The 57,671-nt window shown below is 34.8% G+C and carries 44 protein-coding genes and 9 pseudogenes (2 of these 53 cut by a window edge); 23 read left to right on the top strand and 30 right to left on the bottom strand.

What is annotated here, in order from left to right; genetic code table 11:
* Positions 1–648, top strand: partial view of a M48 family metalloprotease gene (locus ACQH2O_RS05850; RefSeq protein ID WP_425385140.1) — the 3' portion only. 633 nt of this gene lie to the left of the window's left edge; only the last 648 of its 1,281 coding nucleotides appear in the window; its start codon lies beyond the left edge, outside the window; its stop codon occupies positions 646–648.
* A 20-nt stretch (positions 649–668) separates the two neighbouring features.
* Here ACQH2O_RS05850 and ACQH2O_RS05845 read toward each other — a convergent pair whose 3' ends face one another.
* The gene (locus tag ACQH2O_RS05845; RefSeq protein ID WP_070356877.1) at positions 669–1,004 is read right to left on the bottom strand and encodes a TrbC/VirB2 family protein; all 336 of its coding nucleotides are present in this window, start codon (positions 1,002–1,004) and stop codon (positions 669–671) included.
* 95 nt (positions 1,005–1,099) lie between these two features.
* A complete protein-coding gene (gene fabG / locus ACQH2O_RS05840; RefSeq protein WP_010962736.1) occupies positions 1,100–1,834 on the bottom strand; it encodes a 3-oxoacyl-[acyl-carrier-protein] reductase in 735 nt (244 codons plus the stop codon).
* 265 nt (positions 1,835–2,099) lie between these two features.
* On the opposite strand from fabG, the gene ACQH2O_RS05835 reads away from it, so the two are divergent.
* Together ACQH2O_RS05835 and ACQH2O_RS05830 are read left to right on the top strand one after the other, a co-directional pair.
* Entirely contained in the window at positions 2,100–3,620 is a 1,521-nt protein-coding gene (locus tag ACQH2O_RS05835; RefSeq protein ID WP_010962735.1) for an HlyD family type I secretion periplasmic adaptor subunit, read from the top strand.
* A 142-nt stretch (positions 3,621–3,762) separates the two neighbouring features.
* Positions 3,763–4,813: pseudogene (locus tag ACQH2O_RS05830) on the top strand (IS3 family transposase).
* Positions 4,814–4,836: 23 nt separating this feature from the next.
* On the opposite strand, the pseudogene ACQH2O_RS05825 reads toward ACQH2O_RS05830, so the two are convergent.
* A pseudogene (locus ACQH2O_RS05825) lies at positions 4,837–5,669 on the bottom strand (IS5 family transposase).
* A 20-nt stretch (positions 5,670–5,689) separates the two neighbouring features.
* The gene (locus tag ACQH2O_RS05820) at positions 5,690–6,553 is read right to left on the bottom strand and encodes a lipase family protein (RefSeq protein WP_138317963.1); all 864 of its coding nucleotides are present in this window, start codon (positions 6,551–6,553) and stop codon (positions 5,690–5,692) included.
* 742 nt (positions 6,554–7,295) lie between these two features.
* Here ACQH2O_RS05820 and ACQH2O_RS05815 point away from each other — a divergent pair.
* From ACQH2O_RS05815 to ACQH2O_RS05790, 6 genes and pseudogenes are all read left to right on the top strand, one after another.
* Positions 7,296–8,543, top strand: coding sequence for a hypothetical protein (locus tag ACQH2O_RS05815; RefSeq protein ID WP_265023235.1), 1,248 nt, complete (start codon positions 7,296–7,298; stop codon positions 8,541–8,543).
* A gap of 190 nt (positions 8,544–8,733) precedes the next feature.
* Entirely contained in the window at positions 8,734–17,295 is an 8,562-nt protein-coding gene (locus ACQH2O_RS05810; RefSeq protein WP_425385139.1) for an ankyrin repeat domain-containing protein, read from the top strand.
* A gap of 28 nt (positions 17,296–17,323) precedes the next feature.
* Entirely contained in the window at positions 17,324–17,467 is a 144-nt protein-coding gene (locus ACQH2O_RS05805; RefSeq protein WP_019236588.1) for a hypothetical protein, read from the top strand.
* A 387-nt stretch (positions 17,468–17,854) separates the two neighbouring features.
* Positions 17,855–19,200, top strand: a pseudogene (locus tag ACQH2O_RS05800) (IS110 family transposase).
* A 119-nt stretch (positions 19,201–19,319) separates the two neighbouring features.
* Entirely contained in the window at positions 19,320–19,712 is a 393-nt protein-coding gene (locus ACQH2O_RS05795) for a hypothetical protein (RefSeq protein ID WP_425385138.1), read from the top strand.
* Positions 19,713–19,770: 58 nt separating this feature from the next.
* Positions 19,771–20,438: pseudogene (locus ACQH2O_RS05790) on the top strand (IS630 family transposase); the annotation flags it as partial.
* 10 nt (positions 20,439–20,448) lie between these two features.
* Here the strand turns inward: ACQH2O_RS05790 and ACQH2O_RS05785 are convergent.
* Positions 20,449–21,727: pseudogene (locus ACQH2O_RS05785) on the bottom strand (IS4 family transposase).
* 90 nt (positions 21,728–21,817) lie between these two features.
* On the opposite strand from ACQH2O_RS05785, the pseudogene ACQH2O_RS05780 reads away from it, so the two are divergent.
* Positions 21,818–22,024 (top strand): annotated as a pseudogene (locus tag ACQH2O_RS05780) (transposase); the annotation flags it as partial.
* Between the two features lie 128 nt (positions 22,025–22,152).
* On the opposite strand, the gene ACQH2O_RS05775 reads toward ACQH2O_RS05780, so the two are convergent.
* On the bottom strand, positions 22,153–22,698 hold the full coding sequence (locus ACQH2O_RS05775; protein WP_019236576.1) for a pyrimidine dimer DNA glycosylase/endonuclease V: 546 nt from the start codon (positions 22,696–22,698) through the stop codon (positions 22,153–22,155).
* 20 nt (positions 22,699–22,718) lie between these two features.
* Positions 22,719–23,663 (bottom strand): Rpn family recombination-promoting nuclease/putative transposase, encoded by a 945-nt coding sequence (locus ACQH2O_RS05770; RefSeq protein WP_425385137.1) that lies wholly within the window; start codon positions 23,661–23,663, stop codon positions 22,719–22,721.
* 281 nt (positions 23,664–23,944) lie between these two features.
* On the opposite strand from ACQH2O_RS05770, the gene ACQH2O_RS05765 reads away from it, so the two are divergent.
* The 4 genes from ACQH2O_RS05765 to wmk (ACQH2O_RS05750) all read left to right on the top strand — a co-directional run bounded on the left by ACQH2O_RS05765 (position 23,945) and on the right by wmk (ACQH2O_RS05750) (position 27,981).
* Positions 23,945–24,610, top strand: coding sequence for a JAB domain-containing protein (locus ACQH2O_RS05765; RefSeq protein ID WP_141456736.1), 666 nt, complete (start codon positions 23,945–23,947; stop codon positions 24,608–24,610).
* 194 nt (positions 24,611–24,804) lie between these two features.
* A complete protein-coding gene (locus tag ACQH2O_RS05760; protein ID WP_338482763.1) occupies positions 24,805–25,950 on the top strand; it encodes a hypothetical protein in 1,146 nt (381 codons plus the stop codon).
* Between the two features lie 128 nt (positions 25,951–26,078).
* A complete protein-coding gene (gene wmk / locus ACQH2O_RS05755; RefSeq protein ID WP_141456737.1) occupies positions 26,079–26,987 on the top strand; it encodes a WO male-killing family protein Wmk in 909 nt (302 codons plus the stop codon).
* A 52-nt stretch (positions 26,988–27,039) separates the two neighbouring features.
* Positions 27,040–27,981, top strand: a complete 942-nt coding sequence (gene wmk, locus ACQH2O_RS05750) for a WO male-killing family protein Wmk (protein WP_141456738.1) — start codon at positions 27,040–27,042, stop codon at positions 27,979–27,981.
* A gap of 148 nt (positions 27,982–28,129) precedes the next feature.
* Here wmk (ACQH2O_RS05750) and ACQH2O_RS05745 read toward each other — a convergent pair whose 3' ends face one another.
* The 23 genes and pseudogenes from ACQH2O_RS05745 to ACQH2O_RS05635 form a co-directional block, all read right to left on the bottom strand.
* Positions 28,130–28,519 carry a hypothetical protein gene (locus ACQH2O_RS05745; protein WP_338482765.1) on the bottom strand — a complete coding sequence of 130 codons (390 nt, stop codon included), beginning with the start codon at positions 28,517–28,519 and terminating at the stop codon, positions 28,130–28,132.
* A gap of 113 nt (positions 28,520–28,632) precedes the next feature.
* Positions 28,633–29,549 (bottom strand): annotated as a pseudogene (locus tag ACQH2O_RS05740) (patatin-like phospholipase family protein).
* Positions 29,550–29,557: 8 nt separating this feature from the next.
* Positions 29,558–29,779, bottom strand: coding sequence for a hypothetical protein (locus tag ACQH2O_RS05735; protein WP_019236453.1), 222 nt, complete (start codon positions 29,777–29,779; stop codon positions 29,558–29,560).
* A 67-nt stretch (positions 29,780–29,846) separates the two neighbouring features.
* The gene (locus ACQH2O_RS05730) at positions 29,847–30,386 is read right to left on the bottom strand and encodes an ankyrin repeat domain-containing protein (RefSeq protein WP_141456741.1); all 540 of its coding nucleotides are present in this window, start codon (positions 30,384–30,386) and stop codon (positions 29,847–29,849) included.
* Between the two features lie 58 nt (positions 30,387–30,444).
* Positions 30,445–31,380: a phage late control D family protein gene (locus tag ACQH2O_RS05725; protein WP_141456742.1), complete on the bottom strand. Its 936-nt coding sequence runs from the start codon at positions 31,378–31,380 to the stop codon at positions 30,445–30,447.
* Complete coding sequence (locus ACQH2O_RS05720; protein ID WP_141456743.1) at positions 31,381–31,590, bottom strand: tail protein X; 210 nt, start codon at positions 31,588–31,590, stop codon at positions 31,381–31,383.
* A 2-nt stretch (positions 31,591–31,592) separates the two neighbouring features.
* The gene (locus tag ACQH2O_RS05715) at positions 31,593–31,940 is read right to left on the bottom strand and encodes a phage tail protein (protein ID WP_425385136.1); all 348 of its coding nucleotides are present in this window, start codon (positions 31,938–31,940) and stop codon (positions 31,593–31,595) included.
* Positions 31,940–34,213, bottom strand: coding sequence for a phage tail tape measure protein (locus tag ACQH2O_RS05710; RefSeq protein WP_425385390.1), 2,274 nt, complete (start codon positions 34,211–34,213; stop codon positions 31,940–31,942). The genes ACQH2O_RS05715 and ACQH2O_RS05710 overlap by 1 nt, the downstream gene beginning before the upstream one ends.
* A 115-nt stretch (positions 34,214–34,328) precedes the next feature.
* Positions 34,329–34,583 carry a phage tail assembly protein gene (locus ACQH2O_RS05705; RefSeq protein ID WP_264705694.1) on the bottom strand — a complete coding sequence of 85 codons (255 nt, stop codon included), beginning with the start codon at positions 34,581–34,583 and terminating at the stop codon, positions 34,329–34,331.
* A gap of 34 nt (positions 34,584–34,617) precedes the next feature.
* Entirely contained in the window at positions 34,618–35,115 is a 498-nt protein-coding gene (locus ACQH2O_RS05700; RefSeq protein ID WP_425385135.1) for a phage major tail tube protein, read from the bottom strand.
* An 11-nt stretch (positions 35,116–35,126) separates the two neighbouring features.
* A complete protein-coding gene (locus ACQH2O_RS05695; RefSeq protein WP_425385057.1) occupies positions 35,127–36,314 on the bottom strand; it encodes a phage tail sheath subtilisin-like domain-containing protein in 1,188 nt (395 codons plus the stop codon).
* Positions 36,307–36,867, bottom strand: a complete 561-nt coding sequence (locus tag ACQH2O_RS05690; RefSeq protein WP_425385058.1) for a hypothetical protein — start codon at positions 36,865–36,867, stop codon at positions 36,307–36,309. Before ACQH2O_RS05690 ends, ACQH2O_RS05695 begins: the two co-directional genes overlap by 8 nt.
* A gap of 6 nt (positions 36,868–36,873) precedes the next feature.
* The gene (locus tag ACQH2O_RS05685; RefSeq protein ID WP_425385059.1) at positions 36,874–38,295 is read right to left on the bottom strand and encodes a hypothetical protein; all 1,422 of its coding nucleotides are present in this window, start codon (positions 38,293–38,295) and stop codon (positions 36,874–36,876) included.
* Positions 38,292–38,486, bottom strand: coding sequence for a hypothetical protein (locus tag ACQH2O_RS05680; protein ID WP_425385060.1), 195 nt, complete (start codon positions 38,484–38,486; stop codon positions 38,292–38,294). Before ACQH2O_RS05680 ends, ACQH2O_RS05685 begins: the two co-directional genes overlap by 4 nt.
* Before the next feature lie 4 nt (positions 38,487–38,490).
* Positions 38,491–39,675, bottom strand: coding sequence for a hypothetical protein (locus tag ACQH2O_RS05675; protein ID WP_264953770.1), 1,185 nt, complete (start codon positions 39,673–39,675; stop codon positions 38,491–38,493).
* 4 nt (positions 39,676–39,679) lie between these two features.
* Entirely contained in the window at positions 39,680–41,608 is a 1,929-nt protein-coding gene (locus ACQH2O_RS05670) for a DUF4815 domain-containing protein (protein ID WP_425385061.1), read from the bottom strand.
* Between the two features lie 2 nt (positions 41,609–41,610).
* A complete protein-coding gene (locus ACQH2O_RS05665) occupies positions 41,611–42,312 on the bottom strand; it encodes a hypothetical protein (protein ID WP_425385062.1) in 702 nt (233 codons plus the stop codon).
* Between the two features lie 82 nt (positions 42,313–42,394).
* Positions 42,395–44,443: an AAA family ATPase gene (locus ACQH2O_RS05660; protein ID WP_425385063.1), complete on the bottom strand. Its 2,049-nt coding sequence runs from the start codon at positions 44,441–44,443 to the stop codon at positions 42,395–42,397.
* A gap of 17 nt (positions 44,444–44,460) precedes the next feature.
* Complete coding sequence (locus ACQH2O_RS05655; protein WP_264376934.1) at positions 44,461–45,699, bottom strand: AAA family ATPase; 1,239 nt, start codon at positions 45,697–45,699, stop codon at positions 44,461–44,463.
* Complete coding sequence (locus ACQH2O_RS05650) at positions 45,696–46,196, bottom strand: hypothetical protein (RefSeq protein WP_182364992.1); 501 nt, start codon at positions 46,194–46,196, stop codon at positions 45,696–45,698. The genes ACQH2O_RS05655 and ACQH2O_RS05650 overlap by 4 nt, the downstream gene beginning before the upstream one ends.
* Positions 46,197–46,233: 37 nt before the next feature.
* Positions 46,234–47,022, bottom strand: a complete 789-nt coding sequence (locus ACQH2O_RS05645) for an AAA family ATPase (RefSeq protein WP_208571551.1) — start codon at positions 47,020–47,022, stop codon at positions 46,234–46,236.
* An 11-nt stretch (positions 47,023–47,033) separates the two neighbouring features.
* Positions 47,034–47,855, bottom strand: coding sequence for an ATP-binding protein (locus ACQH2O_RS05640; protein WP_425385064.1), 822 nt, complete (start codon positions 47,853–47,855; stop codon positions 47,034–47,036).
* A gap of 95 nt (positions 47,856–47,950) precedes the next feature.
* On the bottom strand, positions 47,951–48,445 hold the full coding sequence (locus ACQH2O_RS05635) for a sigma-70 family RNA polymerase sigma factor (RefSeq protein ID WP_190321275.1): 495 nt from the start codon (positions 48,443–48,445) through the stop codon (positions 47,951–47,953).
* Between the two features lie 582 nt (positions 48,446–49,027).
* On the opposite strand from ACQH2O_RS05635, the gene ACQH2O_RS05630 reads away from it, so the two are divergent.
* The 9 genes and pseudogenes from ACQH2O_RS05630 to ACQH2O_RS05590 all read left to right on the top strand — a co-directional run.
* A complete protein-coding gene (locus ACQH2O_RS05630) occupies positions 49,028–49,477 on the top strand; it encodes a crossover junction endodeoxyribonuclease RuvC (protein ID WP_038228276.1) in 450 nt (149 codons plus the stop codon).
* A gap of 103 nt (positions 49,478–49,580) precedes the next feature.
* Positions 49,581–49,799 (top strand): annotated as a pseudogene (locus ACQH2O_RS05625) (ParB N-terminal domain-containing protein); the annotation flags it as partial.
* Positions 49,800–49,859: 60 nt separating this feature from the next.
* A protein-coding gene (locus tag ACQH2O_RS05620) for an IS5-like element ISWpi1 family transposase (RefSeq protein WP_264374449.1) occupies positions 49,860–50,692 on the top strand; the annotation gives its coding sequence in 2 pieces (ribosomal slippage) (positions 49,860–50,229 and positions 50,229–50,692; 834 coding nt in all).
* 23 nt (positions 50,693–50,715) lie between these two features.
* Positions 50,716–51,714, top strand: a pseudogene (locus ACQH2O_RS05615) (DNA-methyltransferase); the annotation flags it as partial.
* A gap of 133 nt (positions 51,715–51,847) precedes the next feature.
* Positions 51,848–52,255: a hypothetical protein gene (locus tag ACQH2O_RS05610; protein WP_425385134.1), complete on the top strand. Its 408-nt coding sequence runs from the start codon at positions 51,848–51,850 to the stop codon at positions 52,253–52,255.
* 14 nt (positions 52,256–52,269) lie between these two features.
* On the top strand, positions 52,270–53,733 hold the full coding sequence (locus tag ACQH2O_RS05605) for a hypothetical protein (protein ID WP_425385133.1): 1,464 nt from the start codon (positions 52,270–52,272) through the stop codon (positions 53,731–53,733).
* A gap of 177 nt (positions 53,734–53,910) precedes the next feature.
* Positions 53,911–54,381: a hypothetical protein gene (locus tag ACQH2O_RS05600; protein ID WP_425385132.1), complete on the top strand. Its 471-nt coding sequence runs from the start codon at positions 53,911–53,913 to the stop codon at positions 54,379–54,381.
* Between the two features lie 3 nt (positions 54,382–54,384).
* On the top strand, positions 54,385–55,869 hold the full coding sequence (locus tag ACQH2O_RS05595) for an ankyrin repeat domain-containing protein (protein ID WP_425385131.1): 1,485 nt from the start codon (positions 54,385–54,387) through the stop codon (positions 55,867–55,869).
* A protein-coding gene (locus tag ACQH2O_RS05590) for a phage terminase large subunit family protein (protein ID WP_425385130.1) crosses the window boundary here: on the top strand, positions 55,866–57,671 show its 5' portion. It continues 18 nt past the right edge of the window; only the first 1,806 of its 1,824 coding nucleotides appear in the window; its start codon is at positions 55,866–55,868; its stop codon lies off the right edge, out of view. Before ACQH2O_RS05595 ends, ACQH2O_RS05590 begins: the two co-directional genes overlap by 4 nt.

Below are 57,671 nucleotides of genomic sequence, written 5' to 3'. Positions count from 1 at the left end.
TTTGCTGTACAGAATTATAAGGTCAAAAACAACGTAAAACCAATTTTTGCGGATAAGTTACTAAAGTTTGAGCGTGTGGTTGCAAAGCTAGACTCTTTCTTTGCTCCTATTCATGTGTTATCTAATAAATATGAAGATAATTCTGAGTATGTAAATGCTATAGTTTGCTATAGGCAAGGAAAGATAGAGGAGGCTATTGCTAAAGTTAATTCATTGATTCAAGAGTCACGCAATGACCCATACCTATATGAATTAAAAGCAGAAATGCTATACAAGGCTGGAAATTTAAGTGAAGCAATAAAAATGTATGAGGAATCGCTTAGGTATTTATCTGAGAAAAACAGTTATTTAGTGAAACTTGCATTATCTCATACTTTATTATTACACGGTGATGCAAAAAAGGCAATGTTTTACCTGGAGCAGATTTTGAATGTAGAACCAAATAACGCTTTTGTCTGGAAATATTTAAGCGTTGCATATAAATGTGACGCTGATACGGCAATGCATTATTTTGCTTTGACAAAAAAGGCTTGTATTGAAGGTGATTTAAAGCAATTTACAAAATATGCTGAGCTAGCTGTTAAAACTTTACCAAAAGATAGCCCTTATTTGTTGCAAGTTGAAGATATGAAGCGATTTAATGGATAACAAAAAAGCATTCTGTACTTTTATGGGTTTCTCTTTCCACAATTTTCCAACATAGCTTTTGCTTCATCGCTTACATTGGGCATAATTTTCGTTATGATAGTTTTAGCGCCAAAAAATACACCACAGAACATGCCAAGAGCAAAGAGGGCTGGCCACGGCATCCTGCCAAATATTGCAAGCAAAGCTGCACCAATTATTACTACCGTCATAAGTGGACCGCCTATCCCCCAAACATAACCAATAATATTGCATATTACTTTAGTTGTGTCATCCATATCAGGGTCAGCTGCATAACCTGAGAAAGAGAAAAGCAATACTACGCAAAAAACACTAAAAAATTCCATTATAGAGCTCATTTTTTTGCCTCTAAATAATAAATTAACGTAAACCTACACCTACACATATTTTTATTTTAAAGTAAAAATTATAATTTGTCCATACATAAGTGTTGCTACATAAATAACCCACCATTAATGTTAAGCACATGCCCTGTTATATATTTTGCTTCATCACTTGCTAAAAATAAGACCCCTGCTGCTATTTCTTCCCCTGTTCCCATTCTTTTCATTGGAATATTATCTAATATTTTTCCCTTTTGCACTTCATTTAAAACTTCAGTCATTTTAGTATCTATAAACCCAGGAGCAATACAATTTACTGTTATATTACGACTTGCAACTTCTTTTGCTATAGATTTGCTCATAGCTATTATTCCAGCTTTAGACGCTGCATAATTTGCTTGCCCGGCGTTTCCTGTCAGCCCTATTATTGAGGAAATATTTATAATTCTTCCCCAATTATTCTTAATTAGTTTCCTGCATGCTTCTCTACTCAGCTTAAATGTAGAACTCAAGTTAATATCAATTACTTTTTGCCATGTTTCATCTGTCATTCTCAATAATAAACTGTCTTGCGTAATGCCCGCGTTGCATACAAGCCCGTCAAAGCCTTCCATCAACTCACTTGCTCTGTTTACTAGTTGATTTACTTCCTCAGCATTTGATAAATCACAAGGGAGTACGTGCATATTTTTTTCATATTGTTTAGCAACTTCTTCGAGCACTTCTTTTTTTGTGCCAGAAACACATAAAGTTGCTCCGGCTTTGTGCATAATTTTTACAATTGCTTGCCCTATTCCGCCTGATGCACCAGTAATCAGGAACTTTCTGCTTTCCAATCCAAACATAATAACTTTATATTATCTTAATTCCTAACAGAATATTGACTAGTTGGCAATAGATTTCTTACATAATATAAGTAACTCAGATATTCACAAAATAAAGGAAAAGTTATAATAAAGTTAAACGTCAAAAAATTTTAAAAACATAGTTATGCAGGAATTGTTACTAAATAGTTTATTCTGGTGCTCTACAGTCTAAATGGAATGCTTAAATTATAGATTCTTTGTTTTTGTGTGTTATCTTGAGTTAACACAAATTCACAGTAGTATTATGATCAGTAAGTTAAAAAAGCTTAGCACTGGATTTTCTTTGACAGGCTTGATTGGCCATAGTGATAATATAAATATGCAAGGAGCAAAAAATAAAAAGAAGAAGTACCCAAAATTTTTGGATAAGACGTTCGCATTGATTGATGCGATGATAAATTTTATTTTAAAACGTGAAAGTAATAACGTAAATGAAGTTCTGAGAGTAACATGGGGACCACTATTTTTTGGTCTGGTAGTAATACTTATCTTTTTTGGGATAGGTGGTATTTGGTCGGCTATAGCTCCAATTGACGGTGCGGTGCATGCAAGTGGAGAAGTTATTGTATCTTCAAATAGGAAAATAGTTCAACACTTGGGTGGAGGAATAATAAGCAAAATTTTAGTCAAAGAGAGCCAAGCAGTTAAAAAAGATGAGCCTCTAGTTTTGTTGAGTGATGTTAACGAGAAGGCGAATTTAAGTATTATCAAAGAGAAGCTCTTATCATTTTTAGCAACAGAAGCAAGGCTTCTTGCAATCAGAGTAGATTTGGACACGCTCGAGTTTCCTGATGAGGTTAAAAAATTATCTCACGATGAACTTGTAAATAAAGCGATAAAGAATCAAGTAAAGTTGTTCAACTCTCAGAGAAAGAGCATATTGGGAAAAACAGACATACTGCAACAACGTATAAAGCAGTTAAATGATGAATTAGCGGGGCTAAACTTTCAACTAAATGCAGCTCATAAGCAATATGACTTGATAACTGAGGAGTTGGAAACAAAAAGACAATTACTTGATAGTGGCCATATAAGCAAACCACACATTTTAGCTTTAGAAAAGCAGTTTGCTGAAATTGAAGGCAGAGTTGGACATTACCGTTCTGCAATATCTCAAGTGCAGCAAAAAATTGGAGAGAACGAATTAGAAATTATAAACGTGAGAAACGATTCTCAAGAAAGAGCAAACGCTGAACTTAAGGAAGTTAGTACGTCTATTGCAGACTTGAAAGAGAGGCTGATGGTTGCTGAAGATTCATTAGCACGTACAATAATTAAATCGCCTCAAGATGGGATAGTCACAGATATAAGATACCATACTGAAGGTGGTGTTATACAATCTGGAGTTCCGATCATGAGCGTAGTGCCATCGGATGATGACCTAATAATAGATGCTAAAATTCAGACCAGAAACATAGAAGAGGTACTGTCGGCACAAAAGAAAGATAGCAACATAGTCTCTATTGATGGGCTAGAAGGGCTAAAGGTTAAAGTCCGGTTAAGTGCTTACAGTGCACGTCGTTTAAGTTTAATTAGTGGTATAGTAAGCCATATTTCTCCTGACGCTCTTGATGATCCAAGACTAGGGCGTTATTATTCAGTACGTGTAGTGATACCAAAACCAGAGCTTGCTCAGTTTAAAAACGTATACCTATACCCTGGTATGCCAGCAGAAGTGTACATAGTTACTCAATCTCGTACTCTTTTATCATTCTTGTTTACGCCTATAATTGCAACAGTCGATAGGTCTTTTATAGAAAGGTAGCTCACTCGTTAAAGTAGTAGTGAAAGTGCCGTAATAAAATTTAGGTACATAATTAGACAATAGGCTTCTTGACCTTACCCAGAAAAAGTGGAGAGAAAGAAAGGAGTTTTTTCGGGTAAAATAAAATTTTGGAGGATTAGAAATGGCAAGAGAATATACGGCAGAATTCAAATTGGAAGCTGTTAAGCTGGCAAATGAACAAAGAAAGGTAGGTCAACCAGTTGCAAAAGTAGCAAGAGATCTAGGAATAAGGGATAGTGTATTAGGAAAATGGATGAAGAAATATAACGAAAAAAAGTCAGCGGCAAATGCATTTCCAGATGTAGCACCTTATGACAAAGAGAGATTTGATTTACAGAAAGAGTTAGCAAAAGTAACAAGAGAAAGAGACATTTTAAAAAAAGCCCTGGCCAGTCAAAAAGAGTAAAATATTTTTTCATAAAAGAGCATAGTAAACACTATAAAGTGCAGGAATTATGTAGGGTTTTCTGCTAGTGGCTACTATAAGTGGACTACAAGGAAAATAAGCAGTAGAGAATCAGCAAATAAAGAGTTATTAGCAGATATTCAAAAAATATATCAAGCTTCTAAATGTAGATATGGAGCTCCTAAAATTCATGCTGAATTGAAGGCTTTGGGTAAAAGTTGCAACTTAAAAACAGTGCAAAGTATTATGCAGAAAAATGGTATTCAGGCTATATTGAGAAGAAAATTTAAAATTAAGAAACAACAAACGGACAGTAGCTCCCAATATATTAGACCAAAACTTTATTGTCGATCAACCAAATAAAGTATGGGATTACTTATATAAAAACCAAAGAAGGATGGCTATATTTGGCAACAATAATCGATCTATATTCACGCATGGTAGTTAATGAGCAGTTCAATAAATAAACAATTGGTTATGGACTCTTTATTAATGGACGTTAACAAGCGTAAACCTGCCAAAAATCTACTATTACATAGTGATCAAGGTTCACAATATACTTCGCAAGGTTATCAATATCTCTTATCCATAAAAAACATAGATGAGTTATAAAGGTTGTTGTTACGACAATTCTGTTGTGGAAAGCTTCTTCAGTTCTCTAAAAAGGGAGTTACCAATAGACACCTCTCGGCACTCTAAACAGCATATCAAAACTGCTATATTTGAATATATAGAAATTTTTTATAACAAACAACGTCACTATTAGAGGTTGTCCGGAAACTAGTAAATTCAAGCATATTCCCTCTTTAACATAACCCTACTCATAGCTAGGTATATGAAATTCTCAGTGGATGTTGTGAGTAAATCATACTCCTTCGATAGCCTTCTATTCCTATTAACCCAAGCAAAAGTCCTTTCTACAACCCATCTTCTTGGCTGTACTTTAAACCCTTGTTCTCTTGTTGGTAGTAGCTCAGGTGGCGTATCTTTGTGCACCCAAAATCTACATGGAGGCCTTTTAACAATTTCAATATCTATGTCATATTCTTCCTTTATGTGATTCTTTAAATTTCTTCCTTGGTATCCCATGTCAGCCCACATTTTTTTAACTTTAGTATATTTTGTTCTCATATTGTTTAATGCTATTTTAATACCATCTCTATCATTTTCGTTAGCAGCGCCTACGTAACAACCTAGTATAAAACCCTGAGTGTCTGTAATTATATGCCTTTTTCTACCCTTTACTTTTTTACTTCCATCATAGCCTTTGATCCCCCCTTTTCTGTAGTCTTTACAGATTGACTATCTACTATACAGGCACTCGGCTGCTCATTCCTTCCTATTTTTCTTCTACTATATTTTGTAATTTCATAATTCATTTTCTCAAAAATTCCCTGCTTCTTCCATTGCCTGAACTGCTCATACACAGTCTTCCATAGCGGAAAATCATTTGGTAAATACCGCCATTGACACCCTGTACGCAATACATAGAAAATTGCTTCTAATATTTCTCTTTTGCTATACTTTGGCGGCCTTCCTCCTTTCTTGTATGATACTCTGAAGTGTTTTTCTATTCTTGCCCATTCCCTTTCGCTTAGATCTGTTGGATACTTTTTTCTCATCTTTACCCCGTACTAAAATTTCAGATATTATAGCCTTTTACTTGTTTCCGGACAACCTCTTTGGCTTCTTCTGTTTTATCAAGACATAAAGCAGCTATAGTAGCAAGAGCACCTCCCATGCTATGACCTGTAACATTAATTTTTAAACTTTTGATTCCTTCTAATCCTTTATCATTAGCATGCCCTTGTAATATCTTGTGTACGCTGGGCCAAGAGCGTTTGAATAAAGAGTAGAAACCAGAGTGGATATAATTATCTCCAGATAAAAATGATAACTTAGTCAAAGATGCACGAAGATCTTCCTTCAAATCATTCAAATCGCGAGTACCATGATAAGCTATAGTTACTTCCTTGTCTTTAATAAAAACATAACCAACATCTCGATTGTATGAATTGCTACCCGTCAAAGCATAGCCGACATTGTGTTGTTCTAATTTATAATCACTATCTGAGCAATATTTATCTTGAATGAGTTCATTGTCATAAAATTTTATTATTTGATAACCTGCTTCTTCAAACTGCCTTTTAGTTTCATATTCATCTTTCTTTAATTTCCTGTCCCCATCACCATAGGCAATTTTACTGAGAGTACACATTTCTAGTAATTTTTCTTTATCAAATTCTGCAATTTGTCCTGTTATCAGATCGGCAAGGTCAGAAGCATCATTTAACTCACTATTCTCAGAACGCTCTATATTCTTCCATATTTTAATTAAACTAGAAATGTCTTGATTCAAAAGCGCGTCGAGATCATGTTCATCTCGAGCTTCTAATTCACTCTTAATTGGTCCGAGCTTTTCAATTAAGACCTCTTTTATTAAAGTATTGCTAATATTTACAAAATCATCGCTAATAGAATTTTGATTATCAATAACACCTGGCATATTTCTTACTTACTACAAGCTTAATTAACTTAGTATACCACTATGCAATTATTTAGTCAAATAAGTTATCAATTTAATAAGATTAACCATAAATCTTTTCGTCTTCAACGGTACAAGCAATATTTGTTCAGGAGCGTTTCTGGGAGGAATATTACAGTAACTAGCGTTAACAGCAATTCAATTATTTACTTTCTTCACAAAACACAAAAAAAGTACGTATATTTGTGAGAGTTTTTTACGTAAAAGGGGTGTTTCAAAAACAAAAACGTAAAATTATTACAACAAAGCTAAGCGAATTAGTTCGTATATAAATGTGGCAAAATAGGCTAAAATAGCTAGTTTTAGGGTATAGTAAAATCATTATAAGTAAAAGTTCGCACAGAACAAGCGGTAGACCATCCCATCCCAAAACAAAAAGCTCTCACCGCCCTTGGTTTTGAGTGGTAGAAATGGTTATATTATTTAATTCATTAGCAATATATAATATTAAATTAATAGTAATTCATTTGACAATAAGTATTAAGATAAACTTATAAAAAACAGAATTTAAAATAAACAAAACGTCATGTATCTCTCATATTAAGAGGCTTTTGTTGAGAGTTATTCAAGTCTAAAAAAAATTTTCAAATTGAGGATTGACAAAACCTAAAAACGTGATATCTTGCTTGAAATGGCATCAAGTTACTATAGTGTATGTTAGACGTAACAGTTTCCATTTTTTTCCATTCATAAAGAGGTGATCATGCTACGTTCAGATATTCCAAAAGTTTTATTTTCGTCTATTAAAGAGGATGATCCTTATAGAGCATCTAAGCTTTTTCAAATTGAACGCTGGTGCTATGCAAATTGGCATCTGCACCAAAAAAGTGGCAAAAAAGGACGTAATTTTCTTGCACAGGTATTGTCTAGTGAGGATTGTTGGAAAAAAGTAGACAATTTACATGGAGTTAAGCTTGATAGGCAAGTCGTAGGCAAAAAGTTAATTGCGCCAGATTCAGGTAATCTCTTTGATAAGTATGCCATTGCCTGTCGTTGCTGTCTAGAAGAAGATATTATTGCTTTGTTTGAGGAAAGAAAAGAGGAATTATCAGCTCAAGGTAAGAGTAGTCTATTGGAGTATGAGCACTTAGTTAGGTGTTGCGGATCTGGTCTTTTAGCGCAGTTTTGGTCACATTTTGTTAGTGGTTACATCTCTAAACTAAATTTAGATGGCTGTCATCCATATGAGTACGGGCTTAAATGTGCTGTGAGTCTTAAGCAAGAGCAGGCAGTGGAATTCTTCTGGAATAAAATAAAATCATTACCTGAAAGTGAGATGAGCGAACAGAAAAAGGATGAAATCTTGATGAAGACAGCAGTATATGTAGCAGGGAACCGTTGTAATAGTTATCCTGAAATATTCGAGTTTTGTTTTAGTCAAATAAGTCCTGATAAATATCCAGAACTTCTAAAAAGAGACTTAGCTGAAAATGGTTATTATGGTAGTCTAAACACGCTACAGGGTGCACTTCGCTTTGATCAATTTCAAGCATTGTTTGACTATTTGAAACCAAGTAATGTTTCAGAAGATAAATATCTTGTCTGGCTACACTATATAAAAACAGAAAACAGCTCATATTATGCTGGTGAAGGTGCAAAGCTTTTTATGCATATGTGGAGAAAGGAGGGATTTGATAGCCATCGTACTTATGTGCTGAAGGAAGAAGTTTGTAATAGATCTTGCTTTCTTGTTACAAGTTTATTAGTACCTTGGGTAAATCAAAATTACATGGAACCGGTATGGGCAATATTAGATAAGGCTAATTCTGATCAAATTAAAGAATTTATGGATTCTAGGCAAGCGGAGTATATACGATCTGTGTTAGAGCAAAGAGATATTGATTCATTAAATAAATTTTTATCATACGGTAAGTCTACAGCTGAAGGGTTTACTAGCTTAACTGAGGTTAAATTAAGCAAAGCATGTGAGCAATTAGGGTTGGGCAATTAAGGTATTACAAGGCAATTCTATAAAATAGGTGATGGTTTCTCTTGTTACTACTTTAGCTTCTGTCAAAAAGGCGTTGCATTATAATACAAATGTTATATATCCAAGTTAGTATGCGGGTAAAAATAGCTTGTATTGTTGATATCTCTGATAATAAATAGTGGGTTTGGTATAATGTAATGAAGGGGGCTTTATGTTTAAGACACAATATCTAACAGATCACCTAAAAAAAGAAGGCGTTAATTCAAAGATTACCGAATTATCGGATCAAATACAATATATAGAGCAAGCTAAAGAATTTTATCAACTTAAGCGTTATCGTAGATCTGATGTTGATTCCGAAAGTGGAAGTCAGGTTAAGAGAATCGATGTTCCAGGAGACGGTAGTTGCTTATTTTGGTCTGTTACTATGGCTTACTTAATACCCGTCAGAAACGACGATGCTTTATTTCGACAAAGGTATGAAGTACTATTTGGAAATGATGGAACTGTAACCCAAAATTTAGATCATATTAGAGGTTTGGTTCGGAATTTAGGTGCTGCGAATTATGATGATACATTTGCAAATTTAGTAAGAAACGTATTTCGTAATCGAGTAGTTGATCACATAAGTTCTTATAGAAATGAGTTCAGAGATTTTGTTGAAGGTGATTTTGAGCGTTACTTGGAAAACATGAGGAACCCTGATACTTGGGGAGGTGAACCTGAAATAAGAGCAATGAGTGGAATGCTTAGCGCAACGATTAGTGTTTCTGGTGAGGTTGAAACTCAATATGGTAATGGAAATACTCAAATACAGTTATTTCATGTTGGTGCACCAGGTAAACGAAACCATTATAATTTTGGTCTTGAAAGGAATATTATTGATAATGATAAAGAGCTTGCAAAAGGCTTAAAAAGAGTCATGGGTAAAGTAAGACCACAAGACTTTGAGTTAATACAGTTATTGATAGAGGAAGCAAGTAAAGAAGTTGGTATAAGCCGGCAAGATGAGGATTTTAAATCTTTTGAACCGAGATTTCAGTCATTTGTGGATCAGATTCCATCTTATTTACACTCTGTAGAAAAAGCAGGATTTTTTACACACTTCTTCCTAGGGAGCTTTTCTACTTTGCTAGATACAAAAATTGCAGAAAAGTTAAATATTAAAAAGATTTATTTTAGTTTTGATACTTCAAAAACTTTAAAAGTAGCTATTGTTAAAAATGGTCAAATTGGAAATGCTGAAGATGCTATTAATAATATAGATTTATTTTCCATTTCAGAAGGTAAGCGTGGCCATCAGTTTACCGTTAATGAGTTGGAGAACATATTAAGAAAGAATATAGATAGGAGTAAGATTAGAGATCGGGATGTTGAGAATGAGATCCTAAATATTAAGAATGAAATTCAAGATAGAATAAAATCTAGATTAGTACAGATCTATAAAGGAAAGGGTGATATTTTTGTTAATATGGAAGCTAAAGAGATACTTGATTCTGCTACTAGCAAGGAATTTCATGAAATAGAAAAAGGAATATGGAATAATCCGGAAGGTGATATAGCGAAGCTATCTGATTCTGATGCGCAAACAGTTAGCAGGTCTTTAAAAAAAGTTCTTGAAAAAATTAATAACGTTCATTCTGAGTATGTAGGATCAGTAGTCTATGATAATAGTGCCCGTGAAGCATCACATCATGGATTTATGGTAGGCGTTTTCATGAATTTCCACTATAGGTATAATCTTAGAGTTTACCCAGAGCAATTTGCAGGAAGGGGTTATGCAGATATTATCTTGCTGGCTCGTGGTCCTGATCGTGCATTAAATTCTATTCCCATTATTATTGAGTTAAAAGCAGGGGCAGGTCCTAACGCTACTCCAGATAAGGCTTTGCAACAAACAGAAAAGTATGCACAAGGCTTCCAACCAAATGTTCAGCGAGTTCTAACCACTGCAGATAACATTTTATGTGTTGGTGTCAATCTTGATAATCCATCTCCTATCTCTGATATTAAAGTATCAAATCGTGGGGAAGAAATAATTCCTCTTTTTCAAGATATGCTAAAATCTGCTGATGAATGGGATACGCAAAGGATTGGAACAATAGAATTAAAGGGACAGGTGAAAGATAATCTAGAACGTATTTATCATACGTTTCCTGGTACACCTGAGAAGGGAGATAAACATTATTTTAGTAGATTTTTACTAGGGCAATCACTATTGCTAAATAGAGTTGAAGATTTAAAAACTGGTTTTAAAAAATACATTTTTATCTATGGAGACAATATACCTACCGAGGTACGTCCTAATCTTCGTAGGCTTAGACGTCCAGCAGCTGAAAGAGCCAGGGAGAGATTGTCAGCTAATCTTGATGCGAGTCATGCAGTTGTGACAATGGTGCTCATTCCAGAAAATACAGAGAAGTTGGTTTATGTAATAAATATTGTTGAAGCTAACAGAAAGGATGTTCTGAACGGGCTGGATGAAGTGCTCCCTCTTGAGAGGTTAAACAGAGAAATAGGGAATAGGGAAATAGTTGAATTAAGTCTTAATTTTGATACTAGATACAAGTCAGATTTTCAAAGATATCTTACTGTTTGGACTGAAAAATACGATTCTTTACGAGAGTACAACAACGGAGCTGAGAGATTTCAAGGTACTTTCAAAGAAGTTCCTTACCCTAATGAGTTAAAAGAAACATTCGATAAAGCACTAGATATCCAATCTTTATCAGTAGGAGGATATAGTAGATTATTAGAAAAAATTGGAGAAGGAATATTCCCTTTTAAGAGTCTCGTTAATAAAGAAGCTCATTTCCAGGGAATATTGAATGGAGTATTTAGTTATTATAGCGACCTAAAGTTACAAGAATCTCCAGAAACCAGAGCATTAGTTTTAACTGAGTTTCAAACTGGTAGAGGGGAACGTATTGACATGCTAGTTCATGGTATTAAGTTTGTGGCTCAAGGTGGAAATGCTGAGGAGTACACACCAATAGGGTTGGAACTTAAGACATCAAGGCAGGGCAAAGGAGCTCAAGCTTTATTGAGAGAAGCAAATGATCAAATAAATGAAGAATACAAAGAAGGTGTTACCTATAAAACACTTACAGATGGTGATGAGGTAAAGTTTATCGGTGTTGTTTTCGATAAAGGATCGAACAATCCAAATAAACTTATTTTAACAAGTAGGACAGCTAAGGAAGGATTTATTCCTGTTGAAGTAGTTCATAGTTCAGTTCATATGTTACCTACTGTAGGGCAGTGTTCTAAAAGAAAATCTTCATCGCCGGAGTATCCACCAAGTAAAAAACCAAGAAGAGAAAGAAGTGTAAGTATGGCCTGCATAGATTCGTTTGATGAAGAAAAGATTACAGAGGAGGAAAAAGAACAACGTATCAAAGAGTTATTCAATGCTGGTAAGGTAGCAGAAAGAGTAAAGAATATTGAGTTTTATGATCAGCTTTTCAAGGTTTCTCAGAAGATATCTAAAGGTGAAATTATAGATAAAAATGTTGAAGAGGCATTTGTAGCAAAGATTAAAGAAATAGATCTGGATTCAATAGATCCAGAGATTGGGGATATTGTGAAAGAAATAAAGGATAATATAGAGAACAAAGAAGAAGTGAAAAATATTCTGAGAAGATCAGGGGTAGCAGAAAAAATAGGAAAAGTAGCAGAAGGTGCAGGTCTTGCCTTTACAGTATTCTTAGTTGGTAAGCATATAGCAAATGGAGATATAGAGGGATTAGGCTACGATGCATTAAATCTCTGGGTAATGCCAAAGATTGGTGAAAAAATCTCTGGAAAAATGTTAGAGTTAGGAACAAAGCTTGATTCTCAGATGTTGAAGGGATTTGCTCCAGTTATGGGACGTGCTATAGGTAACTTTGCAGCATTTTTAGGGTTAGCGGAGTCAATAAAAGCAAGGCAAAGTGCGACAGATCCTGCAGATATAAGGATTGCTGACCTAAACATAGCAACTAACTCCATTTTTATAGCTGCAGATGTCCCTGCGGTTGTTACGGAAACAATGTCAGCTATAGGTATGGAAGCAGGAATAATAGGAGAATTTGCAGGTCCAGTTGGTGCTGCTATTTCAGTTGCTGTAATCATTATAGCACAATTTGTAGAAGCAGGACTTGAAGTAGAAAAATTAGGAGAACATATAAAACTTACAGATCAAGAGAAACATGACTTGTATTGGGATTTCTTTCTTGGTAAAAAAGTACCAGATTATATAGGAAATGATCTGCAGACAGAAGAGATATATAAACAGTATATATCAAAGATCTTGAATCAATTTAAGAATAACTATGATACAATAGCTATTTCACTACCTTCTATACTGGTTACAAAAGAAGAATATTCTACTAGCGCTCGTTCTCGAGATAAAAGACAATGGGAAGGATACGGTCTAGCATTTGGTCAAGCTTTGCATGGTGTATCGAATGAGTGCCGTGCTAAAACAAGGATAGTTGATGATACATTTGATTTTGAATCAAGCACAAATATTACGTATCTATTTTACACTAGTGGTATTAAGCATAATTCTAGAATAATTCCTAGTGCTGTTGGAAACTATAATGTTGTTTGTGGACCACATGACGATAATATTGCAGTACAAATTGTAAGCAAAGAAACCTTGGCGAGTCTACCAAGTGGCGCATCATGCAGTAGTGCATCGCAGTATAGTAACATGAAATTAAGCAGAACAGTAGAAAGGTGGTTTCTACAAGAACATATGACTGATTGCTATAATGCAGTTTCATATAACAGAAATAATCCTTCTGGGCCTGTAAAGATGTTATTTTATATGTCTAATAACAATGCTTTTATAAATGTGACTTCTAATTATACCATTGATGTTATTTTTAATGGTGAGAATATACTACTTAATAGTTATGGAATCAATAATCAAGTGTCTAGTGTACAGAATAGGTATTATTTTACAAATCAGTTAAGTAATTGTGATATTCATAAACAAGGAACAAATTTCTTCTACATAGCAAAGGATAATTTTGTATGTAATTTAGGAATAGAAGGACAAAAGAACATAGTTGTAACGCAAGGTAATTTTACAGATTCAGAGAATATACATTCTATTATTGGCAGTGATAAAGCTAATCATATAGAAGTTTCTTATGCAGATTATGTAGACGGTAAAGGTGGCAATGATGTAATAACGGTAAAAAACTTTACTACAATAAAAGGTTATTTTGGTGATTCCATTCATGGAAAAGGTTTAGTATTATTACCGATAAATTTTAATGATATAGATAACATAACCCATGTTAATAACATAACAACCATCTATAATAAAAGCGGGGCTTTTATAAGTGTAGATAAACAAACATCGGTAAAAACAGCAGATGGTTTATTTGTAACACCAACAAAAATAGATGGTAAGACTGGTATAGCAACAAACTTGCATGTGACAAAAAGCATAAGTGGTGATGTTGTGTTAGATGATAAATTAGATAATTTACGAAAGATAGACAATTCAAACTTTAATATTACAAAGCAATTATCAAGTGCTAATTATCATAGTACTATAGGTAGTTCCAGTAATCATATTTTTTATCCTGATAAAGAACATCATAATTTTTACTGGGAAGCTCCAAGTAATATAAGTCATCTTTATCTTTTCGATAACAGAAACGCTAATATTACAATTGCTCAAGCAAATGGCATATTAGATTTTAGCCAGTTAAATTGTACATTAGATGATATGCCATTTACAGAGAATAATGCAGGGGAAATAAAGATTAATAAAAATGGCCTAAACGTAACGCTGTTGTCAGATTATAAAGATGTTACAGTTACATTTGACGGGGAAGAATATTACAAGCTTCAGAGTGGGGAACTAGAGCGAGATTATTGTTCTCATAGCTTAAAAATAGATGGAAGGTTTAGTGTTAATGGTACTGACCTTTTAAATTATCATAATTGCTTCACGTTTGATTCAGATAAAGTACTCTTTTTGAAGTTAAATAATGACTTGCTATTGTTATCAGATAGAGGAGCATTATCAATATCACATTACTACTCTTCTGTTCACAAAAATTGGGATTTATCTGTAGAACTGAACAATAGAATTATGGAACCAGAAGAATTTGGAGAAAGAGCTGAGGACTTTAGTTCTTTCAGGTATTATAAACCAGATGAGCAAGGGTTACAGATTTATCATAATCAGCCTATTAATAAGAATGATATTGGTTTGGTTGATTTGAAAGGTAAGTCTATATTAGATTTCGATATGAAAGTTATGAATGATACTTTATTGTTATCACATAAAAATAACACTCTTGTAAAAGTAGAGAACTGGAATACTTATCAACCAGCAAGAGAGATGATATTTGCTTTTAATGATGCAACAGTTTCTAACTCAAAGTGTATAGTTTCTACTTGTAAATCAGAAGATATTGTAGTAGAGTTTAACAGAGAAAAAGAGCAAACGCAATTAGATAAAGAACTGTCAGATGCAGTACAAAGTAATAGTTTTAGTAAAGTTAAAAGTCTTGTAAGTCGAGGTGCTAATATTAATGCTAAAGATAATGATGGTAACACTCTTCTACATAATGCTGCTAGGGAAGATCGCTTAGATGCAGTAAAGTGTCTTATAGATAATGGTGCTAACATAAATGTTAAAAATAATAGAAATTTGACCCCTCTACAAGTTGTAGGTTCTAATAGTAATATAGAAAGGGTTTTGAGGCAAGCACACTTGGATAAAGAATTGTTACTTACTGTGAAAAGTGAAGAGGTTCTAAAGACAATTAATAATCTTATTGTAAAAGGTATTAACGGAGGCGAAGATAGACATGGTGCGTACTATTTTGCTTGGGCTGGTGACTTGGGTACAGTCAAGTTTATTGTTCAGAACGAGGGTGGTGTTAATGTTACTGATAAATATGGCTGTACACTATTACATTGGGCTGCATTGAAAGGTCATTCAGATATTGCTAAGTTTTTAGTTGATAAGGGAGCTAATGTGAATGCTAAGGATATACTTGGCAGAACTCCTATGCACTTTGCTGCTTCCAACGGTAAATTAGATATAGTAAAATATTTTATAGATGAAGAGAAAGTTGATGTTAATATAAAAGATAATGGTTACTGGACACCACTACATTGGGCTTCTTGGGGTGGTCATCTAGATGTAGCAAAGTATCTTGTAGATAAAAGGGCTAATATTAATGCCAAAGATAAGGGCAGTAAAATACCGTTAAATGTTGCTATCGATCAAAAACATAATGATGTTGTAAAATATCTAGAACAAGCACAATTAGATTTGAATAAAGAATTGTTAATCGCAGCAAAAGGTGGTGATCTTAATAAAGTTATAGATCTGATAAGCAAGGGAGCTAATGTTAATGTTAAAGATAACAATGATGATACCCCTCTGCACCTTGCTGTTGGTTATTTAGATGTAGTAAAATACCTTATAAGTAAGGGAGCCAATATTAATGCTAAGTGCAAGGCTGGTGCAACACCGCTAGATATTGCTGCCTATCAAAAACTTAGTGATGTTGTAGAGTATTTGAAACAAACACAATTAGATTTAGATAAAAAATTGTTGATCGCAGTAAAAAGTGGTGGTCTTAATAAAATTATAGATCTTTTTAATCGAGGTGCCAATATTAATGCTGAGAATGAATATGGCAAAAATCCTATACATATTGCTGCTGAAAGCGATTACAAGAATATTATAGAATTTCTTCTTAGCAAAGAGGGAGTAGGTGTTAATGATACTGATGAGCAAGGTCATACACCACTGCACTGGGCTTCTTGGAGTGGTCATTTAGGTATGTTGGAGTACCTAATAGGTAAGGGGGCCAACATTAATGCTAAGTGCAAGGCTGGTAAAACAACGCTAGATATTGCTAGAGATAAAGGATATAATAATATTGTGGAATACTTAGAGGGAAAACTCAAGGAAGAAAGAGAAAAACCTGCACAACGTAAACGCCGTCATCACCATGGAGATCATGATCATCATCGTAGTCACTTATCACGTAATCTTCTTGCTATAGATTCAAGTGGTCAACCTGAAATAGCAGCAAGTAGTAGCACAAGACCATCTTCATGGATAAATGATTTGTTTAGTTGGGTGAAAAGTTCTGTAGGTGGGTTTAGAGCTGCTTTACCTGAGGAAACATTAAGTACTACAAGTTCAATCTCACAAGTTGATGCACCAATAGATGTAAATAGTACAATAATGTTGCTTGACTTATTAATTAGAAAGGTTACAGGTCAGAAGTACATTTTTACAGTAGACCAGTCTATATCTCCACTAGAAGCACAGGGCTATGCATTGAACATTAAAAAGGGATTTAGGAAAGTAGTAGAACAAGCTGCAAGGGATAGCAAAATATCAATACATCGATTAGATATTGACTTTATAAAAGTACAAGAAGAAATTACTAGAAAAGTCATGGATGGTAAATTTAATGAGATTTCAGGGATTTTAAACTCACATCTAGAGAAAGCATGTCCTGGTAGGGAAGCAGGGTGCCCTGGTAAATTAAGTCCGAAGAAATTTGAAAAGTTTATAGCTCAATTTAATAAGGGTCTGCTAAATCAATCAATAGAGCAGATATTACACAACAGAGATAGTACATTAGAAGTTGATGGTACAAAAAAACAGCAAATGAATTTAGAGCCTCAAAGTTATTTAAGTAATGCTTCCGTTCAAGGCCATTCAAAGGACAAAGTATCAACTTGTCTTTCTGAGATAGGAGTAACCAAGCTTGGAGGTAATCTCAATAGGTAGGTTATAATATAAGAGGTGGAGCTATAATATGCCAAGTAGTGGAAAATTTAAAGTGAAGGTAGCCAAAATAATTAGGGAAACCAGTAGAAAGTTTGATGGTCTTAATAATAAAATGGATGAAGTAGACGTTACAGGTAATAATGCTAAGTGGTTAATGTGTTTTCCATATTGAACTTACAGTACGTAGCTTTGATATAGAAGTTTGGGTAACGTTATGATAGTAATTTATATAATTCTTTGTGCAATCTTCATAGCTGTTTTAGACAGTTCACTAGATTCTTAATTAGGAGCGTCGAACAAGAAAAAAATCTTGTTAAACCGGAAAGAAACTATTTCTTCACTTCCATAGCAATTTTTATATATAATTTATCAAGAAGTACTTCTGCAGTTATAACCGACTGATCAATGGTGCTTAAGTGCCCGTTTAGGAGCGTGGTTTTGGAGGAACGGTTAAACCACTGATGGAGTCTATTATGACTACCTCGATTAGAAGATTGTATAATCTAACCGTCCCAAGCTTAAGTGCTTCTCCATTATAAGTTATAGTAGGATAATTACCATGATAAAGGCAAAAAGTAAACTAGAAATAGTGAATCCTGATACAGCAGGAATTGATATCGGCTCAGCTGTACATTATGTATGTGTACCTGAAGGAAGAGATGAACAACGTGTCAAAAAATTTGGATGCTTTACAGTTGATCTTCATAACTTAGCAGGGTGGTTAAAGAAATGTAAAGTTAGAACAGTAGCTATGGAATCAACAGGAGTATATTGGATTCCTTTGTTTCAAATACTTGAGTCATATGGATTTGAGGTAAAATTGGTAAATGCACGATATATTAAGAACGTGCCTGGTAGAAAATCCGACGTTCAAGACTGTCAATGGTTACAACAATTACACAGCTATGGATTACTCCATGGGTCGTTTAGACCTGATGATCAAATGTGTGTGTTGCGTAATTACGTTAGGCAACGTAGCAACCTGATTGAAAGTGCATCCACACATATTCTACGTATGCAAAAAGCGTTAATTCAAATGAACGTTCAATTACACAAAGTCATAAGTGATATTACTGGAGTGACCGGTATGCAAATTATCAAAGCAATAATTGAAGGTGAAAGGAATCCTGAAAAATTATCAGAATTGAGAGATGTACGGATAAGAAATGATAGATCTACCATGGCAAAAGCGCTAAAAGGCGACTACAGAAAGGAACTCTTATTTGTGTTAAAGCAAGAATTTGAATTGTATAATATTTATCAGGAAAAAATAGCAGAATGCGACAAAAGCATCGAACAATATTACAAAACATTTGAAACAAAATCTGACGAGAATAAGCGATGCAGCAAAATAAAGAATAGGTTTTCAAAAAACAGACCAGACTTTCCTTTACACGAAGAACTGTATAGAGTAACCGGTATTGATTTTACTAAAGTTCCTGGGCTTGATGTGCTAACTATACAAACAATTATCTCAGAAGTTGGTTTGAACCACGATAAATGGCCATCAGAGAAGCACTTTACTTCTTGGTTGGGGCTAAGTCCTGCTAATAAAGTTACAGGGGAAAAAGTATTTGGGACGAGAACTCGCAAAGTTATTGCTCGTGCTGCAAATGCTTTAGGATGGCTGCCCAGTGTGTGTCAAGAAGCAACAGTGGGATTGGTGCATATTGCAGAAGGTTAAAAAAACGACTAGGAGCACCGAAAGCGATTACCGCTACGGCTAGGAAATTGGCGTGCATTTTTTATAGTATGCTAAAGTATGGACAGGAATATGTAGAGAAGGGCATTGATTACTATGAAAAGTTATATAAGGAAAAAATAGTGAAGACTCTAAGCAAGAAAGCTAGTGAATTTGGTTATGTCTTGATTAAAAAAGAGCTACTAGCAGAAAGAGTTTCTTAGAAGGTGGCAGTTATATAGAAGCAAAAGATGATAAAGTTAATATAGGACCTGAAAGTGCAGGATATCTAATAAAGCAACATGCAAAACTATGGGGAGGCAGCAAGATAACTTTCACTGATATGGCACAAGCTTTAGGGCATGTTAATTTTTCTTCTGTTAAGTTTACTAAACAGGAAGCTATGTGTGCAAAGCGTATTATGAGCGAAATAGTATTGAAGCTTGAAAAACTTTATCAGAAAATTTCTGGACCGCATGCTGAACTTCCTTTTATCATTGTAGGTGGTGGCGCTATGTTGCTTGCATCACCGTTTTTACCAAAATATGCGTTCATTCCTGAATATGCTGAAGCTGCAAATGCTTATGGAGCTGCTTTTGCAGAGGTTTCGGTAACAAAGGATACTGTAGTTTCTTTAACTGATAGAGAAAATGTGTTGAAAAATATAAGAAACGAAGCTAAGGGTGAAATATCACTGCTATATAAAGTGAATCCTAGTTCAATTCGCATTGTATAGCACTTCTCATAATAGTCCAAAAAAGGTAAGGTATGGATTTATAGTAGTGATGGTAAGCATGGCAGCAGCATATAGTTATGACTTAAGGAAAAAGGTAATGGAAGCATTGGATGAAGGAGAGAGTGGAGAAACTGTTGCCAAGAGATTTAAGATTGGAAAAACAACTTTATATGAGTGGAAGAAAAGACGTGAGAAAACGGGAGATTTTCAGTCAAAAAAGCCTGGAAGCGTGGGCTATAACCATAAAATTACCGACTGGAATGCATTTACCGAATTTGCAAATGAGCAAGGTGGTAAAACTCAGTCAGAGATGGCTAAGCTTTGGGGCAATATTAGTAGACAAACGATTCATCGAGCACTTAAAAATATAGGATTCACAAGAAAAAAAAGACCTACGAGTATAAAGAAAGAAATGAGGAAAAGCGAGCTCAATTTGCAAGGGTTATAGCGACAAAAGAACCTAAAAACTTAGTGTATATAGATGAGTCTGGCATTGATAACACCGAAGACTACCCCTAAGGATATTGCCAGAAAGGACAGCGGTTTTATGCCTTAAAATCTGGAAAGAAAACTCAACGAATCAGTATGGTTGCAGCCTTAAGTGGAAGAAAGATAGTTGTTCCGTTAACCTTTGAAGGCCACTGTAATATGGATGTTTTTAATGGATGGTTTGAGCAATTTTTGACACCGATCTTGGAACCTGGACAGACTGTCATTCTTGACCATACGCGTCAAGTTAAGAGATTGTGAGCAAATTTAGAGAGGTTAAAGTGGATACTCTAGCCCTTCTACGTTTGTCTTTTAATGAAAATCGCGACCAAGTTATAGTGAGTTTTTTAAGAAATGCTTTTAAACTATTAATTTTGGTTAATACTAAAAATAACTCTCTAACCCGCCTTTTTAGCTCAATAAATGCCTTTGTTAAGCTAAGTTCTGTATTCTTTTTCACTTCTGTGCAACCAACTATGCCGTGAAATATAAGAATTGCGCACAATTTAGCATATAGTTCACATAATACTCTGCATGGCTTTCCTTTTAGCTTATCAAGCCTGATATGGCTTTTATACAATTTAAATAATTTGCCACCTTACTCTGTAAATCGTTAATACTTGCTCAGCACTAATTTTATTTTCTGGAACATTAGTTATACCAGTTCAACAATTTTTGATTTCTTTTAGAGGATCCTGCGATCTTGCTAATCTATTAGCTTTCCTTCTTCTGGCCATATTCAGTTAGTTTCTGACATATAATTCTTACTCTAATTTTTGCTTCTTTTCCTAACAATACCTCGTTTTCTAAAAATCTCTAAACATTCTAATAACTCCATTTTTTGATTTGTTTCTACATCATATACGTTGGTATCGACGACTTATGAAATAAGCTCCTATTTCATTGATTTGTTTAAAAGAACTTGGCACAAAATAACCGAGATCAGATATTAGCAAATCATTGCTTGATATATTACTTAAATGTTTCCTATATCCCTGGTCTGATCTTATTCCCTCCGTTAAATTAAGTTGGTCTATTATCTGATTCATGTAATCGAAAACTAATTGTAACTTTATTCCAGACTTAGTATTGCTTTCATAGCCACTGTAGCTAGTACCATAACCTTTATACATCTCTTCCATACTGTTAGGTAGAGTAATATAGCTACTGTCCAATAATTTAACACTATTAAATTGCTGTAAGATTTTGCAATCAACTTGCAAGATATTTTTAAAGAGAATCACAGATTCATTATACATCCTTTTCATAAATTCCACTGCTTCTTCAGTAAATCTAAAATCCAAACCTTGTTTTGTTATATCTATCGAGTCCTCGTTTAGTAATTGACACATTGTTTCTACGCTACAATTATCAACTCCTATATTACCCAAGACCATGGCTTTTACGAATGATGAACCTTTTAGCTTTCTCTTTCTTTTTATAAACCTTGTTATAATTGAGATTTTCTCTGCTTTTTCATTAAAAAATTCTTTGAGCTTTTTTGATAAGCAAGTTATTTTATTCATTGGTTCTCTCACTAAAAGTATATCTGGGAGAACTTATACCTTATTATTCTATCTCTTTCATACCTTTATTTCCTTAATTTGACGCGTATGGTCATTCTTGACAATGCTACTTTTCATAAGTCTGATAAGATTATCGAGCTTGCTAAAGGGGTTGGTGCAGAAATTTTGTATCTGCCGCCTTATTCTCCAGATTTCAACAAAATTGAGCATCATTGGTTTGCTATAAAAAACAGAGCCAGGAAAAACATTCTTCTATTCGAATCCTTTCGTCGTGCTGTTGATTCTGCCTTCCTATGACCTGTTTGGACTATTATGAGAAATGCTATATATGAAGAAATTATTCCCTATCATTATATACCCAATAATCTTGCACGTGTGCGTATTACTGCTGCTAGCCCTTGGATATCGTAAACCTTGTGTCCTTATCAAGAAAAGATGTGGAAAAAATGTGTAGCAGGATTTCCTACTATCCAACCTGGTGCTTCTCTTCCATTTTCCCACTTAGCGAATCTCATCTTTTCCTGTAGGTAATACTCCCTATAAGCTTTTACAGGATTAGTACATTTATACCGATCGGGCAGTGCTTGTATAAAAGCTTGCATATCAGCTGATCGAAAAATGAGTAAATCCTTATTACTATCACACCAATCTATTACTTCTTCTGATTTATGCTTTCTTTTGTATCGCCAAGTGTACTCTTTACATAATTCTTTTCCGTACTCTATCAACCAACAAAAGTTCCCTTTCGATTGCCTAGCCCACAAAGAACAAGGATGATTGCTGTGAGTGAGTTTATATGGAACTGCTATATTCTGATCTGTGGTACTGACAAAAGGATTTGGCGCTTTTAATGCTATTGAAAAAACATTACTTAATAACTGAGCAGTTTCTAATGGCATTTTTACTATATGCTTATCACATAACATTTGTGCTGCAATTACTGGGTTTTCATCTAGTACAAAGATGTTCATCTAGGTGTCAAAAGATAGAATCAGCTTAAGTCTTTAACTTCATCAACTGTAAGACCAGTAGTTTGAGCTATAATATCAATAGAAACACCTGCTTTTAGTAGATTCTTTGCAACTGTTATCTTAGCTTGTTTTTCACCCTTCTCCGCGCCAATTTGAATACCTTCGGCTCTGCCTTTTTCATGTCCGATTTGGATGCCTTCTTCTTTACCTTCTTCTCTACCTTTTTCAGTAGCATCATCAAGTTTTTGAGCGAGGACAGCCTGTTCATCAAGAATACGTTTTATTTCCTGTTCATAGGCAATAAATTCTTTTTCTGACCAGTTAAATCTATTTAGCTCTTCATAGGCCTTTTTAATTATTACATCACTACCTATTATTTTTTCCAGCTCTTCTTCACTAGTCTCATCTGCATATTTAAAGAAGTAGATCCATTTTTCAACTATATTTGAAAGCTGATCCTCTTTGGTTTTTGGAAATTTTGGCAATTCAATAAATATGAAGTAAAAATCTTTTAGATCGTGTTCATTAGTATCTTCATCCCGAATAGTATGCTTTGATTTATACTCAGACTTGTCCGGAAACAGTATACAATCTGCTATAGCAATAAAGATAATTTCCTTAAGTTCATGGTATTGATCACCTTTATCCGCTTGTCTTGAATAGGCTTTAGCAGCGTAGTATTGGGCACGTTTTTCGAAGCCTTTGGTTTTAGCGACCTGCATTTCGACTATCACTTGTAGCCCATTTTCATCTCTACAAAGAACATCGACAATGCTTTGTTTTTTAGAGGCAATATCAGGGTCTTGAATAGTACTTAAGAACTCTATATCCTTTATTGTACTTTTGCCAGTGAAGCCAAGAATATCATTAAGAAAGTGAATAAGGATATCTTTATTTTTTTCAGTACCAAAGATGCGCTTGAACGATATATCATTTTTTGGATCGAGAAACTTCGAAAGAGCCATGAGAAAGTAAGTTAAAAAGCATTAGTAACTATAAACAATTGTGAAGAAATATTCAACTCTTTTGTTTTTCTAAGTTCTGAATATGTTGGTGAAAAAACAGCCTTAATAGATAACCATAGAACAGCATTATATTAATATCTTAACTAACTCATAAAAAAATAAATGAAAAAGATTGAGAAATTGATTTGACTTCACTCAAAAGCTATGGCTTTATGCCAATGCTGATAAAAAACAGCAGTAAATATAAAAAAAAAGTTTGTTGTTAGTGAAGGGTAAATTATATGAATAAAAGTGAAGATCGTAGAAAAGAAATAGAGTATAGAATATTACAAGGTGAAGAAGCAGTTTTTAATAATGAGGTTTTTGAAATGCTGCTCAATGCAGTGCATGATGGAACCCAAGCTCAGGTTATTTCGAAAAGATTAACAGATCATTTTAAAGGGGTGGGAAGGATTTTAAGTCAGGAAATGGATGATCTAAAAATTATAGAAGGGGTAACCGATTCTACAGTGGCAATAATTCGTGGTGCTAGTATGCTTGCGAATCGTGCGTTAATAGAAGAGGTAGAAAAAGGTCCAGTAATAGATAACTGGGAAAAGCTAACGGATTATCTGCAGGCTAATATTGGTCATGCAGAGAGAGAAAACCTTAAAATAATGCTTTTGAATAAAGGGTTCTATCTAATAGGAGAGGAAACATACGTAGGCACAGTGAGTCAGGTACCCATCTTAGTAATGGAAATAATAAGAAAAGCAGTACTTGCAAGAGCAACATCAATGATAATATCTCATAACCAACCTGGAGGAACTGTAAAGCCATCAGAGCGAGATAAGGCTATGACTAAAAGCCTAGCTTCAGCTTGTGCAATCATAGGTATAAAGTTAGTAGATCACATTATTGTTGCAGGGAACGATTATTTTAGCTTCAAGGAAAGCGGATTGTTATAAGCTTTTGTTTTCGAATTTTGTTTTAACTGTAAAGATCCTTTTTTTATGTTTTGACTTTTATTAATGTGTCAAAAAGTATTTGCATATCCAGGATTTATACTTTATATATTCCTATAAAAGAGCATATTAGATTAACAGTAAAGCAATAAATTACGCTGTAAACTTATATAGTTAATAAATAATAGGAGGCCTATATGGCAAAGGTAAAAAATTTGAGTAAAAATCAATTAAATAAACTACATAAAGGAATATTAGCTGCTATAGGAAGTAGGACTAATATAGAACAACCAATTGCTGTTAATGAGGTTAAAAAAAAGGTGCCTTTCCCTAGTGATGGACGTAACAAGACAATCAACTCGGGAAAAGGACTTGATTATGTTTATGGCAAAAGACCTTTAAATAGTCAAGCAGATTATCCTGAAGGTTTAAATCCATTTGATTCAAGTTTGCAAAAAAGAAAACTAAGTACAAGAGAAAGTGAGTGGTTGAACTACTTAAAAGGCATAATTGTAGCGGCAAATAGCCCACAGGAAATGAAGGAAGTTGTGGACAAAGCAATAGTAACTGGGATGAAAATGAATGGATGTTATGAAGAAGGTTGGAGTTTTGCTGAGTATGTGGTATTGGGAATGCACTTGCATAAATTCAAACAAGCTGATCAGGAGGAGGTAATAAGTCAATTGATGCTGAATGGTGCAAAATTTCATGATACTTTACTACAGAATAAACTGATAAGTGAAGCTTGTAACAAACTGCAACGAGAGATTCAACCTTACGTGGATGAACGACTTGAAGGACGGAGAAAAGCTGGTGAAAATGCCGTTCAAGTGGGAGGGGGAAGTGTAATAGATGTGGAAATAGATAATAAAACATCTCTTATAGAATTTTCTCCGGATAGCACAGTAGAGGTTGCAAAAGCACTTGTAGGAACAGATCCAAATAAAGGGCTAGGAAGTCATATAATGAAAATGGGTGACGGTGAAGTAGAAATTAAAAATGAAGAAGGAGGTAAAAGAAACTATGTCGATATATTAGGTGGATTCGAGATCGGATTTCCTACAAGCATTGGTAGGCTAAGGATTGCAGTGTACAATGATGTAAGTCAGGTACAAGTGAGAGTATTGGATAGGGAAATGTTGCTTGCACTACAAACAAAAGGCGAAGAGATAGGGAAAGATTGTCTATTTGGCGGAATGAAAATCGAAGAAGCAGTGAAAAGGGGAAGTTTCTCTAGAAGCGGCTTTTTGAGTGAAAGGAATACCGAAAGTGAATTATTGTCTTCGTCATCTTGGGTAGATCGAGTAAGTAGAGGTAGTGAAGAAACCTTTAAAGCACGTTAGACTAACTGGAGGAGAAAGTTTTTTCTTCTCCACCAATTTATAAAGTTGGGTTAGGTTGTGGAAAATTTCACAGTAAAGTTGAGCTATAACAAAAAATCCTGTAATAGTATATTTTTCTGTGGAAGAAAGTGACCGCCCTTTTTGATTATGAAGTAGGACAAAGAGTAAGGGGTTGTAGATTAGCAAAGGGGTATACTCAGAAGGAGTTGGCGGAGAAAATCGGTGTAAAATACTGGGTAATACTACACTATGAAAAAGGGAAACGTAAAATTTCAATCAAAAGGTTATATAGCATTGCAGAGGTGTTATCAGTGAGCATTATGGATCTTGTTCCTGAACATACAATAATATCAGATGAAAAAAGTTGTCTTGAAGGAGAAGAGGTATTAGATCTAGTAGAAAAATATGAGAAAGTTGAGAATCAAGAATTACGTAATGTAGTTTATTCATTAATCAAATCTGCCCAAGCTAGCAAAGAGAGCATTAGAAAAGTGGCAAGAATAGAGGTGGCAAAGAATTTAGCTGAAGTAGGGATCTCTGCTGAAATAATTTCCCAAGCAACAGGCTTAGCTGTTAACGAATATAATAATGAAGAGGAAAAAACTGATTCTGTAGACTACAGGATAGGACAAAGGATAAAAAAGCTAAGGCTGATGAGAAAATATACTCAGGAGGACTTAGCAAATAAAATTGGCACAACACCTCAGAAAATACACGACTACGAACAAGGAAAGATAGCTATTCCAGTTGAAAGATTATATAAGATAACAGAGGCATTATCAGTTAACATAGCAGTTTTACTGTTAGGAAAAATAGAAGAAGTTGAGGCAAAAGATGAACTGCGCGGCTTAATAGAGGAATACAAGGAAATTGATGATCAAGAATTACGCAACGAACTTTATGAGATGATCAAATCCTTGTCTGAAGGTATGCAGATTATTGAGAAAAAGGTTAAGAAGGAGGAAAAAACCGAAATTGCAAGTAATCTAATTAGATTAGGAATTTCTATTGATATTGTCTCACAAGCAATTATATGAAAAGTTTATTTAATACCCACAAACACTTTCAAGTATATTTTATAGGTAAGATATGTTTATTTCTACAAGAAAAGCGGCTATTAGAGGCTACTATAAACCAGAGTATATAGACTCTATCAACTATAAAGTAGGGCAAGAAATCAAGATTTGCAGGTTAAAACAAGAATATACTACGATAGATTTAGCAAATAAAATTGGCGTAACACCTCAGGAAATACATGACCTTGAACAAGGGTACAATTCCATTTCAATTAAAATATTATATAAAATAGCGGAAGCATTATCAGTTAATGCTGGAGATCTCCTACCTGAACCAAAAGTACTAAATGAAGACTGTTACTTTGAAGGTGAGGCAGAAAGAATATTAAGCTTGATGAGAATATATGAAAAAATTGAGGATCAGGAATTACGTAAAGCAATTTGCTCATTAATTGAATTTGCCAAGGTTTACAAAGAAAGCAGCAGAAAAGAAGTGATAGAGGAAGTGTCAAGTAATCTAGTTAAAGAGGATATCTCTGTTAGTATTATCTTGCAGGCAACGGACCTACCTACTTGCAATAAGAAAGTTCTTATTGATTCTATAGACTATACAATAGGACAGAGGATAGAAATCATACAGTTGATACGTGGTTATACACAAGAAGATTTAGCGAATAAAATAGGTGTAACACGTCAGGAAATACACGACTATGAGCAAGGGTACGTTGAAATTCCACTTAATAAATTATATGAAATAGCAAAGGCTTTATCAGTGAAAGTAAGGGTTTTACTACCTGAAAAGATAAAAAAAGATGAGAGTAATAAAGCAGAGAGATTGGGCACATTGGTTAAAACTCTGTCTAAAAGTATGAAGGTTATTAAGGAAAAGGTTAAAAGAGCAGAGAAAATCAAGATTGGGAAAAATCTAGTTAAAGCAGGTGTTGCGATTGATATTATCTTGCGAGTAACTGGCCTAACTGCCGATGAGTTGAGTGATTCTGCAAAAATGAATTGACTTAATTAAGAACTGAGAAATCTTATATTAAGATATAAGTAAAAGTAATTATATATTTAGTAATTCTATTTACCATCTCTAAAAATTTGCTTAGATTCTCCTTGTTTGGCTGATTCAACTGAAATATTTTCCAATTTCAGCTAAAGTTTTAGATTTTTCCCTGCGTTGTTTGATAACTTTCTTTAACGTCTTCACAGCTATAAAATTGATACTGAAAACACAAGCAGAAGTATGCTGGCAGAGGAGCTATCGGCAAAATTGCTATAATAGTGCCAGATGTAAGTAAAAACGCTAACTTTTTGCTTCCTATTATCTTGTTTTTCCTGGTCTTTATTGGGTTTAATTTTTCTTTCAGTTTTGTAAAGCCATTTTTGAATATGTTTCCCCTTTTTGAATTCTTCTCTGCAGGCTTAATTTTTAAACTCTTTATTTTTTCTTTTGCCCATTTATTACTTTTTTTAATGTTTTCTACTTTAGAAACTTTAACCTTATTCTTCCATGAAACCATATTTAGGGGTTGTTCTACATTATATGGCAATTTCGGTTTAGCTTCTTAACCCTTAGTGTGTTTTTTGAATGAAACTATATTCTTAAAACTCTTTTTCGTTTTTTTATATAATTTCTTTATCTTGCTTGGCATTTGTACCTAAATCAAGATACGATATTACAGAATTTATCCACCAGTTCCTGATTATCCTCTATCATTGCATTTGCCTCTTGCTGAAGAGATTTGATATTTTTGAGTGTAATATTGTCCATCTCAGTCGATGCTACTTTCAATTGCGATTGTATTCTTATATATTTATCGTCTATTACTTGTTCTAGTTGATAATCAACGCAATCCAATCCAGAAGCAAACATCACACATTCAGTAGTGGCTTGATCCACCCTATTTTGCCAAATTTCCTTGAGTTAGCATACTTTATACTTCTATCTGTTCCACCAGTGCCTATTGATAGCAGTATAATCTCATCATTTGGAAATAACCTCTTACCACTTGCATATGCACAAGCCGCTGGATTATTGGCAAACACTCCACCATCTATCAATACTCTCTCTGTTTGGCTAATTTTCAGACGTTTTGGTGTGAAGTACGTTGGAGCAGCTGTTGTAGCTCTGAGTGCATCTTTCAACTTAATGTTTTTTTCTTTCCAACTTTTGAAGAAAAATTCACAACTATTGTGAATGTCATAACTGGTGAGTAGTAGATTACTCGCAACATCGGCCATAGTACTTTCACCAAAGTATTTGTTGAGAATAAATTCCATATTTCTATATGAGTACTGAGAACCACTCAGCCAAGAAGCAATTGATTTTCTCCAAAATGATGATTGAAAGATATATGCTCCATACTCTTGGTAAAGTTCAACCAAATCATTGGCAGAGTATTGAAGTTTATTGCTTTTACAAAGTCCAGCAACAATAATCCCACCGGTTGAGGTTCCTGCCATTAAATCAAAAATCTGGGAAATTGGCTTTTTTGTCCTATATTCAATTTCTGCTAGAATAATGGCAGGTATTATCCCTCTAATGCCACCTCCATCTACAGATAAAATGTACTTTGTCACTGTAAAATTTATTTGTGTTTGTGAATAGCTTCAAGTTCGTTGACTTCTTCAGTGAGGTTTTTCACTCTCTCTTCAAGTCGATAGACTATTTCGATTAGTTCTTGGTTTTTTTCTATAAATTTATCATGGATGTGTACACGTAAGTCAAGTTTTGCCAACCACCATATGAATCCTACAGTCTGTAGAACTATTGTTATTATTACCGCTATTGGGATTTTTTGCTTTTTCATGTGAAAATATTAACTTGTTATGGATAGTTTTGGAAATTTATATGCAGATTATAGAAAACTTACAGCTTTAGTGATTACTTTTTGTTGATTCGTATCGGTCCTCTGCTTCTGAAAGTAGCTTTATTATTTGATCATAGGGCTTGTCTTTATTGTGTCTTGACCTTAGTGCGGCAATTCCTCTTGGTGTCTTTCCGTTATTATCTATGATATTAGGGTTTGCTCCTTTCTCTAATAAAAACTCGATAACCTCTAAGTTTCCCGAGTGTGTAGCATTATGTAGTGCTGTACTTCCATACTTACTAGTAACATGTATATTTGCTTCTTTATCCACTAAAAATCTTACAACTTTTAGACATCCTGAATTTGATGCATAGCCAAGAGGTGTTAAACCAGAAGACCCTATTTCATCAACATATACTACATTTTTTCCTACCAAAAGCTCAATAACCTCATAACTGCAGCTTTCAGCCGCTGTCTGTAATATTTTCCTATAATAGGAGTTAGCTCTAGATTTTTGATAGCAATATGTAATAACAATACATACCATTAATATTATAAACCATACAAAATGTATTTTTTCTTTTTCATTACATTTCAGTTGACTCATATTCAGTAGTTTCTTTACATTGAACAGACTATATACTTATTTTTCCTTAACATCGTTTTCATTTACTTAAAGATGCTGATAATATGGTAAAATAACCTGAGCTATTTAAAGTATGCTCCGCTCTATTAATTATCCATTCACCATCCACCGCTTGATTAAAACCTATAAGACTAAGTTTAGCTTCTGCGAATAACTCCGGATTACCAGGCATAGTTATATCTAAAGTTTCATTGTTACGCTTCAATTGTTTTAATTTGGCATTTGCTGCACTTAGTGCTGACTCTGCATTTGAGTAAAGTTCCAGCATAATATAACTTGGTTCACTGCTACCAACTGTTTCTTTAATAGTTTCGCCCTTTTCATAGCTATGCCATTTTGCTACTACTGAATTATACTTATCACGTACGGTAAAATGCACTTTCCAATTAATTGTGTCTTGAGGTCTAATAGTCATTGTTCCTAAAGCTCTTCCTGTGGCTGATTTTGCCATATTCTTTGAAATAAACAATATATACCCACCAGCTAACTTTGCCATTGCTTCACGCTCTGTTGCAATCTTTGTTAACAGACTTATATCACTTTCATCTACCTGATTAATGTGGGGTATTAATACATTCTTAAATTCCTCAGCAACTTTATGTCCATATCCATGTTTTTGAGCTATTTCTTTCACTAAGTTTTCTATGGTAATTTGATGCCATTCTTTTGATACTTTTGCCTTCAAAGATATTCTTAAATTTGTTGCATGAGCTTTGATTAGTAGAGTCTTAGGTGGACTTTGTATTGTAACTTCGTTGACTGTATATATGCCCATTGGAAAGATTCCAATTTCCTTATAACCTAGTGCTATGTTTAATTCATTTGGAATTTCTACATTTTCATTACCATAATCAACACATACCTCTGCAACATCATCTATAGTACCAGATTCATCAGTAAGATGCACTGATATTACATGATCTTTTATTCCCTCAATGCTAAATTCAGGTTTCATTTATTCCCACACTTTTAACTTTGATTTTTTTAATTGCTCTTGTATTAAAGGCAGTTTAATCCTTAACCCAGATGGTAAAGAACCACTATACTCTGCAAGACCAGGATTAGCCTCTAAAACTACTTCCACTACTCCTCTAGTTGCTCCATAATGCCTCCAGCAAATTAGATCTATCATCTCTCCTTCCTTACTCCAGTAATATGTTGCCATTTTTAGTTAAATCTCCTCAAACTTAAACTAAACTCAACCTTTTTTGGTAATCCACAAGGAAAAAATGATGTTTGTTTTTTCTCTATCCGTACAATCACAAACCTCCCTAAAACATTACCTAAACTGTCTACTAAAGTATGTGGTTCTTCTGCTTCTTTCATACTTTTTAATTGATTTAAATCATTGAGATTATGGAAATAAATTACTCCTTCTAAGTCTATATTTTCTGTGCCTTGGCCAATATTTTGTAATGAAGGTATTTTACCAATGCACTCAATTGTACTCCAACGATTTTCTTTACTGCACCTTAACCCTGTTGGAGAAATTTTATATGGACCAAGTGAAAACATTAGTAAATAGGTTCTATTGAATCAAATAAAACATCTCGCGATTTTTCTCTTATTCTTTTTATTACTGTATCAGCAAGACTACGTACATCTTGGTTAGGTTCTGCTTTAATACTTATATTAAATGTAAAAGTTTGATTGAAAATTTTTTGTTCACACTTTTCACAGTCTTTTAAAACTTTCTCTGAATTATCTGCTACAGAACCTTTTTCTGTAATCACGCTAGCACTTTCAATATTCGTTCTACTATTCGAAATTCCACTAAAAGCATTATTATTTAATAAAGGATTTCCTTTACTAAAAACATTTCTATTTTCACTAGTTGCACTGCCTATTTTTGCTTCTACTGTTTTCTCTAATGCTTTTATTGGATTATCATTAAACAATTTTCCTATACCAATCCAATTTTCTATAGGTTTTGTAATTGATTTCCAGATACTTGAGAAAAAGTCCTTTACCTTTTGCCAATTAGCGATTACAAGTGCTGCACCAACTGATAGTCCAGCAATAGCAGCTCCTATAGGATTGGTTAGCGTTAAAGCTTTCAGTCCCATGATTACTGCTGGAATTACTCGTGCTGATAACGAAGTTAATACTGGCAAAAGTGTTCCCTGCAAAATAGCATTAAAAGTTAATAGTCCACCTCCAGCCAATGCAAATGCATAACCAAAACCTACCACTGCAATCTTGCCAATAATAAGAGCTGAAATTATGCTCATAACTCCTGTAGTCAAAATTGGACACTTCTCTGCGAACCAAGCTATACCTGTAGATATAGACCTCAAAATCTTACTTATCCAATTTAAAGGAGGTAGCATAACTGACCCTAAGTTCATTCCTAGCTCTGCTATTGTATTTTTAAGTAGCTGCAAGTTATTTGCTGTAGTGCTTGCACGGTTATTAAATTCCTTTTGCATAGATTTGTTATACTTTTCTTTATCAGCCACAAAATCTATTGCTTTTTTATATTCTTCCAAACTCCCAACTATCAATGCAATATCATCTTGATATTCTTGACCAAAGAGATTGAGAAGGATTTGTGAACGTTCCTGTCTATCTACTTTTTCTAAAGTTTCAAAAAAATGAAGTAGAGCGTTTTGCCCGTTTTCAGCAACCTTTTGTGACATTTCCTCTGCAGTGATACCTATCGATTCCAATGCTGCTTTGAACTCTTTTCCTTGCCCTTCAGCAGTTTGAAGTTTAGAAAGCAGAGCATTGACAGCAGTTGCTGCTTTTTCAGGTTGTTTACCTAAACTAATGAAGGCATTTACTAAACTACTTGTCTGATTAATATCTAAACCAAATTGTTTTGCATTACCACCCACTCTAGCAAGTGCTTCAATCATATCGTTTGCCTTAGCTGCAGTATTATCTGATAGGTAATTTATAACATCACCAACTCCTTCCATCTTCTCTACTGCAATTCCATAAATGTTAGCGAGTTTAGCTATGGAATCACCAGCTTGTTCGGCAGACATATCAAATGCTGTGGCCATTTTAGCTACTGTTGTGGTAAATTCAAGTAGCTTACCTTTGTTGATACCAAGCTGTCCACCACTTGCAGCTATTTGTGCTAACTCTGCAGCTGCTAATGGTATTTCACGGGATAATTTCTTCAATTTTTGAGCAAATTCTTCAGCTTCGTTTGTACCAGAAGTAAAGTCTACGACCTTTTTAATATCAGCCATGGCACTTTCAAAGTCAATCGCAACTTTAATTGGAGCTGCAAGTGAAAGACCTAGTCCTATAGTCTCCATTGCTTGTGATCTATAATGCGCTTTTTTTGCCAAAGCATTTTGCTGTTTTTGTATTACAGATCCTAATTTACTGTATTTTCCTTTTAGTACTTCAATAGATGAACCAAGTTTAGTTTGATCTCTCACTAAAGATTTGACATCCTTTCCACTTTTCCTGATTTCTTCATTTAATGTGTGAAGAGCATCTCTCTTTTTGATATAAGCCTCTTTTGCTTTTGATGCTGATGCTTTCAATTTTTCAAATTCATTTCTCAGTGCTTTGCTTGGCTCTTTTTTTTCCTTCTTCTCTTTAGCAATTGCTGCGGCTGATTCTTTTGCTTTCTTCTCCGCTTCCTTCCAATTCTTCATAGCTTCAAGGGCATCATGATTTAGTTGCTTAAATTTGGAAACCGATTTCATTGACGAATCAAGCTGCTTTATACTATCACCCAACTTAGAAAGCTTTGCTGCACTACCTGTCATTGCACTATTAAAACTGCCATCTAACGTTGCACCGATCTTTATTGAAAGCATTGATATTTTTTTGTTACTCCTTCACTTACTTCTAACCACTTTAGAAACTCTTTTATACTCATATTAATAATTTGCTCAATTCCACTTCCTGTTGTTGAGCTAAGTTTTAAAATATTGAATCTTAACTCCTCTGTTCCAGCGGCGACAAAAAATCTTTTAGTACCTTTTGTATTTCTACATAATCTTTAATACATAAATCTTCAACTACTTCTTTTGGCACAGATGCTAGATTAGCAATTAAAGCTACCTCTTTCAAAGCTTCGCCTTCTATGCGTTCTATAGCAAGTAAATCTCTTACTTTAGGTTCACGCATCGATAACTCTGAGACAGAAATTCCATCAACTGTAATTGGGTTGTTTAGTGTTATAGTGTGCATTATTGCCTCCTTAAAATAAAATTTCGAAATCTTTTCATATGCCTAAAACCGTTTGTAGCAAAGCCATCTGATCCACACCATTTATCTTTCTTATCATATTTTCAGCATCGATTTCTATTAACTCATTACCACCTATAGTAAGTTTGTAGTAATGGGCAGCTACAGTACATTTCAGCGTTGCTTTCTCAGCAGGTTTCCAGTTACCAAAATCAAATTCTTTAAAAATGCCTCTTAAATTGATTATTACTGCTCCAATATCATTACCTTGCATTCCACCTCTGAGCGTCAAAGATACCGAATTTCCATTTATCAACCCAAATAGCCGAAAAAGCTCTGTATCGTATTCAGAAAAAGTGAAATCTGCTTCAAGCTTTTCCATGCCCATATCAATATTTATTGGAATATCCATACCACCAGCTCTGTACTCTTCTGTTTTTATGGTAAGCTTCGGCAAGGTTATTTCATCTATTTTTCCTGCATAACCACGGCCATCTACAAATACGTTAAAATTTCTCAGTATTTTGGGTAACACTTCGCTTTCTCCTAACTTATTACACTATTATTTACAAGATGGGATCTGAATATTATTTGCTCAGCTGGATATGGCGGTGTAAACTCAAAATCAAAAGACACTTTTCCGCTTGCAATATTTGCCGGTGTATTGAGTTCGGGAGTTGCATAACATTTTCCACTGATAATCGCTCCTTGTACTTTTAAATTGGCCAAATAAGAATTCACCCCCTCAATCACATCATCTATATAAGTTTTTGTGATATTGCGATCAACTGCCCAGAGATGAGCTCGAAGTAAACTATCGTTAATTAAATCTGCAGTGCGCCTTACTGATAGAAAAGCCCATTTCGAATCGTTTGAACATGTTCTATTTCCCCAAAGCCTATAGCCATTTTGATGAATTATCGTTGTTACTTCATTTTCATTTAAGTGGTTTGCTCTGCAATTTGCATAACCTAAGCTAAAATCAATAGGCCTGCTTGTGCCAACAATACCATTTATCTCTTTATTTGAAGGTGAATGCCAGAAGCCTTGTTCGCTGTCTATTTTAGCTATTAAACCAGCTACAAATGGACTCGATGGCAAGATTTTTTCTTTTCCTTCAATAAATAACTTAATCCATGGGTCAACTACGTAAACTCTTGAGCTGCCTACACTTTTTCTCCATTTTATTGCTTCTTCATCATTAGTATTTGGTCCATCTGCAACAATAATTGCTCTTAATTTTTCTGCTATGGAAATTAAAGCACTCACTACTGGATTTACTCCATCTATTTCAGGTAACTGATGAGTAAACTGAGGTGCAATTAATATTCTTGGAGCAATATGAACTATGCTTTCACTACTGAGGAATGCCTCTATCCCTTGATACTCTCCAGTCTCTTTATCAACACCGCCAATTATATTTTGGATAGTTTCACTTTCTTTGAGCTTTGAATCGCTGTTTTCACTTTCTTTAACTCGAATAACTACTACTGTTGCACCAATCTGGGAAAATATTCCATTTATTGCAGAAGGTAAACTGCCACTCTTTCCGAGCTTTGCTGCTTCCTTTAAGCTTCCTGCAACTAACACTGGTTTATTTAGCGGAAATTTTTGCTCATCTGCTTCAGGTGCAGTACCAATTACACCTATCACTGATGATTTAGCTGTACGTACTGTCTTTGCTCCTGAGGTTACCTCAATAACATTTACGCCATGTAAAAATTCTTCAGCCATTTCTTTGTATTTTTTTCCTGAAATCATCGAGCAAAGTCCTTAGCTCACTTTCGCTTTTGGCTTCTTCAATCTTTCTCTTGGCTAAATCTTCAAGCTCTTCACATTTCATTATTTCTTTTACTGCTTTTTTCACTTTTTCCTCAATTATTCTTGCCATTTCAATAACCGTAATACCACGGACTTTTGCTAAAGGTTCTATAATTTCTTTATCCTTTTCATCTATAGATTCTGGTGCTGCTAGAATGCTTTTTGCGGCTTCCGCTTGAATCTCATAAGATTTAGCTTTTTGGTGAGAATGACCTGCATATTGGTGAGTATGATTATCATAATAGAAACGCATACTATCAAATGCACAAAGCTTCGCATTATCCAGTAACTCCTTTTGTATATCTTCTTTAGTACGCTGAGCAATTTTTCCTCCTTCTGTTAAACAATAGCTTTTTTGCCAATCAAAATCTTCTGGTGCTTCATACCAATCATTTTCAGTTGGCTTGCTTTCAAGTGTTGTTGTTTCTACTTGTTTATCATTTTCAAATCTAATGTAGATAGACATTGTTTGTTACCTCCAAATCTCATACGTGTTAGATAATCCTGGACATTGCCAACCCCTGAGCGTCCTTTCCACATCTACCTCAAGCCCTGTGGTGAGAAAATTGCTACGTATGTTATAAATCCCCCACTGAATAAATTGACCATAGTTGTGTACATAATTTGATGCAAGCATACCTTGACTAACTTGTGTTCTGGAATACAGATAAGATGATGTGTAAAGTAATATTGCAACTGTTTTTCCTGCTGGAATCTCCACATTACCAGATCCGGCTAACTTGCTATCAGAACTCATGTATTGGTAAACATTTTTCCATACTATTTTTGAAATACTTGATTTATTAGAATTAGTGTTATCAGGAGTTCCCACAAATAATCCTGCTCCCCCATACTCCGTACTCGAATACGATGATCCAACAAATTCCATTGTCTTATTTATGTTCACATTGGTTGTATTTTTTACAAATACTACTCCAAGTGCAGCATACGGGTAATAGTATATCTCATCATAACTACCCGAAAAACTTTTTGTGCATAACTCTCCGTAAATAAATGTTCCTTTACTTCCCTCTATAAAACTTAGTTGTCTTGGCCGATAAAAACTAACGTAATCTGTATTGTACGTATGGCTACCTGCTAGTAGTTGTAACATATAGTCAGTTTTTGTTATATCACTACTCCACTTTCCAAGCTCTGTCGTAAAAGTTCCGTGGCCAAAATAATTATTTTTTCTGCCAAGTACACCAAATAAGAAAGGTAATGACCCTGGTTCAACCATGTTGCGCTTTCTTATTTCATTTATAAGAGACACTTTTAACTGTTCATCCCGAGTTTTTACCTCATTAGAGATGTTTTCAATTCGAGTTTCTATTTCTCCTATAATTGATGAGCCAGATGGTACATTATTAACAGCACGAAAATCTTCTACTAAACCTTTAAGACCATCTTTATGACTATTACTAATGCTATTTATTGCTGCAATATTGGCATTCTTTCTCGTATCAAGTAGCGATAAATTTGTTGTTCCTTTTTCATCAATTCTCTTTAATAACTGCTTCTCTGATTCAGAGATCACTGCTAAAGAACTAGCTTTTTTATTATCCAGATCAGTTAAGTGTTTTTTTGCACTATCAAGAAGTTCTTTTAGCTTACCATCTGTCATCTGTACAATTTCAGAAACTGCACTTTTGTCGACTATTGATTCCAATGCTTTAGCAAGATATGCTAATTGATCTGGTGTACTGTTTGCTGCTAAATCCTTAAGCCTCTTTTGTAGTGCATCAATTATCTCTTTTACCTCAGTCATCTGCACAATGTCAGCAATAGCTTTTTTATCTGCTATCAATTCCAGAGATTTTGCAAGATATGCCAGTTGATCAGGTGTGCTGTTTGCTGCTAAATCCTTTATCCTTTGGTATATTGCTTCTTTCATTTCCAAAAATTTAAAAAAGTCTCAAAATTAAACCGCTCAAAATTACTCTTAAGTTGATTATGCTCATCTTCTCTTTCGGTAATATCTTCATCTATTTTCTTAATTGTGGTACGGATACGAACAACATCTTGCACAGCAATGTTTTCTGGATGAGTCAAAGAGTATCCTCTACTTGTTTTATCATCTGACATTCTGCTAAGTGATAATGATTCGTAGATTTTTGACTTTTGGACGATAGACAACCGTTCCACTTAAAACCAATTTTATCCTTGTATCATTACCATTAAAATTTGATAGCACATGAGTTCTCTCTACCAAATTTTCTCCAATTGGTTTTCCTGATGTTAAATTTACTAATTGCCAATCCACGTTTTTTTGTACATATGCTTTAACATCTGCAGTGCCAGGTATCAGCGCATCATATGTTATGGTAATCTTAGTGTTAGCTCCTGCTGTAATGCTTCTTGTAACATAATCTCCGAACTCTGAAAGATTACCCAGAACTAGCTGTAACCCAGGATAGAGAATAGGACTTTTTTCTCGCCCTCCTTTTAGGCTTGCTTTTACCGTTAATTCCCCATTTATTCTTTCACGCAGCGCGAGCGGCAAATTATCAGACAAAAAGTTTTCTCTTCCCTCTTCATCTGTTAAGATAAATTCTACATTGGTATCAAATGCTACTTTTTCGACGTTCGTCAAAACAATTAAATCTGATACATTATTTACAGTAACTTTGCCCAGGTCAACAACATGAGAAACTTCACTAAATTTTGCAGCTAGTAGTCGAAACGTTAAATCTAAATTTTGATGTGGAGTCCAGGTGCTTGCATTGCTAGATGACAGTAATACTCCTACTTGATATGGTTGACTTGTTACCCAACGGCTATTTACTGCATCATACTTGCCAAGCTCTGCTATTTTTACTGCAGTATCTGCATCATCAGTAAGTAGTACTATCGCATACTCCTCTCCTGCATGGCAAAACATTGGTGACCATTCTATACGTGTTGCTGTGCCATCTATCTTTATATCTTTTGGCTCAATATAACTTTCAGCAATGACAGTCTGCGAGGGCATTCCCACTGCTGTTTCTCTAATCTGCACAACAACACGTTTTTTGCCTTTATTTATAAACCATAACTCTAGACCTCCTATGTGTCTGCTCTCATTTAAAGTAAATGTTTGCGCTAAAGGATCAACTCTTCTTGCTGCGATAACTCTTCTTCTCTCTTCTATGGTAATAGTTTTTTTACCAGTGTACGTTGCTTCTCCATAGCTTCCTTTATCACCATAAAACTGTACTAATTTAGTACCTGCTGGAATATTTGCTGGGATTTTTATTTTTCCACTTATTTGTCCTTGATTGTTAACTATTAACATATTTTTATGCTATAGGTTGAATAATTATTCCGTCAAATTTTATCTCTTTAAGCTTCTCACTTGGCTCAAAACCTTCAATTTCAAAATTCTGTACTGCTTCTCTCATAAATTCAGTTTCGTATGAGGTACTTGACAGCAGCTCTGTTGTTTCTTTAACATTAAATACTCTGGTTACTGGACTTTTCCAATTCGTGGTAACCTCTGTCCAGTGGTCAATGTTTTTATTTAGAGTAATTTGTGCCGGAACTGGATCAAAAGCTTGATATGGATTGATCTTTTCTCCTTTAGTCTGTAAAAGCTGCTCCAGTACCGGTTCAAGTTTATAAGGTAAAAGATAAGGTTCTTTACCTCTTTCAACATCAATAATTTCCACATCTATAGGTAAAATTAATTCTTTGTTTACTATTGCTGCAGACTGCGAAATTCCTTGATCACGCATATCATCATCAAAAAACGAATCAACAAATACTCCTTTTTTCGTTGTAGGTTCTCTTGAATTTGCATCATTGCGTAGACGTTCCTCTGCAACCAGCGCATAAAGATCATTTATTCCTTTTTTCATTGCTTCAAGCTCATTCATCGGTACAGCATGAATAGCATTATTCACTATTTTTACCCCTTCGCCTTTTTTCCACGTCTGATGAATGTAGCAGAGCAAAAGTTGTCCAGAGGGCGCTTTAGGCATTGATGGTCTCCAAGGGTGAGCTATACCTTTTATTCTCCTTACCACCCCTTTGCTATCGATAGTAATTAAATCATAGCAGGGCATTTTCCAGGTGTAATCAATCAGAACCAAGCTGTTATCAACTGCTCCTTTTACTTTGCATCCCTGTTCACTTATATCTTCAGGGCTTACATGAGTACGACAGCGGTAGGTTATTTGATAACTACTTCCAGGAGCTGGTTCTTTGCCGGGTAATGACCAATCAATATTTCCTGCGTTTAGTTTATAATCTACACTATTTTCATAAATAACATTACCTTGTTTAATTTGAATAATTTCAAGTACTGCAGAGTCAGGTATTGGATCAACAGCTCCTGAATATGAACCATGAGTAATGGTAATGGTTTTTTGAACAGTTATATCTACTTTTTTAATTTCACTTATTGGAAAATCATTAACTTTAAGTTCCATTACTCTTTGGCTATTTGGCTGAAAAGTATGTGGTTCTGATTCAACTGATTTTATATTCGGATCTTCATCAAAAGAAACACGAATACTGTGAGGAAGTTCAATCTCATAGCCATCAACATGAGCTTTGCCCTCATTAATCACAAATATTTTTTTTCCTCCTTCTCCCTCTTCCTTTTGCAGGAACATTACTTCAAGACCATTTACGACGTAGGAACCATTTGCTTCTTTGTCATAACGAGCAAGAGCAGTAGTTACTATGTTTGCTTGTGGAGGTGGTGAATGTTCTATTAATACTCCATTTTCAATGTTATAGATTGGATAAAACTCTCCTTCAGAAAAACGTGGAGAAAGACCTTCTGCTTGATAACCCCAAATGGTGGAAACTTTAAGCCTTGCAGCTCCTACTTCCTGATAGTTTCTTGTACCAATAGCAGGATCACGAAGGTTTTCATCCTCAAGTTCTGTAATCGTAGATTCTACATAATAAACACCTATGCGAACTGTGGTACTCAGTGGAATAACAAATTCTTCTTTTTCAACTTTTCTAACTGCACCGCGCAGATAGATTTTTCCTCCCTCAAGTGTAGCTTTACCAGTTTTTGCATCTATAATACAATTGCTTCCCGTTATAACATCACCATCACGAAATATTGCATCACCTATGCCTTTAAGCTTAGAGAGAGCATACTCCTGAGTCTCGTTTAATTCTGCAGATTGCAAACCTCTTCCAGCAAGAAATAAGCTTTTTTCGTACTCTTTGTCAGGATTAAAGCGGTTATAATAGCTAGTCAGTGTCATAGTTAAAAAGTCACTACAAATGAAAAAGTTTCCCGGGTTGCAGCTGTTCTGATAAGTGGCACAGTGTGTTCTAAAACTAATAAAATTCCATGGTTTTCTACATCTTTTGGCTCAAAATATCTCTGTCCTCTAGGTAATCCTTCTTTTATTTTAGTGCCAACCATAACCCCAAGCTCTCTGATTACTTGATTTGCTGCATCCGTGAAATCGAAAGTAAATTTAAGGTACAAATTATTGGTTGGTACATTTGAGGACCTAAACCTTCCAGAAGGAGTTACAAGTTCTCCATTCTCATCACCTGTGCAGAAGAGAACCTCATCTGCAGTACGTCTGCCAAGTTCATTCAAGAGCTTTATAGAATTTATAGATTCAGGTGGTGTGCTTTGAGTATATTCTACAGTAACTGCACTATTTGCCGTGATAGAGCTATTTTCCGTAAGTTTTATTACACCAGTACTGCCATTAACTGTATAGTCAATACTTGGCTGATAAGTTGTTTGCCCTGTAAAAACCTTCACATCTTTAATAGGTTGACGATCAAAAATAGGTTGATGATCAAATTTTATTTCACCCTTAACGAAAGTTTTTTCTACTTTGTGGCTACTTCCAGAGCTTGAATCACCTGTTCCCCAAGCAAGATGGATAGATTGCTTTTTGATGCTGGCTGCTATTGCTGCTCTTCCTGACTGTGTGAGTATTGACATTTTCCCCCTATATTATATATGTACGGTGAGTTCAAAATTCGTCCGCAAAAATCAAAATATTTTTTTATATCAGAAAAATTTTTTAGGAGAATAGCTCAGCTCCACAGCTAAACTTTCCAACACCGCGAGCAAATGGTCCGCTAGGAATGTCAAGCCATTTATCTTCTTTTGAACCAGTAGCCATTCCCTTAACCAGCTTCCGTGTTTGTAACAGCTCTTGAACTATACGCTCCATTCTATCTCTTCCTATACTGTGAAACTCCTCAGGTAGTCTATGCCGCTGTTTATACACTCCTGTACTTCCTGTATGGGTAAATGGATGTCCAGAAATTGCTGCTCGTGTAATTGCAGTTATAAGATGCTGCTTTGAATCTTTTTCGTTCATATTTTTTATTCTTAATCTTTCAGTTATGTCCTCTAACAATCCTGTTTCTTCATTTCTTAAATAAGTGCGTAAAGTGCGATCAGCCAAACCGTTTGCTTTAACAATTGCTCCATAAAATAATGCGTTCTGTCTTACAGATTCTCCTATTGATTTAAAAATTGTCGGTTTAGCTGTATCTTCCACAGACCAAAAAGCGTATGAACACCTAACACCATTAACAAGAGCAGATGTACCTCTAATGGCATCACGTGCTTGCTCAACAGTCGATATAGGTTTTTCACTTTTTGGCTTTCTCATATGATGAGCAGTAATTATTGATGCTCCAGTGCTACCTGCTAAATCAGATAATAAAGACATCAAATAATCGCCTACGGCTGGGTCAGTATTTAAATCAGCATGCACGAATGATGCAAGTGGATCAAATACGATTAATTTTAAGTCTTTTATTTTATTAAGTTGTTTTGTTATCGATTCAAATTCAGGAGAAGTCTCTATAACTTTACCTGAAACACTTTTTATGATTGTAAGTGATCCACTAACATTTGGTAATGGTACAATAAAGAGCCTATCCTTATATTTTAATCTCTCGCATTGTGAGTCAAGACGCTCTAAACGACGATGTATTTCACTCATATCATCTTCTGCAGAGAATATTACAACAGATCCATGTTCAGTAACTAAAGGACCAAAACCACATGGCTGATCTTTTCTACTCGCAACTTTCAGTGCTAAATCAAGCAGAAGCATACCTTTGCCAGTATCTCCCATCGCAGCTAGAATAGATGTCACTCCTAAAGGAAATAACCCTTCAACAAGAAACTTTTGCTCCGGTACTGGACCTATAAAACGTTCTACGCTCCATTCTTGAATATTAAGCAATTGCTTAACGATGATTTTTTTCGAGTTATTTTCAATGAATTCAGGAATATTCATCTTTTCTTCTATACCATCAGCTGAATCCCATCCCTTTGGTTTATTCTCCGGTATTTCAAGAAGAGTAAGTGATAAAACACCAAGAAAAGTAAGCTTTTTCACAACTTTCTCAGCATATTGTTTACCTGGTTCATCATTGTCTGGCCAAATAATAACATGCTTGCCCTTAAGTGGTGACCAGTCTGTTTTTTCTATTGGTGCATTTGCTCCTAACATTGCAGTTGTGGCAGTCATACCTTGCTCTATCAGAGCATCTGCACACTTTTCACCTTCAACTAAAATCACCTTATCAGATTTCATAATACCTGAAATATTATATAAAGGCCTGATCTGTGGTGGAGTAAAACTAGACCTTTTTACATCAAAAGGAAGATATCTTTTTCCTGAATCAGTGTTATAACGATAAACTGTAACAATCACTTGATCACTTTCATCGTAATAGTTCCATGATGCCGTTGGTTGCCCCAGAGTGTTATTTTTTTCCGAATAACCAATCCACTTAGCAATATCTTCTATCGTATCAGTAAATTGATTTTTTCCAGTAACAGCAGCCCAAAGATCAAAAATATCTCCTCCTTCTCCGGTAGAAAAATCATGCCATAATCCGGCTTTACTGCCAGTTAACTCCACTATCATACTTTTTCCTTGATTGCCTTTTAGATCACCTACATAGAACTTATCACCACGAAAAGTTCCTCTTGGCAGTAAATAAGAAAGACATGACCTTATATTTGATAGGAGTTGAGTTTTTAACTGTTCTTTCTCCCCTAAGAATTTATAATGTCCATTTCTTTGTGAACAATAAATATCCATACCTACCTGAAGAATTTTTATGTTCTAGCTATAACGTTAGCAGATTTCCAACATCCATTAATCTTATTGATGAATTTTGTTGGTATAGATCTACCGTTTCTAAGTTCATATACTACTTGCAAGATATTTGTACGTTTATTGGGTTGAAATATTACTATTCCAGATGTATAAAAACTTCTTAAAGCGTTAGCACCAACGAGAGCTTGAAATGGATTCTTTTCCAATATAGAGGTAGGTACTTTTTTGGTGTGATTTGTGATGATTATTCCAGCCATAGGATTAATCTTGGAACGTAGTTTTTCTATTGCATGCTGCAGACCATAGTTAACGGAATTATAAGGAGAATCAATCACAACTAAATCAAACTTTTCCTCTACCATATTTTTTATTTTTTCTATACCTTCTTCATTTAAGGTCAAATTCATCTTGTTCGTCACAATTAAGTTTTCTGTTGCTAAATGAGGAAGTTTGTTGAGTTGTTGTATACGTTCTCTAATGTAATCATATTCCATTTCGTTTTGTAGATAGAATATTTTTAGCGGTCTTGTAGGCTTCATGCCAAGAAATGATCTTCCTGCTGCCAGATGTACTAATAGAGAAAGAAGAAAATGACTTTTGCCAATCTTTGGAGTACCACCTATGACCAAAAGACCACCTGGTGTCAAAATTCTTGGGCCTATTATATCTTGTGGCATTGGTGATTTGTCATTTAAGTAATGATTTACAGAAAATGCTTTTCCTTCGTTTTGTTTTTCTTGTAATATGGAACTTCTTTCATCTTTACCGTTCAACCATGTTTCAGCAGAATCTATATTACCTTTAACTAAAGTCCAAAGGTCTATTATATTTCCTTTCTTTTCTTCGATCAGGTTGTACCAATTTCCTGCATTTTCTCCTTCCATTTCAACTATTATCTTATTTCCATTTCTACTGCCAATATAGAATTTATCTTGGTAAGATTTGCCTTCAGGTAACAAATAAGATAAACAATCTTTGATGTTATTAATTAATAATGATTTTATTTTCAAAGCATTTTTAGATGAAAAATCCATAAAATTCTCCTTGTTTATTCCAAATTTGTTCAACATATTTTTTAGACGTTTAAAGTCAAGATTAGCCAGCTCACAAACAGTTTCAAAAGATCGTGAGCGAATCCATTGACAAGCCTCTTTTTTAAGTTTAGGGTTTTTTCCTGCTGCATCCTGAATAGCTCTAGTAATAACAGCAGCCCACAACTTTCCTTCGTCATACTTCAAAATGGTAACCAATCATCTTGAAAACTTTTTTGTAATTCTGGAGTAATAACTGTAGTAATCCTATTCCTATCTCCATACGTATTATTAGTTTCAACGCCTACTTTCGCTGTAAACTCTAAATCGTTGAAATCAGCTATAGAGTTGATTTTTCTAGCAGTAACTGCTTTCTCTGAAGTGTCATTTGCATGAATATTTCTGGATGATTCCAAAATACTACGCAGCATAGAACGTCCAGATTCTCCCCAGATGTCTTCTTCACCTTCTGCTTTGCCATTTTTGATACCTATAATCTGAAAAATCTTGCGTTTTGCATATGGACCTTCAGTGACAGTAAATTCAGTGTTTAAATAGATGCTGCCAGTAGTGTAGTTTTTAGTGAACCAATTTTCATAACCTCCAGGCTTTATTGCCATTTTTACCTTGACTATTGTACCTTTCGGTATTAAACTGCTCTGCAGTTTTGCATTATTAAAATCAGTTAAAAAATCTTGTAGCATACGCTCTCCTATAAGTTGACTTTAAAGTGAAAGTTAGCTATTCCATTAGCTGCCAATGACCATTTATCTTATCGACAAGTTTGTTTGGCACGCGTTCACCATTGCGAAGCTCAAATACTATCTGGCGTGCACTGCTTTCTTCATCATGAGCAAACATCACCATACCAGTACTGTAAAATCCACGTAAAGATCCAGCACCACTTAGGCCTTGAAATGGATCTTCTTCGAGCATCTTTTTCGATAATTTTTTTGTATGATGAGTGAGTACAATACAAGCATCTGGATTGACAGCACTGCGTAGCTTCTCAAGAGTCTTTTGCAGAAAGAACAGCATAGCACTATTATCATTTTCATTTCCATATTCACTGCTAAAGATGTTACGTAATGGATCTATGGCCAAAACATCAGGTTTAAAGCGTTCATTTACAATCTCCTTAATTTCACTTATTTCATCATGATTAAATGATAAGTGCACTTTTGGCGTAATGATTAAGTTGTTAGCAGCTACATTCAAAAGTTCATTATCAAGTTGTTGCAAACGTTCTTTCATATATTCATATTCAATTTCAGTTTGCATGTAGAAGATTTTCAAAGGTCTATTTGGTGTCATACCGAGAAATGATCTACCAGCAGCCATGTGGACAAGCCAAGAGATCAAAAAGTCGCTTTTGCCAATCTTAGGAGGGCCACCAAATACTAACAAACCTCTTTTAGTTAGAATTCTTGGTGAGATTATATCCTCTGGTATTGGCGATCGATCGTCCAAGTATTCTTTCACACTGAAAAAAGGAATTTTTTGACCAATAGTTAAAAAGTTTTGTAGCATATAATAACCTCCTATATGTTGGGCGTGACAGGTTGAATTGCAAAAGCTTTAGTTTTAATTTTTGTAAGAAGTTTTTCTAGATGCGGTTCTTCAACCATATTAAGGCAACCACTTCGATCTTTAGCAGGATATCCCCAAGAATTAATCGTCTGACAGACAAATGAACGAATTTCTGTACCATCATCTTTCTTGATTCCAACCATGCTAATTACTTCATCAACAATGCCAGGAATTTCACTTGCGGTTTTAGCACCTTCACATTGAGGTAGCCAAGTCGAGCGATTGAAATCATCAAGGTATTGCCCAAGAGTTCCAACTATAATGATGTCTTTATTTGGAATATGTTGAAACTGATTGAGCCAAGCCATCATCTCTTGAGCAAGTAACCCGTAAGCAGCTCTCATATCTTGTTTTCCTGATCTTTCAGAAAAAGCTTCAGGTTGCATTTTTGACCATAAAAGACATAAACGCGAGGCTACTGTAATACTATCGATAAAAACACATCGATACTTGAAAAACTCCGAAGCAAGCTCTTTGTATTTACTGGATACATGCTCATAGTGTCTTTGGCTATATGCTGAGTCAGATTTTAACGCAGGATTAGGACCACCTATGAGACATGCAATATCTCTTGCCTCATTCCAAGTACGAATACTTACAGAATCCCCTTGCCAATCTTGAACAGCAAGTAAACCTGCCTCAAAATCAAGACAAAGTGTTGGTTCATTTATGGTCTTTAAGAGACTAGTTTTACCTATACCATAAGGACCAAAGATGACCATTTTTATACCTGTTTGAACTTTTAGCCGTTCATTGCTGTTCATTATTTTCATTTTTCTCCCAGTACCTAAATATATATGTACGATGACCTAGGCAATTCGTCCGCAATTTGCAAAAAAAAAATTTTTGAGCAAATATAATCGAGAGCTTATAACTTCTCTAAAACTGAGAATTTATTGCGTATTCGTTCTAGTGTGCGATAGATAGTTGTCTTTGGTATTTTGGTTATTACAGAAACTTCAGTAATAGTAAATACCTTAAGTAATTGACATAAATTACTATCTTTTTCAGACAAAGTTGAAATTATATTATTTATGTCAGTGCGAATTATCGCTTCGATTTCCGAGTTCCTATGATCTGGAATATCGTCGTTTATATCATCAAAAGTTATATTACGTTTTAGACATAACTGATTGCGTAACATATTGCGAGCACAATAATTAGCTAATCTAGCAACGAAAGTACTAAAACTACTTCTTTTCTCATCGTGCCGGTTAAGATATTGCCAAACCTGACAAAAAAGCTCTTGTTCTATATCTTCGAGACTTTCGTTAATAAAACAGCTTTTGGATTTAAGGCGCGAAGCTTGAAATCTCACATGTTTAACAATTGTAGAATCGATTCCTTGATAAGAATTCTTCATAAAAACTCCAAAAGTTTCATGAATAGAGATTTTTACCAAGATCTTGTATGACTAATTTATTATAAAAAAGTAGTAATAATTTTTTTATCTAAAAGAATAAAATCTTTAAAAGTTAAAATAAGATTTAAACGTTTTGATACACTACTGAAGCTACTTTTTCATAGGTAAAAAACTACCAATTTCGTACCTAATTTCTGAATTACTAATTAGTATTTCAGAAAGCAGTAATCGTTAAGTTATTGATAATATTGTCTTTTTTATGTTCTATTCCTAAAAGCCGTTTCTAAAGTTAAGTGGCTAAAATCGGCCAGTAAAGAGGGTTTACGGATTACTGAAGTCTTATATATATTATATATATATTTAAATACAGGTAAAATATAATATATGATAATATAATAATATAAATATTGGCGTAATATAAGTTATGTAAAATAGTTATTAAGATAAGTAAAAACTCAAATGGCAGGATATGAAATTTTTTTTAATTTTTTTTCAAAATTGCGGACGAATTTGCGAGTCATCGTACATATATATTATACAGGGCATTGAACTTTAATTACACAAAGGAGTTTTTGTACGTCAATCTTAACGCTAGATCTCGGCAAGCAAACAGGCTGGGCAATTCTAACAGATGGAATAATTGAAAGTGGGAGCAAAAGCTTTCATGGTAGTCGTTTCAGCGGAGGTGGAATGTGTTTCTTAAACTTTTGCAATTGGCTCAATTCTTTGAAAGACATTTCTGCAGTGTACTTTGAGGAGGTGAGAAGACATTTAGGAACTGATGCAGCCCATTGCTACGGTGGGTTTCTTGCAGTGCTGTCTGCTTGGTGTGAAGAGAACAATATTCCCTACCAAGGTGTTAATGTTAAAACTATAAAACGCTTTATAGCAGGCAAAGGCAATGCAAGTAAGAGTGAAGTTATTGAAGCGATACGTGAAAAAAGTTTTTCACCTAGAGATGATAATGAGGCCGATGCTTTGGCATTAATGTTCTATATTAGTAAAGATATTAATAAGACGAAAAATCCATAAAAAGTGGGTCCTTTCAGCCATACTGGCGGATTTGGTGGGTTTGACCCCAGGCCTTCTCTAGCGTCAGATATATTTTGAATATTAACTTTTTAATTATTAAGATATGAATTTAGCAATCCACTACTATCCTACTCGAAACCTAGTTGAATATGAGCGTAACCCACGTAAAAATGACGATGTGGTCAACAGAATGTGTGCTTCTATTCGAGAATTTGGCTTTCGTATACCAATAGTTGCAAAAAGTGATGGCACTGTGGTTGATGGTCATTTAAGACTTAAAGCAGCAAGAAAACTTGGTATGGAAAGTATTCCAGTGGTCTTAAGAGGTTGTCCGGAAACAAGTAAAAGGCTATAATATCTGAAATTTTAGTACGGGGTAAAGATGAGAAAAAAGTATCCAACAGATCTAAGCGAAAGGGAATGGGCAAGAATAGAAAAACACTTCAGAGTATCATACAAGAAAGGAGGAAGGCTGCCAAAGTATAGCAAAAAAGAAATATTAGAAGCAATTTTCTATGTATTGCGTACAGGGTGTCAATGGCGGTATTTACCAAATGATTTTCCGCTATGGAAGACTGTGTATGAGCAGTTCAGGCAATGGAAGAAGCAGGGAATTTTTGAGAAAATGAATTATGAAATTACAAAATATAGTAGAAGAAAAATAGGAAGGAATGAGCAGCCGAGTGCCTGTATAGTAGATAGTCAATCTGTAAAGACTACAGAAAAGGGGGGATCAAAGGCTATGATGGAAGTAAAAAAGTAAAGGGTAGAAAAAGGCATATAATTACAGACACTCAGGGTTTTATACTAGGTTGTTACGTAGGCGCTGCTAACGAAAATGATAGAGATGGTATTAAAATAGCATTAAACAATATGAGAACAAAATATACTAAAGTTAAAAAAATGTGGGCTGACATGGGATACCAAGGAAGAAATTTAAAGAATCACATAAAGGAAGAATATGACATAGATATTGAAATTGTTAAAAGGCCTCCATGTAGATTTTGGGTGCACAAAGATACGCCACCTGAGCTACTACCAACAAGAGAACAAGGGTTTAAAGTACAGCCAAGAAGATGGGTTGTAGAAAGGACTTTTGCTTGGGTTAATAGGAATAGAAGGCTATCGAAGGAGTATGATTTACTCACAACATCCACTGAGAATTTCATATACCTAGCTATGAGTAGGGTTATGTTAAAGAGGGAATATGCTTGAATTTACTAGTTTCCGGACAACCTCTAAGTGATAATTTAAATGAACCACAAACTAAAGCTTTTCGATTACTGGCAAATCAATCAGCTAATTGGGCAAAGTGGGATGATGAGCTTTTGAAAGTAGAAATTCAAGAGTTAGAAGATTTACAGTTTGATCTTAAAATGACTGGATTTGAATTAGAAAAAGTTCAACATTTCCTTGATGATTTAGATAGTGAAAAAGAAGATCTTTCTGACTTAGCTATTGATGACAAACAAGTAACAAAACCAGGTGATCTATGGATTTTAGGTGATCATAGAATCTATTGTGGTGATAGCTCTGTAGTTGAATCATATAAAGCGCTGTTAGATGATAAAATGGCAGACATTACTGTTTGTGATCCTCCATATAACGTTGATTACGGTAGCAGTCAGGAAAGAGAAGATAAAAAAATACTAAACGATAATCAAGGTGAAAGGTACGAACTTTTTCTCTATGATATTTGCACTCATATTTTAGCATACACCAAAGGTGCAATTTACATCTGCGTATCATCATCAGAGTTTTCAACGTTGCAAAAAGCATTTGAAGAAGCAGGAGGAAAATGGTCAACATTTATCATTTGGGCAAAGAATCACTTTACGCTAGGCAGGTCTGATTATCAAAGACAATACGAAGCAATGCTCTATGGATGGAAGAGTGGCAATAAACGTGAGTGGCATGGCGGTAGAAATCAAAGTGACCTCTGGTTTTATGATAAGCCAACGCACAATACACTACATCCAACGATGAAGCCAGTAGAGCTAATGGAGAGAGCAATAGTCAACAGCAGCAGATCAGGAGACATAGTACTTGATCCATTTAGCGGTTCTGGCAGTACACTGATTGCATGTGAGAGAACAGGAAGAATTTGCAGGACAATAGAGTTAGATTCAAAATTTGTAGATGTAACCATAAAACGTTGGCAAGTGTACACAGGTAGGGAAGCAATTCTTTTTGGTACTGGTAAAACTTTTTCAGAGATTCAAGAAGAAAAACAGTAAGAAAAAAGTGGAAAAGATAACGCAAACAGAAATTTAGTAAGCCTTGGTAGTTGTAATATTAATTTACTGGTATATACCGTATTTTAATGAGTTTAGCGTAACAAATAACTTTGGATTAAATGTGGTGTACTCAATGAATCAAGAAAAGACGTTAGCTGGAGTAGTAACGTCGCAAACAAATAATGAAGCATCGTTTTCTGAAGAAGTAGAAAATAATGTTTCAAATTCTACACTATCTGTTAAGGAGAGAATTGAATTGTTTGAAAAAGGTACGAAGCAAGAACCTGACCTGAACACTGAATGCAAACTAGCTTCTTTAAATGTGATTAGCAATAGTAGCGATAGCAGTATTACAGCAAAAATAGACGAAGCAGGTGCTGATTTTTCAGTGAGTTGTTCTTCTTTAGTATTTGATGATGGTAAAGACATAGAGGACGAATTTAATGCAGTTTGTGAGGCAAATGGAATAGAATATATAACCGTCCGTATTCTCTTGATCAGCTTGAGGCAGCATCCAACACATCTTCCAACCCCAAAATAGACAATACAAAAGAAATGCAAAAAGAGGAAGAGGATAAAGAATTAGGAGATAAACCAAAGCCGTTACCTAGGAATGGAATGTTGGAGAAGGACAATATTAGAAATGTAGCTCCACCTTCACCTAGAACAGCAGAAAATCATCAGTTGAGTATTATTCAGGATATTGCACCACCAAAGCTACCACATTCTTCTTTCCAATTAAATGGAGAAAAATGTGATGAGCAAGAAGCTATAGGAGAACCTATGTATGCAACTATAGACAAAAATAAAAAATTCTCGAAAAGAGGTTTAGATGGTGAAATAAACGATCAAAGTCCGGAGATGGAAAAGTCAAATTCTGAAGAAACATCAATTAAGAAAGGATCAATTGATGAACCTGTAGATCTGAATACAAAATTTTTAAAAAAGAGTTTGGAAGGAAGTGATAGTGGAATAGACAATAGAAGTGCAGAGATGACAAGATCAAATTCTCAAGTAACAGAAATGAGTGATTCTTGTGGCAATCAAGGATGGGAGAATATGTCATTAAATCATGATAGTCCAGTTACACTTTCAACTAGCTCATCAGAAAAAAGTAATAATGAAGAAACCCCGTTAATTAAAAAAGAAAAGAAAACAAATAGAATTTTGCCAAGAGTAAAATATGCAGTGCAGCAGAAGGAATTTATAATTTTCGGTATAGCTGCTGTTGCACTTAGCGTTTCTGCAGCTTTGGTATATCTACAGGATAAAGGACAATTTATTGCATTTTTTGCAAACAGTACCATCTATGTGACTATACCAATTCTAGCTGTTGCATTATTGGTTGCAATTAGTCCGATATTTTGTGGAATAAAGCAATTTAGAGATACTGAAGAGTGTCAAATAGGAGGAAAGAATGCGAATGAAACTTTGAATCAGGTGCTAAAGTATCAACCAAAAGATAAAGTAATAAAATCATTCAAACTTGAATACAGCAATGGTACTCATTCACATTTTACACTTAACGCTTGGAAGGGTAAGAACAACTTCATTAATATTGACGACAAAGTCATTAGTAGAAGAAATAAAGTAGAATCAGTAATCAAAGATAGGCCATTATTTACAGCATTATTAAGCAGTTTGGTTGCTGCAAATATAGTATGGCCTTTATTACTGTATGTAGAAGGTGGTATTAATAGTGTACAGAAGTTTTACCAGAACGCTTTGATTAATAACGTAGGGTTATCACTACTTATAGGCTCGAGTATACTTGCACTATCAGTGATATTCCTTGGAGTACATTACTACAGAAAAACAAATTGCACAAATCTTGTATATTGTGAGGAAATAATTGAACCAGAAAAAGTTAATGGAAAGTTCATTGAGGAAATAAAGGAAGCAAGGACAAAAGTGCTTGAAGAAAACCATAGTAAAGATGCCAAATGCAGCAGTTTAACGCTAGAGCAAGTAGTGGTTGAATCTCATAACTACAAAGATGCAATTTATAGTATTAGTTGAAAATAGCCAAATTTCACTATGTAAAAAGAAAGCAGCTATAAACCGGAGTATTTTGCTTTGTGTTAGTAAAATATCTCTAAAATATTGGCAAGTATAAACAGGTAGGGAATTGCTGATACTGGCAAAACCTTTTCAGAGACTCAAGAAGAAAACTCGTAAAAAATAGGCAAAAAAAAAGTGAAAATCACACAAACAGAATGGGCAAGAGAGATAGGAGTATCAAAGCAATACGTCTGTTATTTAGTAAAAAAAGGAATAGTTGAGTTGGAGGATGGTTTGATCGACCGAGAACAAGCAAATGAAGCAGTAGCGGCAATAAGAGATCCAAGTCAGCCACTGAGGAGGAAAAATCCAGAAAGTACAAGTAACCTTTCTACGATGTTGCTAAAAACTAGAATAAAAAATGAAATGGAACGTGGTAAACTGCTTGAGGCAAAGGCAAAAGCTGAGATTGGTGAACTTGTAGCAGTAGAGGAGGTAAAAAACGAAGCATTTAATGTAGCAAGAGTTGTCCGTAATAATTTGCTTAATATTCCAAATAGAGTTTCAGCACTGCTTGCATCACTGAGTGACACTGAAAAGATTCATATGGCGCTAACCGAAGAGATTACAAACTCATTACAAGAATTATCTAATATTAAGTTTTAAATAATGTCTGCTAACTTAAGTTTGGAATTAATAAAGTGTCTCATTAATCAACCAGGGGTAGATGTAAACGTTAGAGGATTAAATGGAAAGACCCCTCTACATTGCGCTATAGAGTTTGATGAATTAAGCATGGTGGATTTGTTACTCACGAAGAAGAATATTAATCCTTTTGTGGAGGATAATGAAGGTAAAACATCTCTTGATTACGCCAAAGAAGGGAAAAAAGCAGAAATATTACAAGCGCTAATTAATAACAAGTACGGGTCAGAACAAGATAGCTTACTTCATTTAGCTGCAATGATAGGTGAAGTTAATGCAGTTAGATATTTGATAGGAAAAGGTATTGACGTTAATGTACGAAATGCTTTGCACCATACGCCATTACATCTAGCATCAGGAATAGGACATGCAGAAGTTGTAAAGATTTTGATAAGAGAAGGAAAAGCTGAAATAGATGTCTTTGATGCACGAAATCAGACACCAATGCATTACGCAGTTAATAATAAAAAGTTGGAGATAGTAAAGTTACTGCTGAAGCTAGGAGCAGATGTAAATAGTGCACGCATGGGACAAAACTCAATGAAATTGTCACCTGTTCATATAGCTGTAAGTAATGCTAATTATGATGAAAGAGATTTGTGTCTTGATATTCTCAAATTCTTAATAAAGGAGCCTAATGCTCAAGTCAATTTGCAAGACTACGAAAATAAAACACCACTACATTACGCTGAAAGACTTAAAACAATAGAAGTTTTACTAACGCGAGAAGATATAGACCCTCTGGTAAAAGACGATAGCGGTAAAACACCATTTGATTACGCTAAACCTGAGATAAAGAAGGCTTTGATGAGTAATAAATACGGTTCTGAAAAGAATAGTCTACTCCATTTAGCTGCACAAAGAGGAGAAATTGAGATTGTAGATGCAATTTTAAGAGAAGAAATCGATATTGATATTGTAAATAATAAAGGTTTATCACCGGTTTACCTTGCTGCGGAAAAAGGGCATTTACATGTAGTAAAGTTATTGCTGAAAAAAGGAGCAAATTATACACCTGTTTTTCACTTAGCAATCAAATCAAACAATTTAGAGTTACTTAAAGTTTTGTTTACTGAAAAAAATGGGGCATTGCTCTGCAGAGATACCGTTGTTAATTTTCCAACCCTTCATAATAAATATATAGCACAGAGAGAAATAGCAGATAAAAGGATGAAAAAACATAATAATATTATCTGCATCTGTATTACAGTTAGCGCAGTAGTAATGGCAGCATATATAGGTTTAACAGCAGCAACAATAAGCAGTGCAATCATTTTTGCAACAATAACAGGGATATTTGCTCTTGTTATAGCAATAATGATAAGTGAGATGAGCAAAAGATATATAGAAAAGGAATTTCAGAAAAAGATGTTTATGGAATTGGAGGAGTGTAGTTCTATTGTTAATGATGTCGAGATAGAACCAGTTATGAGTAGATGCAGACAATGATATACGCTACATCTTTTTCTGAAGGTTTAAGGCCAGATCCCCAGCTTAAAGTATCAGAGTGGGCGAATGAGTATCGAGTTTTAGCGCCAACTGCAGCATCAGAGCCAGGTAAATGGAGAACAGAAAGAACTCCTTATTTAAAAGAAATAATGGATTCACTATCACCATCTTCACCTGCAGAAAAAGTAGTATTCATGAAAGGAGCGCAGATTGGGGGAACAGAAGCTGGCAACAATTGGATTGGCTATATCATAGACCAGACACCAGGTCCAATGCTGGTAGTACAGCCAACAGTTGAAATGGGAAAACGTTGGTCGAAGGGAAGATTTGCACCGTTAATAGAGAGTACACCATGTTTAAAAAGTAAAGTAAAAGACCCAAGATCAAGAGATTCAGGGAATACTGTACAAAGTAAGGAATTTCCAGGTGGAATAGTAGTAATAACTGGAGCAAACAGCAGTGTAGGCCTCCGATCTATGCCAGTAAAGTATCTCTTTCTTGATGAGATTGATGCGTATCCAGGAGATTCAGGAGGAGAAGGAGATCCAGTACTGCTTAGTATTGCTCGAACTAATACATTTGCACGGCGAAAGATTTTTTTAGTGTCAACACCAACGATTCATGGAATAAGCAGAATTGAGAAGGAATTTGAAGCAACAGATGAGAGATATTTTTTTGTTCCATGTCCGTATTGTAATTATTACCAAATATTAAAATGGTCACAAATAAAATGGGAAGATAAAAATCCAAATACAGCACACTATATATGTATAGAATGTGGTAAAAAGATAGAAAATCATCAAAAGACAGAGATGCTTGAACGTGGAGAATGGAGGCCTACTAATAGAGTAAAAGGTGAGAAAAAAGGATTTCATCTTTCAAGTCTTTATAGTCCAGTTGGGTGGTATAGCTGGCAACAAGCAGTAGAAGATTTTCTGCATGCAAAAGAAAGTGAACAATTACTGAAAGTTTGGATAAATACCACTTTAGGAGAAACTTGGGTAGATAAAGGAGAAGTACCAGACTGGAAGCAATTATTTAACAGGAGAGAATTTTTTCCCGTAGGCACAGTACCTAGGAGAGAAGTGGTGCTTACTGCAGGAGTAGATGTCCAAAAAGATCGTTTAGAAGTAGAAGTTGTAGCATGGGGAAAAAGCCGTGAAAGTTGGTCCATAGACTACCAGGTATTTGAAGGTGATACTGGAGGAGGAGAAGTATGGGGAAAACTCTCTGAGCTGTTAAATCATCATTTTATCGGTGAAAATGGGCTTGAGTATATGATAAGCATGATGGCAGTTGATGCAGGTTATGCAACACAAGAAGTATACAATTGGGTAAGGAGTCATCAAGGATCTGGAAGAGTAATGGCAGTGAAAGGTGTAAATAAAGCCCTAGTACCACTTAGCAGCCCAAGTAGAGTAGATATAACAGTTGGTGGTCAAAAGCTGAAAAGAGGAATAAAGCTATGGCCAGTAGGAGTATCGATATTAAAGTCAGAGCTTTTTCAATTACTTAATGTTTTAAAAGAAGGTGAAGAAGCTCCAGCAGGATATTGTCATTTTCCGGAGTATGCACCTGAATATTTTAAGCAGCTAACGGCAGAGCAATTAGTCAGCAAAGTGGTGAAAGGATACACCAAACAAGAGTGGCAAAAGGTAAGAGAAAGAAATGAAGTACTAGATTGCCGAATTTATGCAAGAGCAGCATCGATAGCACTGGGAATAGACAGATGGCCAGAGAGTAAATGGAATAGTTTAAGTGAAAAACCGGAAAGTAAAAAATCAAAGAAAATAGTCAAAAGC

The organism is Wolbachia endosymbiont (group B) of Schoenobius gigantella (genome assembly GCF_964031005.1).
GTDB classification, from domain to species: domain Bacteria; phylum Pseudomonadota; class Alphaproteobacteria; order Rickettsiales; family Anaplasmataceae; genus Wolbachia; species Wolbachia pipientis.
The sequence above is the reverse complement of the archived record's forward strand: the minus strand, read 5'-3'. Positions and strand labels throughout refer to the sequence as shown.

Coding starts and splice junctions, on each gene's coding strand:
- ACQH2O_RS05845 (WP_070356877.1), bottom strand. CDS start 1,004: ATGAGCTCTATAATGGAATTTTTTAGTGTTTTTTGCGTAGTATTGCTT.
- fabG (WP_010962736.1), bottom strand. CDS start 1,834: ATGTTTGGATTGGAAAGCAGAAAGTTCCTGATTACTGGTGCATCAGGC.
- ACQH2O_RS05835 (WP_010962735.1), top strand. CDS start 2,100: ATGATCAGTAAGTTAAAAAAGCTTAGCACTGGATTTTCTTTGACAGGC.
- ACQH2O_RS05820 (WP_138317963.1), bottom strand. CDS start 6,553: ATGCCAGGTGTTATTGATAATCAAAATTCTATTAGCGATGATTTTGTA.
- ACQH2O_RS05815 (WP_265023235.1), top strand. CDS start 7,296: ATGCTACGTTCAGATATTCCAAAAGTTTTATTTTCGTCTATTAAAGAG.
- ACQH2O_RS05810 (WP_425385139.1), top strand. CDS start 8,734: ATGTTTAAGACACAATATCTAACAGATCACCTAAAAAAAGAAGGCGTT.
- ACQH2O_RS05805 (WP_019236588.1), top strand. CDS start 17,324: ATGCCAAGTAGTGGAAAATTTAAAGTGAAGGTAGCCAAAATAATTAGG.
- ACQH2O_RS05795 (WP_425385138.1), top strand. CDS start 19,320: ATGGCACAAGCTTTAGGGCATGTTAATTTTTCTTCTGTTAAGTTTACT.
- ACQH2O_RS05775 (WP_019236576.1), bottom strand. CDS start 22,698: ATGAACATCTTTGTACTAGATGAAAACCCAGTAATTGCAGCACAAATG.
- ACQH2O_RS05770 (WP_425385137.1), bottom strand. CDS start 23,663: ATGGCTCTTTCGAAGTTTCTCGATCCAAAAAATGATATATCGTTCAAG.
- ACQH2O_RS05765 (WP_141456736.1), top strand. CDS start 23,945: ATGAATAAAAGTGAAGATCGTAGAAAAGAAATAGAGTATAGAATATTA.
- ACQH2O_RS05760 (WP_338482763.1), top strand. CDS start 24,805: ATGGCAAAGGTAAAAAATTTGAGTAAAAATCAATTAAATAAACTACAT.
- wmk (WP_141456738.1), top strand. CDS start 27,040: ATGTTTATTTCTACAAGAAAAGCGGCTATTAGAGGCTACTATAAACCA.
- ACQH2O_RS05735 (WP_019236453.1), bottom strand. CDS start 29,779: ATGAAAAAGCAAAAAATCCCAATAGCGGTAATAATAACAATAGTTCTA.
- ACQH2O_RS05730 (WP_141456741.1), bottom strand. CDS start 30,386: ATGAGTCAACTGAAATGTAATGAAAAAGAAAAAATACATTTTGTATGG.
- ACQH2O_RS05725 (WP_141456742.1), bottom strand. CDS start 31,380: ATGAAACCTGAATTTAGCATTGAGGGAATAAAAGATCATGTAATATCA.
- ACQH2O_RS05720 (WP_141456743.1), bottom strand. CDS start 31,590: ATGGCAACATATTACTGGAGTAAGGAAGGAGAGATGATAGATCTAATT.
- ACQH2O_RS05715 (WP_425385136.1), bottom strand. CDS start 31,940: ATGTTTTCACTTGGTCCATATAAAATTTCTCCAACAGGGTTAAGGTGC.
- ACQH2O_RS05705 (WP_264705694.1), bottom strand. CDS start 34,583: ATGCACACTATAACACTAAACAACCCAATTACAGTTGATGGAATTTCT.
- ACQH2O_RS05695 (WP_425385057.1), bottom strand. CDS start 36,314: ATGGCTGAAGAATTTTTACATGGCGTAAATGTTATTGAGGTAACCTCA.
- ACQH2O_RS05690 (WP_425385058.1), bottom strand. CDS start 36,867: ATGTCTATCTACATTAGATTTGAAAATGATAAACAAGTAGAAACAACA.
- ACQH2O_RS05685 (WP_425385059.1), bottom strand. CDS start 38,295: ATGAAAGAAGCAATATACCAAAGGATAAAGGATTTAGCAGCAAACAGC.
- ACQH2O_RS05680 (WP_425385060.1), bottom strand. CDS start 38,486: ATGTCAGATGATAAAACAAGTAGAGGATACTCTTTGACTCATCCAGAA.
- ACQH2O_RS05675 (WP_264953770.1), bottom strand. CDS start 39,675: ATGTTAATAGTTAACAATCAAGGACAAATAAGTGGAAAAATAAAAATC.
- ACQH2O_RS05670 (WP_425385061.1), bottom strand. CDS start 41,608: ATGACACTGACTAGCTATTATAACCGCTTTAATCCTGACAAAGAGTAC.
- ACQH2O_RS05665 (WP_425385062.1), bottom strand. CDS start 42,312: ATGTCAATACTCACACAGTCAGGAAGAGCAGCAATAGCAGCCAGCATC.
- ACQH2O_RS05660 (WP_425385063.1), bottom strand. CDS start 44,443: ATGGATATTTATTGTTCACAAAGAAATGGACATTATAAATTCTTAGGG.
- ACQH2O_RS05650 (WP_182364992.1), bottom strand. CDS start 46,196: ATGCTACAAGATTTTTTAACTGATTTTAATAATGCAAAACTGCAGAGC.
- ACQH2O_RS05645 (WP_208571551.1), bottom strand. CDS start 47,022: ATGCTACAAAACTTTTTAACTATTGGTCAAAAAATTCCTTTTTTCAGT.
- ACQH2O_RS05640 (WP_425385064.1), bottom strand. CDS start 47,855: ATGAAAATAATGAACAGCAATGAACGGCTAAAAGTTCAAACAGGTATA.
- ACQH2O_RS05635 (WP_190321275.1), bottom strand. CDS start 48,445: ATGAAGAATTCTTATCAAGGAATCGATTCTACAATTGTTAAACATGTG.
- ACQH2O_RS05610 (WP_425385134.1), top strand. CDS start 51,848: ATGAATCAAGAAAAGACGTTAGCTGGAGTAGTAACGTCGCAAACAAAT.
- ACQH2O_RS05605 (WP_425385133.1), top strand. CDS start 52,270: ATGCAAAAAGAGGAAGAGGATAAAGAATTAGGAGATAAACCAAAGCCG.
- ACQH2O_RS05595 (WP_425385131.1), top strand. CDS start 54,385: ATGTCTGCTAACTTAAGTTTGGAATTAATAAAGTGTCTCATTAATCAA.